The sequence below is a fragment of the Vibrio sp. SNU_ST1 genome (assembly GCF_030563405.1).
In the GTDB taxonomy this organism is placed as follows: domain Bacteria; phylum Pseudomonadota; class Gammaproteobacteria; order Enterobacterales; family Vibrionaceae; genus Vibrio.
This window is the reverse complement of the sequence record NZ_CP130748.1, coordinates 1,672,473-1,728,898: the sequence shown is the minus strand read 5'-3', so window position 1 is coordinate 1,728,898 and position 56,426 is coordinate 1,672,473. Positions and strand designations below refer to the sequence as shown.

At 43.5% G+C, this 56,426-nt stretch carries 61 protein-coding genes and 3 pseudogenes (2 of these 64 cut by a window edge); 54 read left to right on the top strand and 10 right to left on the bottom strand.

Features of this window, described 5'->3' with window-relative positions; translation table 11 throughout:
- Together Q5H80_RS07500 and Q5H80_RS07495 are read left to right on the top strand one after the other, a co-directional pair.
- A protein-coding gene (locus Q5H80_RS07500) for a LysR family transcriptional regulator (RefSeq protein WP_304564014.1) crosses the window boundary here: on the top strand, nt 1–661 show its 3' portion. Its footprint begins 260 nt before the window's first position; the window shows 661 of its 921 coding nt (coding positions 261–921); its start codon lies beyond the left edge, outside the window; it ends in the stop codon at nt 659–661.
- Between the two features lie 271 nt (nt 662–932).
- Nucleotides 933–2,927 (top strand): TonB-dependent receptor domain-containing protein, encoded by a 1,995-nt coding sequence (locus Q5H80_RS07495; RefSeq protein ID WP_304564013.1) that lies wholly within the window; start codon nt 933–935, stop codon nt 2,925–2,927.
- A gap of 124 nt (nt 2,928–3,051) precedes the next feature.
- Here the strand turns inward: Q5H80_RS07495 and Q5H80_RS07490 are convergent, their stop codons facing one another.
- Nucleotides 3,052–3,795: a class I SAM-dependent methyltransferase gene (locus Q5H80_RS07490; RefSeq protein ID WP_304564012.1), complete on the bottom strand. Its 744-nt coding sequence runs from the start codon at nt 3,793–3,795 to the stop codon at nt 3,052–3,054.
- Nucleotides 3,796–4,085: 290 nt separating this feature from the next.
- Between Q5H80_RS07490 and Q5H80_RS07485 the strand changes: the two genes are divergently transcribed.
- From Q5H80_RS07485 to Q5H80_RS07450, 8 genes and pseudogenes are all read left to right on the top strand, one after another.
- A complete protein-coding gene (locus Q5H80_RS07485) occupies nt 4,086–4,544 on the top strand; it encodes a GNAT family N-acetyltransferase (RefSeq protein ID WP_304564011.1) in 459 nt (152 codons plus the stop codon).
- A gap of 14 nt (nt 4,545–4,558) precedes the next feature.
- Nucleotides 4,559–5,155, top strand: a complete 597-nt coding sequence (locus Q5H80_RS07480) for a LysE/ArgO family amino acid transporter (protein WP_304564010.1) — start codon at nt 4,559–4,561, stop codon at nt 5,153–5,155.
- A 133-nt stretch (nt 5,156–5,288) separates the two neighbouring features.
- Nucleotides 5,289–5,945, top strand: coding sequence for a glutathione S-transferase family protein (locus Q5H80_RS07475; RefSeq protein ID WP_304564009.1), 657 nt, complete (start codon nt 5,289–5,291; stop codon nt 5,943–5,945).
- Nucleotides 5,946–6,300: 355 nt separating this feature from the next.
- Nucleotides 6,301–9,042 carry a glycoside hydrolase family 3 N-terminal domain-containing protein gene (locus Q5H80_RS07470; protein ID WP_369809691.1) on the top strand — a complete coding sequence of 914 codons (2,742 nt, stop codon included), beginning with the start codon at nt 6,301–6,303 and terminating at the stop codon, nt 9,040–9,042.
- A 248-nt stretch (nt 9,043–9,290) separates the two neighbouring features.
- A complete protein-coding gene (gene sbcD, locus Q5H80_RS07465; protein WP_304564008.1) occupies nt 9,291–10,577 on the top strand; it encodes an exonuclease subunit SbcD in 1,287 nt (428 codons plus the stop codon).
- A gap of 5 nt (nt 10,578–10,582) precedes the next feature.
- Nucleotides 10,583–14,299 carry an AAA family ATPase gene (locus Q5H80_RS07460; RefSeq protein ID WP_304564006.1) on the top strand — a complete coding sequence of 1,239 codons (3,717 nt, stop codon included), beginning with the start codon at nt 10,583–10,585 and terminating at the stop codon, nt 14,297–14,299.
- A gap of 262 nt (nt 14,300–14,561) precedes the next feature.
- Nucleotides 14,562–14,706: pseudogene (locus Q5H80_RS07455) on the top strand (DUF2256 domain-containing protein).
- An 89-nt stretch (nt 14,707–14,795) separates the two neighbouring features.
- Nucleotides 14,796–15,680, top strand: a complete 885-nt coding sequence (locus Q5H80_RS07450) for a PA4780 family RIO1-like protein kinase (RefSeq protein ID WP_280136710.1) — start codon at nt 14,796–14,798, stop codon at nt 15,678–15,680.
- A 494-nt stretch (nt 15,681–16,174) separates the two neighbouring features.
- Here Q5H80_RS07450 and Q5H80_RS07445 read toward each other — a convergent pair whose 3' ends face one another.
- Complete coding sequence (locus tag Q5H80_RS07445; RefSeq protein WP_304564005.1) at nt 16,175–16,597, bottom strand: universal stress protein; 423 nt, start codon at nt 16,595–16,597, stop codon at nt 16,175–16,177.
- 234 nt (nt 16,598–16,831) lie between these two features.
- Between Q5H80_RS07445 and Q5H80_RS07440 the strand changes: the two genes are divergently transcribed.
- From Q5H80_RS07440 to Q5H80_RS07370, 15 genes and pseudogenes are all read left to right on the top strand, one after another.
- The gene (locus tag Q5H80_RS07440) at nt 16,832–17,959 is read left to right on the top strand and encodes a PcfJ domain-containing protein (protein ID WP_304564004.1); all 1,128 of its coding nucleotides are present in this window, start codon (nt 16,832–16,834) and stop codon (nt 17,957–17,959) included.
- A 27-nt stretch (nt 17,960–17,986) separates the two neighbouring features.
- A complete protein-coding gene (locus Q5H80_RS07435; protein WP_304564002.1) occupies nt 17,987–18,121 on the top strand; it encodes a hypothetical protein in 135 nt (44 codons plus the stop codon).
- A gap of 66 nt (nt 18,122–18,187) precedes the next feature.
- Nucleotides 18,188–18,640 carry a GNAT family N-acetyltransferase gene (locus Q5H80_RS07430; protein ID WP_304564001.1) on the top strand — a complete coding sequence of 151 codons (453 nt, stop codon included), beginning with the start codon at nt 18,188–18,190 and terminating at the stop codon, nt 18,638–18,640.
- Between the two features lie 317 nt (nt 18,641–18,957).
- Nucleotides 18,958–19,737 (top strand): ABC transporter ATP-binding protein, encoded by a 780-nt coding sequence (locus Q5H80_RS07425; RefSeq protein ID WP_304564000.1) that lies wholly within the window; start codon nt 18,958–18,960, stop codon nt 19,735–19,737.
- A complete protein-coding gene (locus Q5H80_RS07420) occupies nt 19,734–20,672 on the top strand; it encodes an ABC transporter substrate-binding protein (protein WP_304563999.1) in 939 nt (312 codons plus the stop codon). Before Q5H80_RS07425 ends, Q5H80_RS07420 begins: the two co-directional genes overlap by 4 nt.
- Nucleotides 20,669–22,645 (top strand): Fe(3+)-hydroxamate ABC transporter permease FhuB, encoded by a 1,977-nt coding sequence (gene fhuB, locus Q5H80_RS07415; RefSeq protein WP_304563998.1) that lies wholly within the window; start codon nt 20,669–20,671, stop codon nt 22,643–22,645. Before Q5H80_RS07420 ends, fhuB begins: the two co-directional genes overlap by 4 nt.
- 327 nt (nt 22,646–22,972) lie before the next feature.
- On the top strand, nt 22,973–25,189 hold the full coding sequence (locus Q5H80_RS07410; RefSeq protein WP_304563997.1) for a TonB-dependent siderophore receptor: 2,217 nt from the start codon (nt 22,973–22,975) through the stop codon (nt 25,187–25,189).
- A 246-nt stretch (nt 25,190–25,435) separates the two neighbouring features.
- The gene (locus tag Q5H80_RS07405) at nt 25,436–25,690 is read left to right on the top strand and encodes a DUF3297 family protein (RefSeq protein ID WP_304563996.1); all 255 of its coding nucleotides are present in this window, start codon (nt 25,436–25,438) and stop codon (nt 25,688–25,690) included.
- 453 nt (nt 25,691–26,143) lie between these two features.
- A complete protein-coding gene (gene glpT, locus Q5H80_RS07400; protein WP_304563995.1) occupies nt 26,144–27,517 on the top strand; it encodes a glycerol-3-phosphate transporter in 1,374 nt (457 codons plus the stop codon).
- A 237-nt stretch (nt 27,518–27,754) separates the two neighbouring features.
- On the top strand, nt 27,755–28,219 hold the full coding sequence (locus tag Q5H80_RS07395; RefSeq protein WP_304563994.1) for an ASCH domain-containing protein: 465 nt from the start codon (nt 27,755–27,757) through the stop codon (nt 28,217–28,219).
- Between the two features lie 57 nt (nt 28,220–28,276).
- A pseudogene (locus tag Q5H80_RS07390) lies at nt 28,277–28,411 on the top strand (D-2-hydroxyacid dehydrogenase family protein); the annotation flags it as partial.
- Nucleotides 28,412–28,439: 28 nt separating this feature from the next.
- Nucleotides 28,440–28,955: an HAD family hydrolase gene (locus tag Q5H80_RS07385; RefSeq protein WP_304563993.1), complete on the top strand. Its 516-nt coding sequence runs from the start codon at nt 28,440–28,442 to the stop codon at nt 28,953–28,955.
- Nucleotides 28,948–29,544: a class I SAM-dependent methyltransferase gene (locus Q5H80_RS07380; protein ID WP_304563992.1), complete on the top strand. Its 597-nt coding sequence runs from the start codon at nt 28,948–28,950 to the stop codon at nt 29,542–29,544. Before Q5H80_RS07385 ends, Q5H80_RS07380 begins: the two co-directional genes overlap by 8 nt.
- A gap of 113 nt (nt 29,545–29,657) precedes the next feature.
- Nucleotides 29,658–30,038: an STAS/SEC14 domain-containing protein gene (locus Q5H80_RS07375; protein WP_304563991.1), complete on the top strand. Its 381-nt coding sequence runs from the start codon at nt 29,658–29,660 to the stop codon at nt 30,036–30,038.
- 228 nt (nt 30,039–30,266) lie between these two features.
- Nucleotides 30,267–30,668, top strand: a complete 402-nt coding sequence (locus Q5H80_RS07370) for an NUDIX domain-containing protein (protein ID WP_304563990.1) — start codon at nt 30,267–30,269, stop codon at nt 30,666–30,668.
- 72 nt (nt 30,669–30,740) lie between these two features.
- Here the strand turns inward: Q5H80_RS07370 and Q5H80_RS07365 are convergent, their stop codons facing one another.
- Nucleotides 30,741–31,142: a YkgJ family cysteine cluster protein gene (locus tag Q5H80_RS07365; protein WP_304563989.1), complete on the bottom strand. Its 402-nt coding sequence runs from the start codon at nt 31,140–31,142 to the stop codon at nt 30,741–30,743.
- Between the two features lie 208 nt (nt 31,143–31,350).
- Between Q5H80_RS07365 and Q5H80_RS07360 the strand changes: the two genes are divergently transcribed.
- The 14 genes and pseudogenes from Q5H80_RS07360 (at nt 31,351) to Q5H80_RS07300 (ending at nt 38,747) form a co-directional block, all read left to right on the top strand.
- Nucleotides 31,351–31,512: a hypothetical protein gene (locus tag Q5H80_RS07360; RefSeq protein WP_304563988.1), complete on the top strand. Its 162-nt coding sequence runs from the start codon at nt 31,351–31,353 to the stop codon at nt 31,510–31,512.
- Nucleotides 31,512–32,210: a pseudouridine synthase gene (locus Q5H80_RS07355; RefSeq protein ID WP_369809690.1), complete on the top strand. Its 699-nt coding sequence runs from the start codon at nt 31,512–31,514 to the stop codon at nt 32,208–32,210. Before Q5H80_RS07360 ends, Q5H80_RS07355 begins: the two co-directional genes overlap by 1 nt.
- A gap of 56 nt (nt 32,211–32,266) precedes the next feature.
- Complete coding sequence (locus Q5H80_RS07350) at nt 32,267–32,641, top strand: VOC family protein (protein WP_304563986.1); 375 nt, start codon at nt 32,267–32,269, stop codon at nt 32,639–32,641.
- 305 nt (nt 32,642–32,946) lie between these two features.
- Nucleotides 32,947–33,360: a GFA family protein gene (locus tag Q5H80_RS07345; RefSeq protein WP_304563985.1), complete on the top strand. Its 414-nt coding sequence runs from the start codon at nt 32,947–32,949 to the stop codon at nt 33,358–33,360.
- 233 nt (nt 33,361–33,593) lie between these two features.
- On the top strand, nt 33,594–33,845 hold the full coding sequence (locus Q5H80_RS07340) for a hypothetical protein (protein ID WP_304563984.1): 252 nt from the start codon (nt 33,594–33,596) through the stop codon (nt 33,843–33,845).
- A 327-nt stretch (nt 33,846–34,172) separates the two neighbouring features.
- Nucleotides 34,173–34,919, top strand: a complete 747-nt coding sequence (locus Q5H80_RS07335) for a hypothetical protein (protein WP_304563983.1) — start codon at nt 34,173–34,175, stop codon at nt 34,917–34,919.
- Between the two features lie 66 nt (nt 34,920–34,985).
- Nucleotides 34,986–35,171 (top strand): annotated as a pseudogene (locus Q5H80_RS21140) (NAD(P)-dependent oxidoreductase); the annotation flags it as partial.
- A 160-nt stretch (nt 35,172–35,331) separates the two neighbouring features.
- Nucleotides 35,332–35,820 carry a GNAT family N-acetyltransferase gene (locus tag Q5H80_RS07330; protein WP_304563982.1) on the top strand — a complete coding sequence of 163 codons (489 nt, stop codon included), beginning with the start codon at nt 35,332–35,334 and terminating at the stop codon, nt 35,818–35,820.
- 222 nt (nt 35,821–36,042) lie between these two features.
- Nucleotides 36,043–36,456 (top strand): NUDIX hydrolase, encoded by a 414-nt coding sequence (locus Q5H80_RS07325; RefSeq protein ID WP_304563981.1) that lies wholly within the window; start codon nt 36,043–36,045, stop codon nt 36,454–36,456.
- Between the two features lie 49 nt (nt 36,457–36,505).
- The gene (locus Q5H80_RS07320; RefSeq protein ID WP_304569393.1) at nt 36,506–36,913 is read left to right on the top strand and encodes a VOC family protein; all 408 of its coding nucleotides are present in this window, start codon (nt 36,506–36,508) and stop codon (nt 36,911–36,913) included.
- 142 nt (nt 36,914–37,055) lie between these two features.
- The gene (locus Q5H80_RS07315) at nt 37,056–37,412 is read left to right on the top strand and encodes a hypothetical protein (protein ID WP_304563980.1); all 357 of its coding nucleotides are present in this window, start codon (nt 37,056–37,058) and stop codon (nt 37,410–37,412) included.
- A 35-nt stretch (nt 37,413–37,447) separates the two neighbouring features.
- Nucleotides 37,448–37,921: a GNAT family N-acetyltransferase gene (locus Q5H80_RS07310; protein ID WP_304563979.1), complete on the top strand. Its 474-nt coding sequence runs from the start codon at nt 37,448–37,450 to the stop codon at nt 37,919–37,921.
- A 45-nt stretch (nt 37,922–37,966) separates the two neighbouring features.
- On the top strand, nt 37,967–38,383 hold the full coding sequence (locus Q5H80_RS07305) for a VOC family protein (RefSeq protein WP_304563978.1): 417 nt from the start codon (nt 37,967–37,969) through the stop codon (nt 38,381–38,383).
- Nucleotides 38,384–38,504: 121 nt separating this feature from the next.
- A complete protein-coding gene (locus Q5H80_RS07300) occupies nt 38,505–38,747 on the top strand; it encodes a hypothetical protein (protein WP_304563977.1) in 243 nt (80 codons plus the stop codon).
- A 96-nt stretch (nt 38,748–38,843) separates the two neighbouring features.
- Here Q5H80_RS07300 and Q5H80_RS07295 read toward each other — a convergent pair whose 3' ends face one another.
- Entirely contained in the window at nt 38,844–39,176 is a 333-nt protein-coding gene (locus Q5H80_RS07295; RefSeq protein WP_304563976.1) for a PBPRA1643 family SWIM/SEC-C metal-binding motif protein, read from the bottom strand.
- A gap of 184 nt (nt 39,177–39,360) precedes the next feature.
- On the opposite strand from Q5H80_RS07295, the gene Q5H80_RS07290 reads away from it, so the two are divergent.
- The 3 genes from Q5H80_RS07290 to catB all read left to right on the top strand — a co-directional run bounded on the left by Q5H80_RS07290 (nt 39,361) and on the right by catB (nt 41,283).
- Nucleotides 39,361–39,744, top strand: a complete 384-nt coding sequence (locus tag Q5H80_RS07290) for a nuclear transport factor 2 family protein (RefSeq protein WP_304563975.1) — start codon at nt 39,361–39,363, stop codon at nt 39,742–39,744.
- An 89-nt stretch (nt 39,745–39,833) separates the two neighbouring features.
- On the top strand, nt 39,834–40,565 hold the full coding sequence (locus Q5H80_RS07285; RefSeq protein ID WP_009846813.1) for a glucose 1-dehydrogenase: 732 nt from the start codon (nt 39,834–39,836) through the stop codon (nt 40,563–40,565).
- Nucleotides 40,566–40,656: 91 nt separating this feature from the next.
- The gene (gene catB / locus Q5H80_RS07280; RefSeq protein WP_304563974.1) at nt 40,657–41,283 is read left to right on the top strand and encodes a type B chloramphenicol O-acetyltransferase; all 627 of its coding nucleotides are present in this window, start codon (nt 40,657–40,659) and stop codon (nt 41,281–41,283) included.
- A 79-nt stretch (nt 41,284–41,362) separates the two neighbouring features.
- Here the strand turns inward: catB and Q5H80_RS07275 are convergent, their stop codons facing one another.
- Nucleotides 41,363–41,728: a cytochrome c gene (locus Q5H80_RS07275; protein ID WP_304563973.1), complete on the bottom strand. Its 366-nt coding sequence runs from the start codon at nt 41,726–41,728 to the stop codon at nt 41,363–41,365.
- A 396-nt stretch (nt 41,729–42,124) separates the two neighbouring features.
- Here Q5H80_RS07275 and Q5H80_RS07270 point away from each other — a divergent pair, with 396 nt between their 5' ends.
- Genes Q5H80_RS07270 through Q5H80_RS07260 form a run of 3 tightly spaced genes read left to right on the top strand, consistent with a single transcriptional unit; the run spans nt 42,125 to nt 43,127 of the window.
- On the top strand, nt 42,125–42,376 hold the full coding sequence (locus tag Q5H80_RS07270) for a Rho-binding antiterminator (RefSeq protein ID WP_004733849.1): 252 nt from the start codon (nt 42,125–42,127) through the stop codon (nt 42,374–42,376).
- Between the two features lie 8 nt (nt 42,377–42,384).
- Nucleotides 42,385–42,618, top strand: coding sequence for a hypothetical protein (locus Q5H80_RS07265; RefSeq protein ID WP_004733848.1), 234 nt, complete (start codon nt 42,385–42,387; stop codon nt 42,616–42,618).
- Between the two features lie 59 nt (nt 42,619–42,677).
- Nucleotides 42,678–43,127 carry a GyrI-like domain-containing protein gene (locus Q5H80_RS07260; RefSeq protein ID WP_304563922.1) on the top strand — a complete coding sequence of 150 codons (450 nt, stop codon included), beginning with the start codon at nt 42,678–42,680 and terminating at the stop codon, nt 43,125–43,127.
- Nucleotides 43,128–43,251: 124 nt separating this feature from the next.
- On the opposite strand, the gene gltS is transcribed toward Q5H80_RS07260, so the two are convergent.
- From gltS to Q5H80_RS07245, 3 genes are all read right to left on the bottom strand, one after another.
- Complete coding sequence (gene gltS, locus Q5H80_RS07255; RefSeq protein WP_304563921.1) at nt 43,252–44,475, bottom strand: sodium/glutamate symporter; 1,224 nt, start codon at nt 44,473–44,475, stop codon at nt 43,252–43,254.
- Nucleotides 44,476–44,621: 146 nt separating this feature from the next.
- Complete coding sequence (locus Q5H80_RS07250) at nt 44,622–44,864, bottom strand: hypothetical protein (RefSeq protein WP_304563920.1); 243 nt, start codon at nt 44,862–44,864, stop codon at nt 44,622–44,624.
- A 195-nt stretch (nt 44,865–45,059) separates the two neighbouring features.
- Complete coding sequence (locus tag Q5H80_RS07245) at nt 45,060–45,650, bottom strand: glutathione S-transferase (RefSeq protein WP_304569392.1); 591 nt, start codon at nt 45,648–45,650, stop codon at nt 45,060–45,062.
- A 173-nt stretch (nt 45,651–45,823) separates the two neighbouring features.
- Between Q5H80_RS07245 and Q5H80_RS07240 the strand changes: the two genes are divergently transcribed.
- Nucleotides 45,824–48,079, top strand: a complete 2,256-nt coding sequence (locus tag Q5H80_RS07240; RefSeq protein WP_304563919.1) for a peptidase U32 family protein — start codon at nt 45,824–45,826, stop codon at nt 48,077–48,079.
- A 98-nt stretch (nt 48,080–48,177) separates the two neighbouring features.
- Here Q5H80_RS07240 and Q5H80_RS07235 read toward each other — a convergent pair whose 3' ends face one another.
- Entirely contained in the window at nt 48,178–48,642 is a 465-nt protein-coding gene (locus Q5H80_RS07235; RefSeq protein ID WP_192888667.1) for a thioesterase family protein, read from the bottom strand.
- Nucleotides 48,643–48,814: 172 nt separating this feature from the next.
- Nucleotides 48,815–50,650: an ABC transporter ATP-binding protein/permease gene (locus tag Q5H80_RS07230; RefSeq protein WP_304563918.1), complete on the bottom strand. Its 1,836-nt coding sequence runs from the start codon at nt 50,648–50,650 to the stop codon at nt 48,815–48,817.
- Nucleotides 50,651–51,191: 541 nt separating this feature from the next.
- Between Q5H80_RS07230 and artP the strand changes: the two genes are divergently transcribed.
- From artP to Q5H80_RS07190, 8 genes are all read left to right on the top strand, one after another.
- The gene (gene artP / locus Q5H80_RS07225; RefSeq protein WP_304563917.1) at nt 51,192–51,920 is read left to right on the top strand and encodes an arginine ABC transporter ATP-binding protein ArtP; all 729 of its coding nucleotides are present in this window, start codon (nt 51,192–51,194) and stop codon (nt 51,918–51,920) included.
- A 175-nt stretch (nt 51,921–52,095) separates the two neighbouring features.
- The gene (locus Q5H80_RS07220; protein ID WP_304563916.1) at nt 52,096–52,839 is read left to right on the top strand and encodes an arginine ABC transporter substrate-binding protein; all 744 of its coding nucleotides are present in this window, start codon (nt 52,096–52,098) and stop codon (nt 52,837–52,839) included.
- Nucleotides 52,840–52,842: 3 nt separating this feature from the next.
- Nucleotides 52,843–53,529 (top strand): arginine ABC transporter permease ArtQ, encoded by a 687-nt coding sequence (artQ, locus tag Q5H80_RS07215; RefSeq protein ID WP_009846801.1) that lies wholly within the window; start codon nt 52,843–52,845, stop codon nt 53,527–53,529.
- Complete coding sequence (artM, locus tag Q5H80_RS07210; protein ID WP_012603999.1) at nt 53,526–54,194, top strand: arginine ABC transporter permease ArtM; 669 nt, start codon at nt 53,526–53,528, stop codon at nt 54,192–54,194. The genes artQ and artM overlap by 4 nt, the downstream gene beginning before the upstream one ends.
- Before the next feature lie 235 nt (nt 54,195–54,429).
- The gene (locus Q5H80_RS07205; protein WP_304563915.1) at nt 54,430–55,095 is read left to right on the top strand and encodes a transposase; all 666 of its coding nucleotides are present in this window, start codon (nt 54,430–54,432) and stop codon (nt 55,093–55,095) included.
- A 285-nt stretch (nt 55,096–55,380) separates the two neighbouring features.
- Nucleotides 55,381–55,686 (top strand): hypothetical protein, encoded by a 306-nt coding sequence (locus Q5H80_RS07200; RefSeq protein WP_304563914.1) that lies wholly within the window; start codon nt 55,381–55,383, stop codon nt 55,684–55,686.
- 101 nt (nt 55,687–55,787) lie between these two features.
- Nucleotides 55,788–56,135: a hypothetical protein gene (locus Q5H80_RS07195; protein WP_160658617.1), complete on the top strand. Its 348-nt coding sequence runs from the start codon at nt 55,788–55,790 to the stop codon at nt 56,133–56,135.
- A gap of 71 nt (nt 56,136–56,206) precedes the next feature.
- Nucleotides 56,207–56,426, top strand: a protein-coding gene (locus tag Q5H80_RS07190) for an IS3 family transposase (protein WP_304563913.1) (it continues 961 nt past the right edge of the window). Within the gene, nt 56,207–56,426 belong to an annotated coding region that runs on past the window's edge; the region does not span the whole gene.

The following is a 56,426-nucleotide window of genomic DNA, read 5'->3' as shown; positions in this document are numbered from 1 at the left end:
CGTATTTGAACCGCAGACAAGCAATAGTACCGTTCGGTTCTTTGGCTTGGTTCCGCAAGTCTCGCATTTGTTACCAAAAGTCGTGTCACAAATCCGCAAGCAAGCGCCGAATATGGTTGTCGATATCGACTCGATTCCTAAACGACACTTTGAACCTCTGTTATCAGGTGATGCGCACTTCGTGTTGTCGACGCATGAACCATTAAGTTCTGAACAAAACTTGTATCGAATGTTCGTAATCAGTCGCGATTATCGGTTATTAATGAGCAAAGACCACCCTCTGGCAGATAAAGAGATCACCGTTGATGATTTATTGAATAGCCAACTTGGTCAAATCTCACTGCAAGGGGATAAGAAGCTCTCGATTGAAAGTCGTTTCAAAGATTTGGGCTTGATCGATAAGCAGCGTCAGCTATCGATACCGATTCAACTGTCTAACTTTAATGTCGCACCGGATATGGCTGAAGCGACCGATATCATCTTTCACCTGCCGACACCTTTCGCTCAACAAGCAGCAAAACAGAGAAACCTTGTTTGTAAACGCGTACCCAAAGCGATCAGGAGCCCATCAGAAGACGTATATCTCTATTGGCATAAACGTTTCCACAATGACCCTATGTGTCGTTGGATTCGTGAACTATTTAAAGAGATATACTTCTAAATCATCCGGTACCTGAATGTCACGGGTCTAATGCTAATGAATTGAATATATATTGCATGTGTTATTTGAAAAATGAATAGCCATAATGAATTTTCAACATGAAACTTTCGTTGATTGGAGTGGTAACTGGTTGTTTAATGCAAACCATTATCATTGCTAATTACATATAAGAATAAATATCATGTCTGAGAAATCTCTTTTGATTCGCAAGCCTCTTTTGGTTCGCAAGCCTCTTTTGGTTCGCAAACCCCTTATAGTTCGCAAACCTCTCATGATTCGTAAACCCCTTTCGGTCGCAGTAGCTGTGTTTTGTACCTCACTTTCGGCTAACGTGTTAGCGCAAAAAGAATCGCAAGTTACAGATGAGCAAATGGTTGTTACGGCAACTCGTACTGAAATGGCTCTAAAACAAGCGCCAGCTTCAATGTCGGTTATCACCGCTCAAGACGTCGAAGACAGCCCTGGAATCACTTTGGCTGACATCGTTGCAGAATCAACGAGTGTGGAATCTGATTTTGATAGCACACGTGCTGGCCGTCAGATGATCTCTATTCGTGGTATGGATTCAGACTACACGCTTATCATGGTGAATGGCCGCCGTTTAAGCTCAGCAAGTGCCATCATTCGTGGTAACGACTTCGATCTCTCGACTATTCCAGCTGAGTCAATCGAACGTGTTGAAATCATCCGCGGCCCAATGTCTGCACTTTACGGTTCAGATGGCATGGGTGGCACAATCAATATCATCACCAAAGCTCCGGAAAATGATTGGAGCTCAACGATTAATATGGACACTTCATCTCCATTAGGCGGAGATGGTGGGGAAGAATATTCTGTTGGTTTTACCACGTCCGGTGCATTGATTGATGATGAGTTGTTTGCTCGTTTTTCTCTAAACCAAACCTCGCGTGACGCATGGCAACCATATACAGGTATTGGTCGAGAGAATATTACCGCTCTAGAGGAACGCGACACTTTAAGTTTGCTAGCCAACCTGACATGGAATGTCACAGACAACCAAACGATTGATTTAGACCTTGGCTATAGTGACGATAAACGTGATGGTTTAGCAGAGTACGCTACAGGTTCGAACCTAGTGGATAGTAAGGTTGTACGTAACAGTCAAGCGATTACACACAGCGGTTTTTGGAGCTGGGGTGACACACAAGTTCGTTACTCTCGTGAAAACGTGACAGACAATGATGCCGCTGATCTAGGTAATAATTACAGTAGTGATGTAGAAGAGCTCACTCAAATAGTAGAAGCATCAGCGACGACTTATCTTGGTGAGAGTCACACCGTAACGTTTGGTATGGACTACCAGTTGAGCGAATTAACCAACAAAGAAAACTTGATCAATGGTACATCAGAAGCGTATCAAGGTGCTTTGTTTGTTCAAGACCAGTGGCTGATGACTGAACAGTTAACCGCAACCATTGGTGGACGTTTAGATAAGCACGAACTGTACGGCGAAGAATTCAGCCCGCGTGTGTACTTGGTTCACCAAACGACCAATGACCTCATCATCAAAGGTGGTGTGGGTAAGGCTTTCAAAGCACCTTCGTTGACTCAAAACCAAGCTGACTACACTGTTAATAGTTGTAAGGGAGCGTGCGATTTATATGGCAACGCAAACCTGAAGCCTGAAACGAGCTTGAACTATGAAATTGCAGCAATATACAACCAACCGCGTTGGAATGTTGAAGGTGCCTTGTTCCGTAACGAAATCAATGACCTTATTGATCGCGATGAAACGTACTGCGAGAACGGTGAAGTGTTTGAATCGGGTAAAGGGTGCGCGGACAGTTCTAGCTCTACTGGCTATGTGAAAGGGAAGCGTACTTATACCAATGTATCTGAGGCGGTGGTTCAAGGTGCTGAACTTACGGGGCAATTCCAGATTACAGATGAGTGGGAGGTTTCTGGTAACTACACCTTCTTAGACACCGAAGATAAATCAACGGGTGAAGAGCTGCTAGAGCGCTACAAGCATTCAGGTTTAGTAAAACTTAGTTGGAACCCAACGTACGATCTGAATACCTTTATTAGTGCACGTTACCGTGGTGAACGTAATATCGAGACGGATCTAACACAAGACGCGTACACAACGTTGAATATCGGTACGATTTACAACGTGAATGATTCGGTTCGACTACGAGCGGGTATCACAAACTTGACTGACGAAGCTGTGTCTCAAGAACTTGAAAATATGGGCTATGTCGAAGAACCACGTACTTACTACGTAGGCATGACGGCTGACTTCTAATCAATCTGAAGTCGTTTTGATAAGCAAATCCCCATAAAGCAAAGAACCCACATGACGTAACGTCGTGTGGGTTCTTTTGATCTAGGCGCTATTTATTGAGAGCGAACGCTGTATAAGAAGCAGGCTAGCTTTTTACACACGCAATGATCGCGTTGCCTGAAAGCGTATCCCATGGTAAAAGCTTGTCATAGTCATGTTCGAATATATGAACCTCAAAGTAGGGCTTCAATATCTCAATCAACTCTTTAAATGAGAACGCCACCATAGGGTGTTCATCATTCCACACCTGAGTCTCACCTGCCGTAGTCTTCTCGATACTGAGCTTCAATGCCTGCTTGTCGCCTTCACCTGAATAATACCAACCTGAACGAAAGGTAAAGTCATCTTGTTCTTGGTTGGCCGTATGTCGAACAAACAAGTCATTGCTGATCTTCTTTTTGTCGACCACGTTGAAGCAGAAGACACCTTCGGTTTTCAAAGCTCGATGCACGCTTGCAATGCACTCTTTTAGCCTCTCAATGCCGTCGTTGTAATGGATTGAATACAAAAAACAGGTGATCAAGTCGAGTGGCTCAGAGACTTCAAAGTTACTCATGTTCTGAACCGAAAAATTTGCTTCAGGGCAACGAACTTGAGCTATATCAAGCATCGGCTTATTCAGGTCAAGGCCACTACTTTGATAGCCGTAATCGATAAAATGGCGAACATGTGGTCCAGTGCCACATCCAAGGTCGAGGTGTGTTTTTCCTTTATTTCCAAAAATCTGATGTAATCTACGAACGCAGTCACTCTGCGCTTGGTAGTCAATATCGACACACATTAAATCATAGTAATCGGATAGGTCGGTATAGAGTGCGTTGGCGGACATGTTTGCCTGCAGCATTTGCTGAAAAAATTGGGGTGGCGCATAGTAAACTAGAACTTAAAAATAACAAGGAAATCTTGAAGATTAATATAGACTCTCATAAATAGGTGGTAAGTGTGAACTTACGAGCTTGTCACTGATCCCAATATATCCTTTATTGGTTACCGTAAGTTCAGTGCAATAAAGGATACGAACCTATGGAAGCGAGGTATGGTGTTCACGGTTTCCTGAGGGTAGAGTTAGTAACTGTATCTAAAACGGATTAAAATTTTATTAAGGATAATTAAAGCGTTATGAAAATAGAAATTGATGATTTGTCAGGCGGAGAGGTTATTGGACTATTGGAAGAGCATTTAGCTGACATGTATGCGACGTCGCCACCAGAAAGCGTTCATGCACTCGATATTGATGCTTTGAAATCACCAGAGATTACTTTTTTCAGTGCATGGAAAGACAGTCAGTTATTGGGCTGTGTGGCTATTAAAGAGCTTGATACACAACACGCTGAACTGAAGTCAATGAGAACCTCGCAGTTTGCAAGAAAATCTGGTGTCGCAAGCAAGCTATTGCAACACGTTTTGGATACGGCAACCGCTCGCCAATATCGACGTATTAGCCTAGAAACAGGATCGGAAGACTACTTTAAGCCAGCACGTAATTTGTACGAGAAGTTTGGCTTTGGTTACTGTGAACCCTTTGCTAATTATGTGTTAGATCCGCACAGCCAGTTCATGAGTATTGAGTTACGTTAAGAGGCTAACCTTTGATGCCGACTTATTTTGCAGGTTTTACTCTTGGGCTTTCGCTTATCCTCGCGATAGGTTCTCAAAATGCGTTCGTTCTTAAACAGGGCTTAAAGAATCAGCATGTGTTTGTTATTTGTGCTGTCTGCACGATTTCAGATGCATTACTGATCAGCTTTGGTGTGATGGGCTTTGGTGCAATTGTTGATCAGTTCCCACAAATTGAGCAGTTTGCTCGTTACGGTGGGGCTATCTTTTTAGGTGTTTACTCATTTTTGAGCTTTCGCTCAGCATTTACCGAAAATCATGCTTTAGAAGCTACTGCAGAAACCAAAAACTCTTTAACCAAAGCAGTTACCATGTGTTTAGCGTTTACTTGGCTTAATCCGCATGTGTACCTGGATACTGTGGTGTTACTTGGTTCTATCTCAACACAATATCAACCAAATCAAATGTTGTTTGGCGCTGGTGCTGTATCGGCTTCTTTCGTGTTTTTCTTTTCACTTGGATATGGCGCACGCTTCTTGGCTCCAATGTTTAAGAACCCGAGAGCGTGGAAGGTGTTGGAGTTTGTGGTTGGCGTGATCATGGCGTTTATTGCAATATCTTTACTCGTATAGCCATTCGTCTTTAGGCATTTAAAGTGACTGCATTTAATAATTTCCACGAAAATGGAATTATTTTTCGTCTTTTGGTTTTTCCGTTCGTCTTAGGGGTACGAATACAAATTAATGACCTAATTCGGAGTCAACCATGATTAAACTTGTTAGCTTTAAAAACTGCCCATTCGTACAGCGTGTAATGGGGGCTTTAGTAATGAAAAACGTACCGTTTGAAATTGAGTACATAGAACTGAATAACAAACCACAGTGGTTTTTGGATATCTCACCGAACGGGCAGGTACCTGTGTTAATTACAGAAAACGACACCGTCCTTTTTGAATCTGATGCAATTGTTGAATACCTAGACGATAAATATGCGCCTATTGAAGAGGTTTCACCCGAGCAGAAAGCACTCGACCGTGCTTGGTCTTATCAAGCGAGTAAACATTACATGCCACAATGCGGCACCATGGCAAGTAAAGACAAAGAGACATTTGATACTCGCTTAGCGAATCTTCAAAAATCGTTCTTCAAAGCTGAAAATAAACTGGGCGAACTCCCATTTTTCAAAGGTGATTACATCTCTAATGTCGACATCGCTTGGTTGCCACTATTACACCGAGCATTTGTTATTAAAGAGCATTCAGGTTTCGATATGCTAGAAAGCTTCCCGAAAGTACTAAAATGGCAAGCGGCGCTGATTGAATCAGGCTTGACCGATAAAACCGTTCCTGCGGATTTTATTGAGAAGTTCAGCGGCTTCTATTTGAGCAATACCTACTTAGCCAGCTTAGCTGAAGCACACTAACCATTAGACTTGGATTACCTACTATGCCCACTTTATATTAAAGGCGTGGGCATAATTACCTATATTCCTATATTCCTATATTCCTATATTCCTATGTCGCTTAAGTGGTTCAAAAACTTATCTCATCAGAGCCTAGAAAGGCATGACCCTTCTCAATATTGGCCCTAAAAACAGTGCGTTGTAGCGTGATTCCACCTTTTACATTGTCGATATCGTGCTGAACCTCTCCATATGCATCTTTGTGTTTATAGTTTTGCGTTTTCTAACCTACACTTGATATTACGGAGTGGCCAATTTAGCTAGGGATTACAAGGTGATATCAAAGAATAACAATATTTACCTTTATGGAGCTGTGGTGGGACTATTGTTTGCCCCTGTCACGACAGCAGACCTTAATGAAAACAACGACCCTGGTCAGCCACATTCAGAACTTAGATATTATAGTGATTGGCCTGAACTAAAGAGTCGTATTGTCAAAGAGCAATACATTGAAGATCGAGTCGCGGATTTAGTACAACGGATGACACTTGGTGAAAAAGTCGGCCAGATGATCATGCCTGAGTATCGTCAAGTAACACCACAAGAAGCCAAGCAATATAAAATAGGGTCTGTTTTAAATGGCGGTGGTGGTTGGCCTAATGAAAACAAAACAGCTACAGCTCGTGATTGGGCACTTCAATCCGACCAATATTGGTTAGCGCTAGACGAAGCGTATGCAGGGCGTGGGTTCCGGATCCCTTTCATGTGGGCAACGGATGCGGTCCACGGACACAACAATGTATTTGGCGCGACACTCTTCCCCCATAATATCGGCCTTGGCGCAGCGAATAACCCTGAACTTATCCAAAGAATTGGTGAAGTCACCGCCACAGAAGTCGCCGCAACCGGAATCGACCTAACGTTTGCGCCCACTGTTGCTGTTCCTCGAGATTACCGCTGGGGACGAGTCTATGAGGGCTACTCCGAATCTTCCGCAATTACCTCTCAGTATGCCGAGGCAATTGTTGTTGGGTTGCAAGGCGATCAAAAACAACTCCGTTCAGAATCCAAAGTCATCGCAACGGTAAAGCACTGGCTTGGTGATGGCGGGACAGAAAGAGGGGTGGATCGAGGTGTAAATCGCTCAAGTGAAGAAAACTTACGTAACATTCATGCGATAGGATACTTTTCGGCGATAGAAGCAGGCGCTCAAGTTGTCATGACTTCATTTAACTCTTGGAGTGAGCCGACGTTGGGCTCGCAAAATCAAAGTGGTAAACCTACAGAAACCGAAAGCCAAGCTCTGTTAATCTCAAACGGATCCAATCAGAACCAAGCAAAATCGCACAAAGGTAAGCTTCATGGTAGCCGTTATCTGGTCACTGAAGTACTGAAAGATAAAATGGGCTTTGACGGCATTGTCGTTACCGATTGGAATGGCCACGGTGAAGTAAAAGGGTGTACTAATTCTGATTGTCCTCAAGCGGTTAATGCCGGGAATGACCTCTTCATGGTGACGGATAATCGTGATTGGAAAGGCTTCTATCGTAATGTGATAAAGCAAGTTCGTTCGGGTGTCATACCTATGTCGCGAATAGACGATGCGGTGACGCGTATTTTGCGAGTAAAGATGCGCGCTGGATTGTGGGATAAACCCCGCCCTTCATATCGTTTATATGCAGCAGACCAAACTTTGGTAGGCGCTAAGTCGCACCGAGAGGTTGCACGCCAAGCGGTGAGAGAGTCTTTAGTCTTGCTGAAAAATGATAATAATGTGTTGCCCTTAAACTCAAGTAACCAAAGCTATTTGGTGATAGGTAGCGCAGCAAATGATTTACAAAAGCAGACCGGAGGTTGGACGCTGACATGGCAAGGGAACGAAAACAAGCGTAGTGATTTTCCTCATGGTATGACTGTGCTAGAAGCCATCACTCATCAAGTGGGTGAAAAAAGGGTGTTTACAGAGGTAAATGAAGCTCCAATGGATGCGGTCGCGATTGTGGTCATTGGTGAAGACCCGTACGCAGAGATGTTTGGCGATATTAAATCACATCAAACGCTTGCTTACTCAGAGCTTAAAGCCAGTTACAAAGAAGACTTGGAATTACTGACTAATCTTAAAAGCCTAGGTTATGAGGTGGTGACGGTATTCTTTTCAGGCCGCCCACTTTACGTTAACCCTGAACTTAACCAGTCGGATGCCTTTGTTGCTGCTTGGTTGCCCGGCACTGAAGGCCAGGGTATCACGGATGTATTGTTCAATCTTAATGGAGCAGACTTCAGTGGCAAGCTCTCTTACTCATGGCCGTCGACCAAATGTATGACGAACTTCAATCGACCTGCACCTCATATTCCCAATTATCAGACTCCTATTACCGAAAGTTCCGAAAGTGTGGCTGCTCCTTTGTTTAGTTATGGTTTTGGGTTGAACTACCAAAGCCCATCAGAACAAAGGGTTGCAGGGGAGTTTCCCTTAGATGATAGAGAGCGGGGATGTGGTGTCGCAAAACAGAAAGCGACACCCGAACACAACTTAGAAATCTATAGCCGACTAGCGACCGACAAATTTGTACCCAAAATCAGCGGTCAGGTGACGAGTTGGAAAGGCACCTTTGTATCTAGATCTAAAGTGTTAGAAATTGGCAGTGCAACAACGACACCAATAAATTATAAGCACCAACAAGATGCGTTGGCAGTGTCATTAGGTGAGCAGCTTCCAATGCAGTTCTACCTGCAAACACCCGATAAAGAAGGTGTCGATCTTCGTCATTACTTAGCGGCAGACGCTACGCTTCAATTTGATATATCAGTCAGAGGTTCAGTGCCTGAGTCTCTAAGATTGGCATCTCATTGTGTTTACCCGTGTGGCGCGATGGCATCGATTAAGGAGCCTTTACAAAAGGCGTTGATCAATTCCGAAGAACAATGGACTCGAATTAAAGTCCCCCTTAAATGTTTAGCGAAAAGTGGGGTGGATTTTTCAAATATGAATACGCCATTTTTGCTCTATTCAGATGATCCATTTGAGTTTGATATTGGTGAGATACGCTTCGTTCCACGGAAATTAGATGAAGCAAAAGATAGCCTGAAGTGTGGCATATTTAAGCGGATACAATAAATCCGATTCGTTACAGTCTAACCATAACCGCTCTTACTTTGAGCGGTTTTTGTTGTTGGAACATTGATAGCAATCTACATAAGCAAGATCCATACATAGTCACAGGCGTGCTATTTAGTCCGCTTGTGATAATGCGATGAAATTAGTTGGTTTTCACAAGCTTATAAAAGGGAAATATCGCTAACCCATTTGGTAGTTGTTAGCTATTTTGGTAAATTGACGACATTACCGACTTCCAGTGAGCAGCAATGAAAATTCTTCACACGTCCGATTGGCACCTTGGCCAAAACTTCTACAACAAAAGCCGTAAGAATGAACATGAGCGGTTTTTACAATGGTTACTCGAGCAAGTCACAGAGCACAACATCGACGCGATCATTGTTGCCGGTGATATATTCGATACCAGCACACCGCCGAGTTACGCGCGTGAGATGTATAACAAGTTTGTTGTCGACTCGAATAAGATCGGCTGTCAACTGGTACTGCTAGGCGGAAACCACGATTCCGTTTCAGTTCTGAAAGAGACACAACAGCTGCTCAAATACATGGGGGCTGACGTCATCCCAAATACCAACGAAGATCATGCGACTCAGGTTGTCGAGCTTAAAGGCAAAAGTGGTGATGTAGAAGCGCTGGTGTGCGCTATTCCGTTTATTCGCCCTCGCGATGTGTTGACTAGCCAAGCCGGTGTTACTGGTGTTGAGCGTCAAAAGCAATTAGGTGACGCTATTAAACAGCACTATCAAAGTGTCTATGATGCAGCTGTTGCAAAGCGAGCGACGTTTGAAAATAACGACAACATGCCAATCATCGCTACTGGTCATTTAACAGCGATGGGGGTTCAACAATCGGATTCGGTGCGTGATATCTATGTCGGTAACCTTGATGGTTTCGCCGCTGATGGTTTCCCAGATGCCGACTATATTGCATTGGGTCATATCCACCGCCCACAAGTGGTAGCAAAACGTGAATACATTCGCTATTGCGGCTCTCCAATTCCGTTAAGTTTTGATGAGCTTAAATCTCAGAAACAAGTGTGTGTGGTCGAATTTGTTGAAGGCGAGCGCAGCATATCTCAACTGGCTGTTCCAACTTTCCAACCCCTTGCTGAAATCAAAGGTGACTTGAGTGAAATTGAGTCTCAGTTGAATCAGTACATTGGCTTGGACGGTGAACAAAGCGTGTGGTTGTCGATAGAGGTTCAGGCTCAAGATTACCTATCTGATCTACAAGAGCGTATGCGTGCATTGACTGAAGGCTTAAATGTTGAAGTATTGCAACTGCGCCGAGCAAGAGAACGCCGTAACCAAGCGCTGGAGCAAGAATCAGCAGAAACCCTGTCTGAACTTAGCCCGATGGATGTGTTTACCAAGCGTATTGCCTTAGAAGAGTTTGAAACTGAGTCTGAAAAAGCACGCTTAGAGCGAATGACGGTGAAGTTCAAGCAAGTGATGGAAGAAGTGTCTTATGGCTCTGATAGTTACTGTGCTGATAGCCAAGAAAAAATAGAAGCACCAAAAGGGACGGGTGAGTAACAAGTATGAAGATTTTAAGCCTAGAATTTGAAAACCTGAACTCTTTAAAAGGGCGTTGGAAGCTCGATTTTACCCAATCACCATTTGCGGAAAATGGTCTGTTCGCGATTACAGGCCCAACAGGGGCGGGTAAAACCACCATTCTTGATGCGATTTGTTTGGCTCTGTTCCACCGCACACCACGTTTGAAGAGCATCGCGAAAGGCAACAACGAATTAATGACGCGTGGTACAGGTGAGTGTTTCGCTGAGCTAGAATTTGAGGTGCAGGGCAGAACGTACCGCTCTAACTTCCATCAAAAGCGTGCACGCGGAAAACACGATGGTGCATTACAGACTCCAACTTGCGAGTTTGCCGATGCGGACACAGATAAAGTCTTAGAAACCATGCTGACCAAGAAAACCAAGTTGGTGGAGCAGGTAACCGGTCTCGATTTTTCACGCTTCACCAAATCCATCATGTTGTCTCAAGGTGAGTTCGCGGCGTTTCTTAATGCTAACGCTAACGACCGTGCAGAGTTATTGGAAGAGCTGACGGGAACAGAAGTTTATAGCCTGATTTCAGAGCGTATCTACGATCATTTCAAGTCGAGTGAAGAGTCGCTCAATCACCTGAAAGCGAAAGCAGACGGTGTGAGTTTACTGTCTGAAGAGCAAATCCAAGAGCTAACCGCAGAGCGTGAAGTGTTAGAAACCGAACAGAAGCGTTTAGCCGAGCAATTAAAAGCGTGGCAAGCACATCTCAGTTGGTGGAAGGACATGACCAAAGCTGAGCAAACTATTGCGACCAGTGAGCACGATCTTAAAACAGCTCAAGATGAACTAGACCGTAACCAACCCTCACTAGAGCGTTTGGCAAACAGTGAACCAGCTGAAAAGCTGCGCCCAATACACAAAGATTTAAAGCGTTGCGAACAAGAGGTGAACACTACTCAAGCTCACCTAGATAACAGCACCAAGTTACTTGCCGTTCGTGATGCAGAGAAGCAAGATGCGCAAACTAAACTGACGCAAAGCAGTGCGATTGTCGAACAGGTAAAAATCGAGCAACACGATCAAGAGAAGATCATCGAACTGGTGCGTCCGCTAGACAATCAAATTACCGTACTCAAAGATAAGCAAACTGCGGCCGTTAATGCAGCGAATACGCTAAACGAGCAAGACACGCAGCAGCGCAATCAACAGATTGTTTTAGTCCAAAAAATAGACGCACTGAAGCAACAAGATCAACTCAGCACTGAGTACCTAAATACACATCAAGCTGACCAACATCTGGAAAAACACCTAGGTCAATGGCAAGCAAAGGTCGAGCAAGTTCGTACTCTAGAGCGTCAGCATTCAGAGCAGTTGAACTCAGCGAAGCAAGCTTTGTCTGCGGTTGATGCACAGCAATCAATTATCAAGTCAGCTCAAGAAGCTAAAGCATCGCAAGACCAAGCATTAGCTGAATTGGTCGTGTTAGAGGGTAATGCTAAGCAACAGTGGGAAGCATTGCAAGGCAACACCAGTGAACAAGTGTTGAATACGCAAAAAGATCTGTTGGAGTTTTGGAATCGCAATACGCACTCATTACTTGAGATCAATCGTGGTTTCCTAAATGCCCAGCAACAGCTGCACGTTAAAACTCAGGCACATCAAACTAACACTCAGCTGGTCGACAAGCTTTCGAAAGAACGTGAAGTGCTGGTGGAGCGATATAAAGAGAGAGAGACTTCGCTTGAGCGATTAACGCGATTGATTGATCAAGAAGGCGAATTGGCAAAATACCGTGCAATTCTAGAATCAGGCTCTGAGTGCCCACTGTGTGGTTCAACAGATCATTCGATTGAGCAGTCGAAAGACATTGCGAATTTGGTCGCCCAAAAAGATCGGGAAAACCTAGAGTTATCGACCATCAAGAAAGAAGGTCAAGAGCATCGTCAGCAGTTAGATTCTCTTGCGCCTATGATTGCGGCACTTAACGATGACATTCAACGTGCGCAAGCGGATATTCAGCAAGCTCAAATGAATTGGCAAGGTGTAATTGGTAAGCTTAAACAGAGCTTATCGGATTTCGTTGGCACGGCTCCAGAGCTAGCAATGCTAACGGTAAACGATTTAGGGAATGGAGCTACAGTCGCGACTTTTGCTCAGCATTGTGAACTTCAACTAAGTCAGAGCTCACAGCAACTCAAAGCTTTGGCTGATGCGAAAGCACACTATGCCGAAGCTGAGAAACAACGCTTGTCAGTAAGTGTTATGGCTGACAAGGCGCAGTCTAATCTCGAGTTGGCCGAGCAACGCTTAGCGGATCTGAGTAAGCAAAACCACAGTACAAACGAGCAAGTGACTCAGATTGCTCAAGCGAAAGAGCAGCAATGGAACGCTCTGAAAGAGAGCATTGTTCAAACTTCTATCGAAGCGCCTGAGCTTGAACATATCGATGGTTGGTTTACTGCGAAATCACAGGCATCAAGCATGTGGGAGCAAACTAAACAACAACAGGCCGATATTGAGAAGCAGCTGATCACTCAAAATGCCGAATTGAAAACCTTAGATGACAAGCTAAGTAGCGCAGAGAAAGAGCTCGCAACACTGACGCGAGAGAGTGAGTCTTTAGTGCTAGAGCTAACTCGTGTAACGGCTGAAAGAACAAAATTGTTTGATGACAAAGACATTCAAGCCACCAGCAATGCGATGAAGCAAAAAGTTACTGAAGCGGTAAACGTATTTGATGCCGCGCAGTTGGTGCTTAACCGCTGTGAACTCGAGTATCGAACTGAGCAAACCAAACACACCAGCTTTTCTGGAGAGTTGTTCAGCAAGCAGTCAAGTCATACACAAGCGTCGAATGCTTGGTTACAAGCACTGAAAACTAGTCCTTTCGAAGTTGAGTCTGATTTTGAAGCGGCGTTGTTGGATGAAGAAGTTAGAACTCAACTTCAAAGCCTGAAGAAGTCTTTGGACGAGGCGATTGTCAGTGCGCAAGCTAGGTTGAACACGGCTAAAGCCACACAAGCTGATCTGCAAAGTCACACCAACGCTAAATTATGGCAAGAGCAAGACCAACAGCAAGTTGAAGAAGAGACAACCAAATGCCAAAACACACAACAAAGCCATGCGACAAAGATCGGTGCGATTTCTGCCAATCTTGAAACGGATAGCCAGAACCGAAGTAATCAGCAAGATCTGTTTAAGCAAATTGATGAGCAACAAGTCGAGTTTGATGATATCTCACGTCTGAACTCGCTTATTGGTTCTAAGAACGGCGACAAATTCCGTAAGTTCGCTCAAGGTCTAACATTGGAAAACTTGGTGTACTTGGCCAACAAACAGCTACAGCGTTTGCATGGTCGTTATGAGTTAAAACGCAAAGCCGATGACGGCTTAGAACTGCAAGTGCTCGACACATGGCAGGGCGATGTGATGCGTGATACCAAGACGTTATCAGGTGGCGAAAGTTTCTTGGTGAGCTTGGCGTTGGCATTGGCGCTTTCTGATCTTGTTAGCTACAAAACCAGTATTGATTCTCTGTTCTTGGATGAGGGGTTCGGTACGCTGGATAGCGACACATTAGACATTGCTCTAAACGCACTCGATAACTTGAATGCATCAGGCAAGATGATTGGTGTCATTAGCCATGTCGAAGCACTGAAAGAGCGCGTACCGGTTCAGCTTAAAGTGACAAAACACTCTGGCTTAGGTGTGAGTGAGATGGAGAAGCAGTACAAGGTTGTTGCTTAACTGGATTAAGCGGACTTAGTCGAATTTAAGCCGAGTAAGTTCAGATAAAGCTGAATCCGTTTGGATAAAGCAGATCCCCGACTCAGTCGTTCCTCCTTCTCGAGGATGACGGAGTCGGGAGTTGTCATCAATCACTCCGCCGCCACTCCCTAGAGTCAGGGGCGATTAGAATACGTCGTCATTCTCTGAAGCGACGAACGAGCGTAATAGGGAATCTCTCCTCAACGAATAGGTTAATTGATTCATCGACAAGGAAGCGGTCATGAACAAGAAACCACACCTACCCACCAAGACATGTCCCGTTTGCCTCAAACCATTCTCATGGCGTAAAAAATGGCAACGTTGTTGGGAAGAGGTTATTTATTGCTCTGAAACGTTGTCGCCGCGATAAGACAAAACCCACATAATCTCCCTTCATTTAAGAATCTATTGAGAATAACCACTCATTTAACGAGTTAATATTTTATCTGTCAGGTAACTCATGTATAAAGACGACATGAAGATACCTAAAAGAATACAGCCCTTAGTTGACGATGGTTTAGTCGACGAGGTGAAAAGCCAACTAATGAGTGGCAAAGAAGCGTCAGTGTACATAGTACGCTGTGGTGATACGATCCGTTGTGCCAAGGTGTACAAGGAAATAAGCCAACGTAGCTTTAAAAAAGCGACGGCATATCGAGAAGGGCGAAAAGTCCGCAATAGTCGCCGCGCTAGAGCGATGGAAAAAGGCTCTGGTTTCGGTCGCGAGCAACAAGAAAAAGTATGGCAAAGCGCAGAAGTGGATGCCTTGTATAAGCTAGCAGAAGCAGGCGTTCGCGTGCCTGTCCCTTATGGCTGCTTTGACGGCGTACTGCTGATGGAGTTGGTCACTGATGACGAAGGTTATGTTGCGCCAAGATTGAATGATGTGGTGATGCCGCCTGAACAAGCGATTGAAGATCATGCGGTGATGATGACCTATGTCGTTAAGATGCTTTGCGTTGGTTTAATTCATGGCGACTTGTCTGAATTCAACGTATTGGTTGATGAATACGGCCCTGTGATTATCGATTTACCGCAAGCGGTCGATGCTTCTGCGAACAACAATGCTGAATGGATGCTGACTCGTGATGTTAATAACATCCGTGACTATTATGCGCAGTTTGCCCCTGAACTGGCGACCACTGAGTACGCTAAAGAAATGTGGGCACTGTTTGAGAAGGGCGATTTGAAGCCGGATAGCAAACTAACGGGTGAGTTTACCGAAAGTGACGCATTGGCAGATATTGATGCCATCATGCAAGAAATTGACGCAGCCCGCGCTGAAGAGCAAAGCCGACGCGAGCGTGTTAAGGAAGAAAAAGAAGGTGTCGACGAGAGTAAGTTCAACTGGGCTGAATAGCGGTAATAGAAAATGTAATGATCAGTTTTGATCCTTAGTTGAATCCTCAGAGAGTCCTTTGTTGAAACGACATCTTTAGTTTCAACCAACAGCTTCGCGCAAACTAATAAACCCAACAGAGTTACAGCTTTGTTGGGTTTTATTTTATCTTATTTATTATAAAGTTAACGGTTCAGCATCATATAAGTACTGCCCGCTTTGTTCTTGTTTGTCAGTTCATCAACGAGTTGTGGTGCTTTGTGTAGTAACACATTATCGTCAACTATTAAGTTGTTGTTGAAACCACAAAGACTAGTTCTTTTATTGATTATATCGTTATTTGTAAATTATTAGACGCTTATGAGTTGATAAGCTGACAAGATCACAAATGAACTCAGCAAATGGGTAATGGTTGAATTTGGGTAAAGAAGAAGACTGAGAAGGGTATGTAAGCCAACCAATAATACCGATAGAGGTTGGCAATGCAGGAAGTTTTAAAGTTCGAACTGCAGTATCTAATCCATTGGAACGATTAGAATATCGACTGGAGATGTGTCGATGATCTGTTTCGAATGGGAAATGATTTTATGCCAAAAATCATGGTGATGACCACATAGCAGTAGGTCAACGCCATTTACCTCGATGGTATTTTTGAGCTTATCATTCAAATCTCCCGTTCCTACGAATATGTGCTTGATTGGGTGTTTAGCGTAGGCCTCAAACTCTTTCAAATGTTTAACGGAATCTTCATTGATGGGTAGATCGCCTTCATTCCCCTGAATATCAACGAGTTCAGGGTAAATCTCTCCATGCGTGCCGTCGATATAAACAAACGAAATGCCAGCCTCTAGTTTGTTTGCGAAGAAGGTCGCTCGATCAATCAGAATCTTACTGTCGTCGGACATTTCAACAGCGACCAGAATATGTCGGTATTCCATAATTAAAGCCTCGTGTTATCAGTTATATACAAGCATAGTTTTTGTTAGCACAAATGATATCGAAGAGATCTCATATTGCATAAAATCATCATTCAATGATCTTCTAAGCACTATCGTATTTATATCGCTTTGATTGATAAGAAATTTACAAAAGGTTGTTATAGTGGTTGAAGCGCTAGCTTATTCTGTTAGATAGGCTTTATGGTTTAATGCGCCAATAACGAAGAGGCATCAATGACAGCACTACTCACCATTCCCACTAGGACGTTAGGTTTCGACTACGATATTGAGATCAGTGATTGGTCGCAAAAGCTCGTGGGCTTTCATGTGTTTGAAGATGGTAGACGCCCGCTCGATGGTGGCATTGGGCTGAGCCTAAACCTTGTTGAGCAGTTTGATAAGAATGGTCGTTGGTTGGATTCGTTACCTGCTCGTTATCGTGAGATCACCGACGATTTTCCTGAGTATCAATATCAAATGCTATGGTTGGCTGCGAACACTTATGAAGCGGCACAATTGCTTGAGTTAAGGCCGGTTATCTTGGCGCTAATCTGCATGAAATACAGTGTTGATAACAAGAAAGCATTGGAACTGAGTCGCCTCGGGCAAAAGAAGATTTTAGCTAAACTTGGCTTAGACAGTAGTAAAGCGACCCTTAAATTTATCGATAAGCTTGAACTGAATTACAACGTCGGCGATGAGCTCGACCATATTGTTCGCATTCTCGAACCGTTGCAAAGGCGAGTTCTTAAATTTAAGCACTACTCAAAAGTTGGATACACAGCTCTGCGCTTGGACCAAGTTCACCCATTTCTAACCGGGAGCCGATTAGGGATTGCAATGGTGGAAGAGGGCAGACTTAATGCACCGTCGAAAATGGCGATGTTCCAAGATGCGATATTGCTAGGCCAAGATTTAGAGATGGATGACCCACTGCGTGCTATTACCAGTCAGAACTCATTCGCGATGTTTGAACAACTGCATGATAGATGGACAGAACAGCGTCAGTTACGCCGTCTAGAAGGAAATCGGCCTGTGGACATGGACATCCCTTATCCAGTTCCTTTACTCGGTAATGACAACATTCATCCGCTTACTGATTACTACGACCTTGAACAAGAGGGCGTGGAACAAAAACATTGTATTGGCGTCTATCACAATCGAATCATGAGCGACCGCTATGTGGTGTTTCGAATGCTCAAGCCTCAGCGCTTAACCATAGGCCTACGTCGTGTTCCAAGCAAAGCCTTTCCGTTTGAAATAGACCAAATCTGCGGCAAAAGAAATGCACCGCCATCGGAATCCGCTCGCCAAGTCATTCACGATTGGCTAGAACTGAGTATGCAAAAGTATCCTAAGTAATAGCTGTGAAGTAGAAGGAATTGCAGGATGTATCAACAAGGCGATTTATGCCCGCATTGTGGTTTGATTATTGTCATGCCAACAGATTTACAAGCAGAGTGCTTGGGCTGTGGCGAAGAAATCAATCAAGACCCAGCAGACAGTTACCAAGAAGAAGAGTAGTTTTATCTACACTGATATAAACCAAGGCTAGGATGGTCAAATTACTCCCTTTCAAAGGACGTAAACATGCAGAAAGTAATCTTTAGAAATTGCGATGAAAGTTCACCTTGTTGGAGTGAATTAGAAGGCTTATTTCAAAGCCAATGGTCTGATTTCAAGTTTAAAGATACGTATAGAGGCAGCGTACAACTTCCCCCTGTAATAGCAGTACTTCGCGAGAATGTGGTCATTGGTGGCTTGGCATATTCCCATTTTCAGGAACCTCATCAAGTGCGGGATGTGGTGTGGATCAACGCAGTGTTTGTTGAACCTCAATGGCGCGGCCAAGGTATTGCGAGTGAATTGATTAAACGAGCTGTTGAACAAATGCCAGGCTATTATCAACCCCAACCCTCGAAAGATTCAACGTCTAAGTTGTACGCTTACACCAATATAGCGCCTTTGTACCTTTCTCTTGGTTGGTCAATCGTCGAGATTGAAACCGAACCTAATCATTACGTCATGAGCGTTTCGTTTTAGGCTGAATATTCGGAAACAGCCTAACAGTCACGAAACTCTCTGCCTTCCTCAGCTATCGATCTATAAGCACCTTTTCATAAGTGCTTAAACTTCGTTGCGACAAGATCTTGAATCAATTTCAGAACTCATTCTCTAAGTTATGCTCCTAACTCTCTAAAATATAGGGATAAACTAGTACGATATTCAGTTTAATCTAAATGAAAATTATTTGCGTTAGCGTTTTTGCAAGTGTATAAAAGCGAGTCTGTTAATAATTTTATGAATATGTTCGTATTTTATTAATTCTTTAGTGAATGATGTGTTTTAAGGTTGAAGATATGCTCGAAGCAAAGGGACTCGGTTTTAGCGTAGGGGATAAGCAATTGCTCAAGACATTTGATGTGTCGTTTGAACAAGGAAAAATCTACGCTTTAGTTGGGCATAACGGCTCGGGAAAATCGACCTTATTAAAGTTGTTAGCGAAACAACAGCGTGCAACGTCAGGTGATATCTTTCTAAAAGATAAAGCAGTCTCTAAATGGTCTGAGAAAGATTTCGCGCAGCAGATTGCTTACTTACCTCAACATTTACCTACAACCGACAGTTTATCTGGTAAAGACCTCGTGAGTTTTGGCCGTTACCCTTGGCATGGCTTATTGGGGCGACTTTCAAGTAAAGATAAGCAGTATGTTGAGGAGGCGATGCAACTGACCGGCACTGCGCAATACGCTGATCGTTTGGTGGATACTTTATCGGGTGGTGAACGCCAGCGTGTGTGGCTTGCGATGTTGTTAGCTCAACGCACCAAATACCTTTTGCTTGATGAGCCTCTAGCCGCGCTCGATATCGGTCATCAGATTGAAATGCTGACATTGATTAAGCGATTGAGCGAAACATTGGATATTGGCGTGATCATTGTCATTCACGACATCAACATGGCAGCGCGCTTCTGCGATCATATCGTCGCTCTTCATAGCGGCGAATTACTGGTCGAGGGGGAGGTTGATGAAGTGTTCAAAGAGCCGATATTGAAAGATATCTATGGTGTGCCTATGCACATTACTCAACATTCTGCGGGTTACCCAGTCGCGATGCCTGGTGATTTGGAGCAAGCATGATGCTTAAACATTTTTTCCAATCAATATTATATCGCTCACACGTCACTCGTACTCTTATCTCAAGTGTAGTTATTTCGAGCTTACTGGCATTTTCTCCACTTTCGTCAGCCAGTCAAGATACGTCTGAGTTGAATGATGGCGATAGACCTAGATTGGTTTCCATCGATTGGACCCACACTGAAACGCTTTTGGCGTTGGGCGTTACTCCTATTGCTGTCGCGCAAATACCCGATTACAACTCGTGGGTAAAGTCTCCTCAAATCCCCCTAACTGTTGCGGATGTTGGCTTACGAACACAGCCAAACCTTGAGCGTATTCATGAACTCAAACCCGACAAGATATTACTTTCTCCAATGTTTTCAACGTTGGAGACTCAACTTAGCAAAATTGCTCCTGTCACGACCATTGGTTTGTACCGAAGTGGTGATGTTGACTGGTCGGAGTTAGAAACGGTTACTCGAAAGCTAGCAGCAGTCGCTGAAAAACAACCTCAAGCGGAAGTTTTGATTCAGAAAGCGAACACTGAAATGGATCGTTTAGGATCTCAGCTACCCAACAGTGCTCCTGCAATGTTGATGGTGCAATTCATGGACACTAATCACGTTCGCGTCTTTGGGAATAACAGCCTATACAAAGCTTCAGTAAACAAGATTGGCCTTGAATCAGCATGGAAAGAGCAAACCAACGCTTGGGGTTACAGTTTGGTTGGTGTCGATAAGCTTATTGGCGTTAAAGGTCAAATCGTGATTATTTCGCCAATGCCAGCAGGGACCGAAGAGAGCCTTAAAGCAAATCAGTTTTGGCAATACATTGTGAAAGAGTCGGGCCATCCCGCGTTACAAGTACCAGCCGTTTGGAGCTTTGGTGCGATACCTTCAGCAACACGGTTTGCGCGCTTCATCGTCTCTGAATTGAACCAAGGAGACGTGCAATGAGAGTTCTCTCGTTTGGTGTTTTGACTCTTTTAATGGTTTCTACATTTGTTCTTATTGGCCAACACTTATCTGTATCTCAGTTCGGATTGAGCCGACTTTCTAGCTTGTGGACCGCTGATTTCACTTCTCCTGACTCAGTGAAACTGCATTTGGCTTGGTGGCCGAGGTTATTCACTACATTGCTATCTGGCGCAGCGTTGGCAGTGGCGGGTGTCTTGATGCAACAAGTGCTCAGAAACCCATTGGCTTCACCGTCTACGTTAGGTGTCGCGAGCGGTTCTAGCTTTGTACTTATGTTAGCGACGCTTTATGCCCCTTGGCTTTTAGAGTGGTCTTATTCGCTGGTGGCGCTTGTTGGTGGCGTAACTACGATTGGTTTGGTGTTTGCGCTGTCATGGCGACGTGCTTTGTCTCCAACCGTTGTGATTGTGTCTGGCTTGGTCGTGAACCTCTATTTTGGCGCTGTAAGTACTGTCTTGTTAATGATGAGCCAAGACAAATTGAATGGCTTAATGATTTGGGGCGCAGGTTCATTGGTTCAAACCGGATGGGAAGATGTTCAGTACTTGGCTCCACGCTTAGCGATTGCGACTCTCATGGCGTTGCTGTTTGTAAAACCACTGAGTTTGCTCCAGTTATCAGAGCAGGGCGCTAAGAGCTTAGGTGTTTCGCTACCAAAATTGAGAGTTGGTTGTTTAGGGCTAGCAGTATTGTTGACGGCTTGGGTCGTGAGTGCTGTGGGTGTTATCGGTTTCGTTGGTTTAGCTGCCCCTGCGTTAGCACGCTTGATGGGGGTGCATCGTTTAGCGCCTAAGCTGTTGGTTTCTATGGTGTTGGGTGGTTTGTTATTGAGCCTTACCGATCTACTTATCCAACAGCTACCGGGCATTATGTCTATGTTTATACCGACAGGTGCCGCAACGGCTGCGTTAGGAGCTCCACTGTTGTTGTGGATGCTGCCCAAGTTATCGATGAAAAGCCAATCACAAACGCAAACTGTATTAACGCGTCATAAGGAAGTAGCTTCCCGCTTAAACAAGCATTCAGTGGTATTAGCCAGCTTGTTTATTGTTCTGTCACTCGTCGTATTCAGCTTATTTTCGGTACAAACAGAAGGTTGGCGTTGGTTATTTCAAACTCAAGACTGGGCAATGCTCGAATGGCGTTTACCTAGGTTAGCCGCAGCGGCATTGGCTGGTGGAATGTTGGCGGTAGCGGGCACGATCGTACAGCGTTTGAGTGGTAACCCAATGGCTAGCCCGGAAGTGATTGGTATCAGTTCTGGGACAGCATTAGGTTTGATCATCGCGATTTTTGCGGGGCTTGGCAGCAGCGTTGTTGGACTCTATATCGGTGGTTTTATTGGCGCAGCATGTACTTTAGGCATCATCGTACTACTCAATCAAAAATCAGGCTTTCAACCAGAAAGGGTGTTACTGACAGGGGTTGCGATTACGGCCTTGATGAACGCGGTCCAGAGTTTTGTATTGGCGGGTGGCGACCCAAGAAGTTACCAAGTTTTGGCTTGGTTGGCAGGTTCTACCTATTACGTGACTGAAGCGACATTATTGCCGCTGCTGTTATCTTCAATTGTATTTATCTCCTTGGGTTTTCTTTGTGCACGATGGTTGGATGTTTTGCCTTTAGGGCAGGCGAGTGCGCAATCTCTTGGCATTAACGTACCAAGATCTCGAATTCTATTGTTGCTTTTGGTGGCATGTTTAACCGTGAGCGCAACTCTGGTGGTTGGCCCGTTAAGCTTTATCGGTCTGATGGCTCCTCACATGGCGAGACTATTTGGTTATAGCCGTGCGAAAGAGCACCTGATCTGTTCTACGTTAATTGGTATGGCGTTGATGCTGTTCTCGGATTGGCTTGGTAGACAATGGCTCTACCCGCAAGAGATTCCTGCAGGCTTGGTGGCTTCGATTATCGGTGGCATGTACCTGATGTGGGGTTTGAGAAGGCTATAGCTTAGTCAATTGACAGCTGAGTAAATTCTACTTCATTAGCTGTGCTAATTGCTTATCGAATAGGGTAACTAGCTGCTAGTGATGTTCGTTATTCACAGGTCAATGAAAACGACTGGTACTGATGATGCAGGCGTTATTTTTCAAAATGGATACCGACAATCTTATTGAGTTGAGTTAAGGAAATTTAGCTCAAGCGCACCAAGCACTAGAAAGTGTTGTCGCTTGAGTTTTTAAGAGCCGAGTTAGGTTCAAACACAAACAATTGAATAGTAAAAATTGATTGTGTTTTTTTGCAATTGGTTCATAGCCGTATTGAAGGAGAAATATATGAATCGGTACTTTACGCGTACCCCAACAGCACTTGCGGTCGCTTTAATTATATCGTCAGGAATGGTTCAGGCTAATGAAGATGAAACCGTAGTTGTTATTGGACAGCAGCTTGAAGACAGTTCAGTGGGGCCTGATTTTAGTTATGTTGGACTAAGCAGCAGAACGGCAACTAAAACAGATGTTGCGATAGGCGAGACACCGCGTGCAATCTCGATTGTGACTCGTGAGCAGATGGATGATAGAGCGTCGATCAGTATTGCTGATGCACTGCAGTACACACCAAGTATTCAAGCGAACTACTTTGGCGAAGATAATAAGCAAGATTGGTTTGTTATTCGTGGTTTTAAGCAAGCAAACAGTGGTTTGTATCAAGACGGTACGCGCCTGTATTCGTCGGGTTTCTATAGTTGGCAAATTGACCCGTTTGGTTTAGAACGTGTAGAGATTTTGCGTGGGCCTAGCTCTGCGCTATACGGTCAAACCCCTCCGGGCGGTGTGATTAACGTAGTAAGTAAACGCCCACAATTTGATGGTGGTTCAGGCCAGTTTGCTATTGAATACGGAACGGACGATCGTAAGCAAATTAGCTTAGACGTGAATTCTGAAGTTACTGACAAAATGGCATTTCGCCTGCAAGCACTTGGACGCAAAAATGGCAGCCGTGTCGATGGTGTAGAAGCTGAACGAGTTTTTATTGCCCCTTCTTTGGCTTACAAATTTACAGACGACACTAAAATTACGGTACTAACTAGTTACCAAAAGGATGACTCTGACCCATACCTACAATTCTTACCGATGGAAGGGACGCTAACGTCAAATCCAAACGGAAAAATCAGTGATAGCAGGGCATTGGGAAATACCGATTGGGAGACGTTTGAGCGTGAACAAATCTCGATAGGTTATGAATTTGAACATCACTTTAATGACCGTACTTACTTAATGCAAAACGTTCGTTATAGCCAGATGGACATAAACCTACGTCAAATGTATTACTCGCGGTATATTGGTGACACTGCTCTAGCACCTTACGACCCAACCCGTTCTTCTATTATCCGCCAAGCATCGACGGAAGAGGGGACATCCGATGCGTTTAATATCGATAATCGTTTGATCCATAAATTTACGACAGGTTCGGTAGAACACACTTTGTTGACTGGTATTGATTACCAGAGCATCGATATTGATAGTAAAGATTACGCGGCTGACCCAATTATTGGTGACGGAAATCGTCTTCTACCTGTACCTGGTGTAGGAAATATTCCTAGCCCGATCTTTAACGTGTTTAATCCGTCATACAGCACAAATGTAGCTTTGTTGAATCCAACAACGTTCGCACCGCTTGATGAATCAGATCGTCAAACCACTAAAACGAAAAACAACCAGCTAGGTCTGTATTTACAAGACCAAATGATGATTGCAGACAAGTGGGCGGTGCAGGTTGGTGTTCGTTACGACGATTCCCAAAACAAGACGCATAACACGACTACTGGCGCAAAAACTAAGGTCGACAGTGAAGAGTGGACTACTAACTTCGGTGTTGCTTACGTAATGGATAATGGCTTTACGCCTTATGCCAGCTACGCTCAGTCGTTTAACCCAATTATTCAGCTTGACCAAAATGGTAACCCTGCGAAGCCTGAACGCGGCGAGCAATACGAAGTGGGTTTGAAATATCAACCGCGTAGCTTTGACGGTTACTTCAACATTGCCGCATTTGAAGTGTCGAAAGAAAACTTAGCGCGTCAGGTTGCAGGAAAATTAACGCAAATTGGTGAAGTTCGTAACCGTGGTCTTGAATTAGAAGCACTTGCAAACGTGACTGAAGCATTAACTTTGATTGGTAACGTCTCATTCATCGATTCTGAAATAACTAAAGATGCGACAAGCAGCAATGTAGGCAATACGCCGTCACAAATTGCTGACCAATTGGCTTCTGCTTGGGCAAACTACCGTTTCCTAAATGGTCCATTAGATGGCTTAACGATTGGTGCGGGTGCTCGTTATGTTGGTGATTCTTACGCCGACAACACTGAGACGAACAAAGTACCTTCGTACACATTGTTTGACGCAACATTGAGCTATCGTATTGAAGATTATAAGTTCCAAGTTGCGGCGAAAAACTTAGCAGACAAAGAGTACGTTGCGACGTGTGATTACTATTGCTTCTACGGCGATCGCCGTAACGTCATTGCAAGTGTAACCTACGACTGGTAAGACTTACCAATAAGCACTCGGCTTGCGGGCAGGGTGCTTTTATTAAGTTCATTAATTCTCCCTTTATTAACAATGTTTAATCCTGTTAAATTTTCGTTTGAAAAAGTGCCTATATCGCTTTTAAATCAAACAACTCGCTGTTGATTAAAACGATCTCTACGATTTATTGCAGCAGTTGTTGAGCGCAAAGCCTATATTGACTAGAATGACGCACTTTTTTTATTTACGTACATACAGGTAATGAACATGAGCGATACTAATTCAAAACCAGCTTTACCAGATCATCTTGCAGGCAACCCACGCAGCCCACACCACGTGGCTGAGTGTTTCGAATACCCAATTGGCATTCGTCTAAATGGTAAAGAGCGTACTGATGTTGAAGAATACTGCATCAGCGAAGGTTGGGTTAAGATCCCTTCTCCAAAAGCGCTAGATCGTTTTGGCCAGCCAATGCTTATTACCCTAAAAGGCACTGTAGAAGCTTTTTACATCGAAGCATAATCACTTCGTGTAACTCGTTCATATCGAGTCACTAAGCGTTATTACCTAAAAGGGTCTAGAGCAATCTAGGCCCTTTTTGTTTGTATCACGATTAACAACGTAATCCTTTCAATAAGACAAAATTCTCCCTTATAGCTTTCAAAAAAACGCCGTTTTCATTATGCATTTGCAAGAATATTAAATAGTCACTGGTGTATTATGTTCGAACACGCACTTTTGTTTGAATATCACTCGATAAACCTTCGAATAAATAAATGCGTATAGTTGAAAATATGAAGCGCAGTCTAATTAAATGAAACTAAAGCGCTGTATTTAAGGTTATTTATTGTTAATGGCTATCTCTATCACAGAAATTAATCCTGAAGCACATACAATGCCCTGGCTTTCGAGTGAGCACTAAATCTTTTCGTTCGAGCATTTTTGATTCTATCGCCCAATATTTATGAGGTTCCTATGTTTGGAATATTCAAACCTATGGCGCATATCGATCGCTTATCATCAGATAAGATTGATAGCACCTACACACGTTTACGATGGCAGCTGTTTCTTGGCATCTTTGTTGGCTATGCGGGTTACTACTTAGTTCGCAAAAACTTCAGTTTGGCGATGCCTTATCTTATTGAACAGGGTTTCAGTCGCGGAGAGCTTGGTGTTGCCTTGGCTGCAGTGTCAATTGCTTACGGCTTATCTAAGTTTTTAATGGGAAGCGTGTCGGACCGCTCTAACCCACGTTATTTCCTCAGCGGCGGCTTGTTAATGTCGGCACTGGTGATGTTCTGCTTTGGTTTCATGCCATGGGCAACAGGCAGCATTACTGCAATGTTTATCCTGCTGTTCTTGAATGGTTGGTTTCAAGGTATGGGCTGGCCAGCTTGTGGGCGAACCATGGTGCACTGGTGGTCACGTAAAGAGCGTGGCGAGATAGTGTCGGTATGGAACGTTGCGCACAATGTTGGCGGCGGATTGATTGGACCAATGTTCTTATTGGGGCTTTGGGCTTTTAACGACGACTGGCGAACCGCTTTTTATGTTCCTGCATTTTTTGCCACTCTCGTTGCTATTTTCGTTTGGTTTACAGTAAGAGATACACCTCAATCTTGTGGTTTGCCTCCGATTGAAGAACACAAAGACGATTACCCAGACGACTATGATACGTCTCATGAGAAAGAAATGACGGCGAAAGAGATCTTCTTTAAGTACGTTTTCTCTAACAAGCTATTGTGGTCAATCGCAATTGCTAACGCGTTTGTTTACCTTATCCGTTATGGCGTACTCGATTGGGCTCCGGTTTACTTAAAAGAAGCAAAAGACTTCTCAGTAGACAAATCATCATGGGCTTACTTCTTGTATGAGTGGGCTGGTATTCCTGGCACGTTATTGTGTGGTTGGATTTCAGATAAGTTATTCAAAGGCCGACGCGCACCAGCAGGTATCTTGTTCATGGTGCTAGTGACAGTCGCTGTATTGGTATATTGGCTGAACCCAGCAGGTAACCCAACGGTTGATATGCTGGCACTGATTGCGATTGGTTTCCTTATCTATGGCCCAGTAATGCTAATCGGCTTGTATGCGCTTGAGCTTGCGCCTAAAAAAGCGGCGGGAACAGCAGCTGGCTTGACCGGTTTGTTTGGCTACCTAGGCGGTGCGGTTGCTGCCAACGCAGTACTTGGCTTTATGGTTGACCTTTACGGTTGGGATGGTGGCTTCATTATTTTGGTCGGCGCTTGTGTGGCTTCAATAATCTGTCTGCTTTACGCCTTCTTAGGTGAGCGTGCACACCATAAACAAAAAGATCTCGAAAGAGAGAAAGAAGCGTTAACTCAGTAGTGTGTTCACCAAACCGCATCGACCAATATACAACAGAGGCAGGTATATCCTGCTTCTGTTTTGTTTAAGCCCCCCATTCCCAAACCGTTCTGACCAAAATCTTACAACTCGAATCTCCATTTTGATATTCGCTTGGTTTACAGCAATAACCGGACTTGATAGGTTACTCATAATGCAGTCAGATGCTTAATTCATAAGTATTTATCGGCTTTACCTTATATTGAATTTGGAAAGATCATGGAAGAAAGAAGCAAAGCTTATCTTGATAGTTACCTCAACACATTGCCAGCAGACGTTGCCTCACAATACGCTTCTTTTAGTGCCGATTATTACTGCGCAGACGAATACAATGCCAACTTGTGCGCGCAGTTGATTCTGAAAGGTGAAAAACAGGCGTCCTGCGGCCTTGAACATTGGTATACGCACGAAGGCGAGACGAGACCGATAGTTGGTCACTTGCAAGTGGTCACCGATTGGGATGGCAAACCTATCTGTATTGTTGAAATCACGTCAGTCTCACAGTGCAAATACAATGAAGTGACTGCTGAGTTTGCTGCCGCAGAAGGTGAGGGTGACAAAACACTAGAATGGTGGCGAGAAGCACACTGGAATTTCTTCTCGCGTGAATGTGAAGAACTCCAGATAAACCCGAGTGAAGACATGATGCTGGTACTTGAGCGTTTCAAAGTGGTCTATCAATAATGAAGAAACTTTGAGAGTCGTGTTGAATCACAAGGCATGGCATGTTTACTAAAGCCGGACATTGAGCCACTATTATCTCTACCTAACGTCACTGCGACCCCACACTTGGGCTATGTTGAACAAAATAGCTACGAACTCTACTTCGATATCGCTTTCGATAACATTCTGTCCTATCAAAAAGATAGCTTGTAGAAGAGTTATGACCAATACAGGAGGCAGGATGAACAAGACGACAAAGCCAATCGAATTAACAGAAGTAGTCTTATTCGATTGGGGCAATACGCTCATGGTTGATTTCCCAGACGCACAAGGGAAAATGTGTGATTGGGAAATTGTCGAAGAAGTTGCAGGGGCGCGTGAAGTGCTGGCTGCGCTTTCGAAACAGCACAGACTCTATGTCGCAACCAATGCCGCTGACTCGACAGAACAAGACATTATCCAAGCGTTTGAACGAGCTGGTCTGTCTCAGTATCTCTCCGGTTACTTCTGTAAGGCGAGTCTTGGCGTATCCAAATACGATTCTGATTTTTATCCTGCGATCATTTCCAAACTCGGTGTTGCACCACAAGATATCACCATGGTAGGTGACACCTTAGACAAAGATATTTACCCAGCGCTTAAAGCAGGGTTACAAACGGTGTGGTTGAACAGGGAAGGAACTGAACTTAAGCCAGAATATTCGAATATCACACAAATTCAATGCTTGAGCGAACTATTGGAGAAGCGCTATGGATGATCATTCAGAGATCTGGCGAAAGTATTATCAAAAGGCGCTAAACAAAACTCACTTAAAGAGAACCGAGTTCGCGATTAAACTGAATGAGTCAGGCTTAAACGTTGCGATTGATTGTGGTTGTGGAACAGGCAGTGACATCGCCTTTTTGGAGCAGCAAGCTTATCAAGTCTATGGTTTCGATATTAATCCTGATTCCATTGCTATATGTCGAGACAGATTTGGTCGCAAGACTTTGGTCGATATATCTGAATGTGGATTTGAAAATTATGATTACCCGAAATCTGGCGTAGTGATTGCCAATTCGAGTCTGTTTTTTTCCGACCCCACCCGTTTTGATGAAATTTGGCAAAGGATTGAAAACAGCCTTGAAGTAGGCGGCGTGTTTGCTGGTGATTTCATGGGCGTGGATGACAGTTGGGCACATGGCTATCGAACCCCAACAACCCCATTAACGAAAGCCAAAGTCTTAAGTTTATTTAAGAGTTTTGAGGTAGTACGATTCAATGAACGGGACGAACAAGCACTCACCTCATTAGGTAGGATGAAACATTGGCACACTTACTCGGTCGTTGCGATTAAGCGTCGTTAAATGGTCAGTAACTAAAACTCGTTTGGATGCCTGTCCGTTTTGACGCAAGCCTCTCATCTCTTTGCTGTTTAATCTTCTAAGCTAATTTTAGTTTCCACTATGAGGGCTAGGTTATGAGTATCGAACGTCACGGAATATCGGTTGGAATTGAACGTGTTAGCGGTGCAACCATCGTTGTGTTTAAAGCGAAAGGCAAACTCACACACGATGACTATCAAGCAATGATGCCAATTTTAAATACCACGCTAGAAGAACTCGATTCATCTAAACTCAAGATGCTGGTCGACATCTCTACCTTAACGGGTTGGGAGTTGCGTGCTGCTTGGGATGATTTCAAACTGGGATTAGAGCTCCATTCGAAGATAGACAAAATCGCGATTTATGGTGACAAAAGTTGGCAAGAATTCGCTTCAAAAGTAGGAAGCTGGTTTGTGTCTGGCGAGATCAAGTCATTCGAAGACCATGACTCTGCACTTAAGTGGCTAGTCGATTAATTCTATGTACGGACAGCTCGAGAGCAATCCGTAAGCAACGCTAATGACAGTTGACGAGCATTGTCTCGAAAGCTGTCATTTTTCGTTTTGGATATGATATTTCCTAATCGATTCAATAGAGTATATTCATTCCAGCGTGTAACATACGCAGGCTTTGTTTGGTCGAGACTAGTAGTGCGGCCAGATTCAGTAATAACGAGAACTAAAACAGAAATAAGGTCTAACGACATGCATAAGGTAATTGATAAGCTGGCTTGGATATTCATCAAAGACGGCAAGCTGTTGATGGTGAGATCCAAAGGCAAAGAACTGTTCTACCTACCGGGTGGTAAGCGTGAAGCTGGCGAAAGTGATGAGCAAGCACTGGTTCGCGAAATCAAAGAAGAGATCTCAGTCGATTTAGTGCCTGATTCCATCAAATACGTCGAGACGTTTACAGGCCAAGCTGATGGCAAAGCGGAAGGCGTATCAGTGCAATTGACTTGTTATCTTGCTGACTATACAGGTGAATTGTCTCCAGATGCCGAAATCGAAGAGCTGAAGTTTGTTGATGGCAACGACAGATCAGTATGTTCATTGGCAGCACTGGTTGCGCTTGATTGGTTAGAAGCGAACCAGTATTTGGCTTAAGGTTTTAGCAGCTATTAGCTGTATTATTACATATTAGCTAATGCTGAAAATTGATCTTCAAAAGATCATCGCTTACGAATAGCTTGGAGGGCGGCTGTCTTTCATCAACAGATCGAGTTTCCTTTGAGCTTTCTTCGTGTCTTGTAAATCCACCACCTCAATCATTTCACACTCATCTCGTACCATCTCATTAATCAGGCTTGGATAGTGTCTGCAATCTTCTGGTCTGTCTAAGTAAATACGACATGTGTACTTGGCTTGAGCCTTGGTATCTTTCGTCGGAACCAGCTCCAGAAAAGGGCATCGAGTTAAACGTTCACCAGATTCAGGGTCAAACCAGATCTCGCTTCCTCGAACATATTCAAAGATGCCTGGGTTGAACAGCTCCCACAAATCGATCTCTTCTTGAGTCGCGGCAAGGTCACCATCTCCGTATTTGATACAGCATTTTCCGCATTGATTACAATCTTTCATTATCGACTTCATAAGTTGGTGAGCTTTTATCATTTTACCACTGATAGGCCTGGCACGTTGACTTTGTTGTTCATGGTTAAACTGTTTCGGACGGGAGCCTAAAATAGAAGTACTTAATATTACTTTAACTACCTAACACTACTCCAAACAAGGTTGTAAACAGTGATACAATTTGCGCCTAGCAAGTTATTAAAACAAAGGCATCAAAATGAGAACCGTATACACCACCGAAGGCAACATCAACGCAAAGAAACAGAAAGACGCTTACCCAAAGTTGGCGCTATGTGATAACTGCGTTCGAGACTATGTGGTGATTGCTCAAGGCGACCGTACCTACAAGCCTTGTGCTAAATGTGGTGCCGACGATTAATGCGCCTTGATAAATATCTATGTAAAAGCACTGACCTAACCAAGCCTGAAGCGATTGAACGCATCCATAATGGCGAGGTGAACGTAAACAATGGAGTAATTACCGATGAATCGGCTCAGGTTCATGAAAGCAACACCATTTTGTTGAATGGTACTCTGCTTAAGTTGCGTGAATTTCGGTACCTCCTAATGCACAAGCCAGCGGGTACTATCTGCTCCAATATCGACGAAGTTTATCCTTCACTGTTCAACTATATCGAGATAGACAAAGCGTCAGAACTGCACATAGCAGGGCGCTTAGATGCCGACACTACAGGCTTAGTCTTGATTACTGATGACGGGCGCTGGTCATTCAACATCACACTGCCAACCAAGTCATGTAAGAAGGTGTACAGCGTGACATTGTCACGAGACATTAAAGACGATGTCGCTGATAAGTTCAAAGCGGGCATTCCATTGCAAGGCGAGCAAAAACTGACGCGTCCGGCAGAGCTCGAAGTGATTAGCAGTAAAGAGGTGCTGTTGACCATTACAGAAGGTAAGTTCCATCAAGTTAAACGAATGTTTGCCGCGGTAGGTAATCGAGTTGTTGGCCTTCACCGTGAACAGATTGGTGATGTTCGTTTAGATGTTGAAGCAGGTCAGTGGCGTTATTTAACCAAAGCCGAAGTCGACTCATTTCAGCAGGGCTCAGAATAAACGTTTTAATCGTCAAGCGTGTCAGCACAAGAATATCAACACTATAAGGATGTAGGATGGAAAACCTCAAAGTCTCAGAAATTAAGCCTTTTGTACCCGCGAAAGACTTCGATTTATCTAAGCGTTTTTACCAGTCAATCGGCTTCGAAGTGATGTCTGAATTTCACGATATCGCGTATCTAAGACACGGCAGTTGTGCGTTCCTTCTGCAAAACTTTTACGAACCTGCGCACTGTCGCAATTACATGATGCACTTGCTGGTTGAAGACGTAAAAAGTTGGTATCAACACATCCAAAACTCTAATGTAGTGTCGGAATTTGAAGTTACCGTTTCCGAGGTTGTTGAACAGCCTTGGGGAATGCTTGAGTTTTGTATCACCGACCCAAGTGGTGTGTTGTGGCGTGTGGCCGAAAACATTAGGCCGCGCTAATTCACCCAACTTGCATTGATAGTATGTTTAGGCTCACGGTGATTTTCTTTACTATTTGCTAGAGTGACATTTCAATGAGCATGGAGGTTTTGTTATGGGAACTGTAATCGGTTTGGTGATTCTGGCTGCTATAGATTGGTATCTTTTTCGTAAAACAGGGCTTCATATTCATAAATGGATCTCTAAAAAGTATGCCGCGTATCTGTCGAAGAAGGGAAATAGAAAATAACCTTTCTTATTAAGTCATCGGTATAAAAAGCGTTATCTGCTATTCATTTACACACATTGCAAAGGTTGGAGGATTCATGAAAGGTAAAGGGAAGTGCCTATGTGGCTCGGTTGAGTTAGAAGTAGAGTACGCCAGTAATGAACTGGGTGCTTGTCATTGTAATATGTGTCGAAATTGGTCTGGCGGTCCGATGTTAGTCATTGATTGCGCTGATTCCGTTAAAATATCAGGTGAATCAAATGTAGTGAGGTATAAGTCGTCCGATTGGGCTGAGAGGGGGTTCTGCGGTAAATGTGGTACTCACTTGTTTTACTTTTTGGTGCCAAATAATCAGTATCACCTTCCTGTCGGTTTATTGATGTCTGGGGGTGACTACAAATTAACTCATCAGATATTTATCGATGAAAAGCCCGAATACTACGAATTTAAAAATGAAACACAAAATATGACTGGCGCAGAAGTATTTGCCCACTTTGAAAGTGGAGAGTAGCACTTAGTTTTTATTAGCTTAAGACTAATTCACAACGCTCGGCATTTTTAGCTTCGGTCGAGTTTTGTGCTTGCGGTGTAATGGTTATGGTGAGGTGGTAGCGTTACTCACGCTTAACCTCCCAGCATCAACCCCAATTTGAAGTGACTCGAAACTCGATTGTCTGAACTCAGAATAGCTGAATAGTTACTCTAATATACACTGAGTTTTCTAATGGCTCTTAGGGGGCGGAAATGACAGATATGGCAATATCAAGTTACCTAGGCTGGTTGTTACTTCTTATCGGTTATTATCCGTTCTTGCTTGTTGGTATCAGTATGTTTTTCTATGATGCAGAGCGTAAACAGGCATTAAGGTGGTTGAACGGCGTTAGTTTTCTATTGGCTGCATTCCTTCTTTACATGCATATGCAGACTGAAGTCATCTATGGTCGGGAACTGCTGGAAGCTTGGTATCGTGATAACCCAGAAGATAGGCCTCAATAGAAAGCAATTATTAAGTGCTTATTATCCATATCTGCATTTAAGAGTGATGCTAAACACTTGGCATTTCTCGTTCGAGTCACTTTAGTGTTTCGACACGATGGTTGAGGCGAGGTGAGCGCGATGTCAGTCACTTAAAGTGACTATAACTCTTCTAACCAATAGTACTTATCGGAGCAAACCATGCTCTCTTACAAGTATAGCTCACCATTCTGACATCATATACGTGCGGTTTTTGACTGGTTAAAAGAGTTACTTAATGTTGGTAATTACTTAGGTTACTATTTAGCTCAGTATTGATTTGATATACAAAATTTTTGGACGAAGGTTATGAGAAAAATAATATTAAACATTGTCTTACTATCGGTGTTTGTTGCGTCTTTATTTCTAACAATTTCATCAGCAATAGACATTTCAAAAGAAGTGACAGTAAAGCTCCATGAGTTTGATTGGAGTGGTGTCTCCGGTGTAATGGACATGGTCATGGTTATTTTAACTTTCGTCTTACTGGTTGGACTGAAACAAGGTTCGAAATCTATTGAGGAATCGACCCGAAGTCGTAACGCCGAATTGTTGAATTGGGCGATGGAAGAGATGTCAGCATTAAAACCTGCGATTAGGTTGGTGACAGACGCTCACAAAAGAGAGCCTTATAGTCAGGTAACTAGTGACGTTAGTGTGGATTATGTATCGACATGGAGCAAAGAAGAATTACAAGCCGCTCAAGCTGTAAGTGTTGCGTTGCAGAGAATGGGGTACTTTGCTACTCATGATTTGGTATCAAAAAAGCATTTTCTGAATCTTTGGGGACCGCTATATCTATCATGTTGGTATTCACTCGAAGGTTGGGTTAAACATAAGCGACTTCAACTTGATGAACCTTTTGATATCGCTGATGGCGCATACTCGAGACTGTACTTTGAAAAATACGCCATGTACTGTGAAGAAAAGTTGCCGCCTTTGTTATTGAATAATACAAGAAAGCAGTTTGGCTTAGATCCAATGGTTCAACCCAAAGCCCACATTAAGTTGGGCATAAAATTGAAAGCAAGGCTCACAGAAAAGGTTGATATCTAACTATTCATCTCACAAGAATGAGGTGTAAATAATGGCCAGTTAGCGCAATTAACACATGAACGTACAGAGTGTGCACAACTATTACTGGCTGCAAAAGCTGTAATAAAAGTGAGTAAGAGCAGTTGGGAAGAGTTTGAGTCAGAAAATGGTTCGATGGCTGTAGAAGTCGAGAAGATGAATCTTACACTTCCAATTAGTTATTCGTTTGAGGCTACTGAGTCAATTAGTGAATATATTGAAAATTACATATAGTTGAGTGCTTATTTCTAATTACCAACCCTCGTTACTTTTAGTTGAGTTTAGTCTTTTCCGACGTCTGAGCTTAAGTTAATCGGTAGCGTCATCTTTTAGTTAGATCGCATTGAACGACAAGCGCGCTTCACACCTTTATACAGCAAGAGGCTTATCAAACATGGAGAAGAGAGTGATCGTAAGGACTGCGACGAAAGAAGACTCAAGTGTCTTGTTAGAGTTTATTGAACAAAAAGCTGACTTTGACCGAAGTATGAGAGGTTTTAGCGGTGAAATCTCAACAACTGTAGAGAAAATCGAACGTACACTATTTGGTGATTATCCATTTGCCCATGCTTTAATCTTGGAATTGAATGATCAGCCTCTTGGCTTCGCGCTGTATCACTATCGATATTCATCTTTCTGTGGAGAGCCATCAATTTGGCTTGACGACCTATTAGTTAAAGGACAGCAAAGATCAAAAGGGTATGGCCGTGAACTGATGTCGGCTCTAAAGTCACAAGCGGAGTCCTCATCTGCTTCGCACATCTCATGGACGGCAAGTCCGCACAATAAGAAAGCGCATGATTTCTATAAAAGGTTGGGTGCAGAGGTTGAGCGAATGGATGGTCAGAGGCCTTATTTCCGTTGGGCAATGTCCGATTCGTAAATAAATCAAAAGGGAACTATGAAAATAACGACGCCGGCTATAAGACCCGATGGCAGCAAGTAAACGTACTCCCTTGGGATTGATCGATAGAGTTTCACGAGGTGATTCTCAACATTTAGTATTTAATTCGGTCTAGCGGGAGTGGTAAGTTTGAACGCAATCTCAGCATTGTTAGTCACTTAGCTGTACGTTTGTCACTTGGTAAGAATTAAGGAGTTTTAAGTGAGTCAGGAAGTAAGAGTAGGTGTCGCTGCGGTTATTCTCCGCGAAGGCCGAGTGTTACTTGGAGAGCGAGTTGGTTCTCACGGGGCTCATACTTGGGCAACGCCGGGCGGGCACCTTGAATGGGGTGAGAGCATTGAAGAGTGTGCTAAGCGCGAAACATTCGAAGAGACTGGCTTAGTTGTTAGTGCATTTGAGAAGCTGACTTTTACCAATGATATTTTTGAGAAAGAGAACAAGCACTATATAACGCTGTTTGTTGTTGCTTCTGACGTGAGCGGAGATCCACAGGTGACTGAGCCTGACAAATGTAAGCAATGGAAATGGTTTAAGCTAGATGAGTTACCTGAGCCATTGTTTCTTCCTCTGACGAATCTGTTGAGCGATCCGGTCGTCCTTGGGAAGCTGGCTTAGTAAAACAGATTCTCCTCATATCTCTAATTGAATGACTAAAGGATCAATGATGACATTACGAGTAGTTCCTGAGCTTTATTGTTTCGATATTAATGTGAGCAAATCCTTCTTTGTCGACGTGTTAGGGTTTGAAGTGAAATACGAGCGCCAAGATGAAGAGTTTGCTTATCTAACGCTTGATGGTGTTGATGTGATGCTTGAAGGGATTGCGGGAAAAAGTCGAAAATGGCTTTCAGGTGACCTAGAGTTTCCGTTAGGGCGTGGTATTAACTTCCAATGGGGTGTTATCGACATCGAACCTCTATATCAGAGAGTTAACGAAAGCGCCGCTGATTCTATTTACTTAGCTTTAGAGTCAAAATCTTATCAATGTGGAGAGTCCATCGCGATTCAGAAGCAGTTCATCGTCCAAACCCCAGACGGTTATCTCTTTAGGTTCTGCCAAGATATTCGTTAACACATAAATATTATTGGTCATTTATTTATTGCGAGATAAGCTGCTAATTCTGGGATAGGGTGTCAACGACATTTAAACTCGATATCGAGCCCTTGGATTACGCTTCTGCCCAATATAAAAACAATCCTTGGAGTATTTAGAAATGTTGTTTTCTAGTCTGTCTAAACCATCGGTTCATGGCTCCGAGTTATGTTCTGAGCTGCTCAATTTCTTAATCGAGCATAGGAGTGATTTTGAAGAAAAGTTAATCCCAGACTTGTCATACATCGATGATATGGCACATGTGGTGAACGGCATTAAAATCAAAGACGTTCTACACATCAATGAGAATCAATACCGACTTCAATATTCGTTTGATTGGGAGCTGTTTCTAGGCTGTTCGGATAGGAACGAAACCGGTGTAGAGAATGGAAGTGTTCTATTCACGCTTGAGGACGATGACGTTCTTAATATCAACTTCCCAAACTACGGTTCTCGAGATACTAGCGATGAGCTCTAGTCGGTTTTTGTGCGTGTTATATAGAGGGAAGAATAATGATAACTATCGAAAGGCTTGAAGATTCTCATGTTGCGTTGGTTAAGGCCATCCAATTAGCCGATGAACAGGTCAAGTTCGCTGGCACAGCAGCAGAGTTTTTATTAGACGGCAGTGAAACTACGCACTTGCATGTGATTAAGTTTGATAACGAAGTTGTTGGTTTCTTTAAGCTGGATATCGCTTACGCGGAGCACTATGAATTTTGCCCTGAAGGAAGCATTGGGTTAAGAGCTTTTGTGCTTGATAAAGACCAGCAAGGTAAAGGTTTAGGAACTGGCACGGTCAAAGCTTTGTTTCCATATTTAAAAGTGAATTACTCAGCGTATGAGTCGATTTACTTAACTGTGAATTGCAAAAATCCCATAGCATTCAACTGTTATCAGAAAGGCGGCTTCGAAGATACCAATGAACAGTATCTAGGTGGCGCAGCAGGCCCGCAATTTATCCTGCGCGGTCGAATTGCGAATTGACATGAAATAAGTTTCCACGCAACTAAAACCCCAACAAGGTATGTTATGAAACAGAATATTGTCCACATTGCACTCGTGGTAAAAGACTACGATGAAGCGCTTGATTTCTATGTAAACAAGCTTAAGTTTGATCTCATCGAAGACACGTATCTACCAGAAGAAGATAAACGCTGGGTTGTTGTTGCTCCACCAAATTCAACTGGTGTGAGCCTGTTACTTGCTAGAGCTTCCAAGCCAGAGCAACTTGATTTCATCGGTAACCAAGCTGGTGGACGCGTATTCCTATTCTTAAACACCGATGATTTCTGGCGTGATTACGAGCGTATGACGTCTTTAGGCATAAACTTCATCCGAGAGCCTAAAGAGCAAGCCTACGGTACCGTTGCTGTGTTTGAAGATCTTTACGGAAACTTGTGGGATCTGCTTCAGTTAAACCCTGAACACCCTATGGCTAACAGGTAGATAAGCTTTATCTTTAAAGCTTAAATCGTGCGTAACTCAATGAATATATTTAGATTTAACTCAACATATAGCATATTCGCCATGTGTTGATTTTGTGCTTTGGTGTGAGGTTATAGATATTATGTATGGAAGTGAGACAACAAAAGCGTTTTGCTGCAACTGTAAGGAACTAACACTGCACAAGTACACGATGTTCAGTAGCCAAGTGAAAAAAGCGGCACAAGCTGAGGATAAAGAACCGAGCTTACTCAAACGAATTTTATCGGGTCTTCTCGCTTTGGGAGTAACAGGCTCGGGCGCAACAGGTGATTACAAATGTACTCAATGTGAAACCAATTTACGTACGCCAGACAACCTAGACTGAGTTTAGTTTGGACAAATAAAAACGGGAAGACCTCAATGATCTTCCCGTTAGGTATTACTTAACTCATCGTACTATTGGCAGTTTGAGTGAGAAGCCTTATGCACAACACTTCTTGTATTTCTTACCGCTACCGCAAGAACATGGATCGTTACGGTTAGGTGTTTTTTCGAACGTCATTGTTTTTGGCTTGTTTAGCAACGTGTCGAACTCAAGCGTGTTTTCTTCTTTAGTTGCATCAACAGATACAGTCACGAAGATTGAATGTTCAGCAGCAATTGCTTCAACTTCAGTTTTGCGAGCGTCAGTTTGAACCGTTACGTTGACTGGTGACTCTTCAGTACCCACTTTAACATCGCGGTTTACGTTGTAGCCTGCAAGAACGTGATTTTGTCTTGTTTCAATACGGCCTTTGAAAAATAGTTTCGACATTGGGTACTCATTAAAATTTTGGATGACGCTATTCCAATGCTGGATAGCGTTATAGAGCGGGGGATTATACTGATATATTGCAATTGATAAAGCGGTTATGTGAGTAAAGCTTGTTTGGTTTCTACTGCAGTATGATTGAGAGTATCGGCACTTATTGGATTTTAACAGACGTTAGGGAATAGAGATGACACCAAAAGACGTGGTATTAGGTTTTTGGGATGCAATGCGCAGTAATGATTTTGCCAAGGCGAGCGAATGGCTATCGGAAGATTTTGAAGGCTATTGGCCGCAGTCCTCTGAATTGACGGTAGGGCGCGACAACTTCACAGCAATTAACTCTGAATATCCAGCTAATGGTGTTTGGGAGTTCACGCTCAATTCAATTGTCTGTGAAGGTGATACGGTAGTAACGGACGTTTCGGTTACAGACAGTGTATTGAAAGACCGAGTGATCACCTTTCACACGGTTGTTGATGGTCTAATTCAAAAGCAAACTGAGTTTTGGCCAGACCCATTCGAAGCGCCGGCGTGGCGATCACAGTGGATTCAGGTTGTATCGAACAATTAGTTTGTGTCGATACGATCAGTTTGTATCGAACAAATAGGTCGTCTTGAATAATCAGGTTGCATCGAATAAGTAAGTACTAGGGGGTTTCATTGAACAAGGTAGTGATTGTAACAGGCGGAAGCCGAGGTATTGGCGCAGCGACGTCTAAATTGTTGGCCAGTAAAGGCTATGCCGTATGTGTTAACTTCATACACAATGAGTCGCGAGCTGAAGATCTAGTGAACGAGATTCGTGAACAAGGCGGAACCGCGATAAGCGTGCGTGCGGATGTGTCTGTTGAATCGGACGTGAAATCCTTATTTGAGATTGCTCGTAACAAGCTGGGTCCAGTGACTCACTTGGTCAATAATGCCGGGATCTTGTTTACCCAGTCACCATTAGTTGACATCGAATTGGATCGCTTTGAAAAGGTAATGAAATCCAACGTATCAAGCTGCTTTCTGTGTAGCAAAGCTTTTATCAAACAAGCTGATGGCGCGGGTTCGATTGTGAATGTATCGTCTGCCGCTTCACGCACAGGCGCACCGTTTGAGTATGTGGATTACGCAGCGTCTAAAGGCGCGATGGATTCATTGACCAAAGGACTATCACTTGAGCTTGCTTCACGTAATATCCGAGTGAATGGTGTAAGGCCAGGTTGTATCTACACTGAGATGCATGCCGATGGCGGCGAGCCAGATAGAGTCGATAGATTAGCGTCGCAACTGCCGCTACAACGAGGTGGCACGCCAGAAGAAGTCGCTAACTCTATCGCATGGTTATTATCAGACGAAGCTTCGTATGTAACCGGCTCGTTTATTGATATTGCGGGCGGTCGATAGGATACGTTAGCCTTTACTATGATAGAGCTGTTAAAACCTTAAACACGCAACAAAAGTACCTAACTAAAAGAACGAAACTAAGAGTACAAATATGAAAAACTATTTTGAAAGTCCGTTTATTGGTAAGTCACTCAAAGAACAAGTGACCAACCCAAACATCATCGTGGGCGAGCACAGCTATTATTCGGGTTACTACCATAACCATAGTTTTGATGACTGTGCGCGTTATTTATTACCGGATAGAACCGACATCGATAAGCTGATCATCGGTAGCTACTGCTCGATTGGTTCAGGTGCAGTCTTCATGATGGCGGGCAATCAAGGACATCAAAATCAGTGGGTGAGCACTTTCCCGTTTTTCTACCAAGACGACGAGAAGTTTGAAGGTGCGATCGACGGTTTTGAACGCTCTGGCGATACTGTGATCGGTAACGATGTGTGGATTGGCACCGAGGCCATGATCATGAGTGGTGTGAAAGTGGGTGACGGGGCGATTATCGCAAGTCGAGCGGTTGTGACTAAAGACGTTGCACCATACTCGATTGTTGGTTCAAACCCTGCGCGTCACATCCGCTATCGTTTCAATGAAACTGAAATTGCTCAGTTGTTAGAAATGAAATGGTGGGAGTGGAGCGAAGAACAGATCAAGGGCGCCATGACCTTAATGTGCTCTTCAGATATTGATGGGCTTTATCATTATTGGAAAGCGCTCAAGTAATCGCTGCCCCCGATATAGCCACGCGTGACAATGTAGCCCCACATGGTGTTTATACAAGAATGCTCACACAAGCGAAAACTTACTGAATTGAATCTACATACGACAAGATATCTAACGCGTCTTGCTTTGTGATAACACCTTGCCATGCAGGCATGCCTTGTTCCACATCGCCCTCTAAAATGTCATCCGCCAAAGAGCTTGGGCTGGTAAAAAAGCCGCCTAGTTTATTAGCGATGTTGGCAGGTTTGTGTGGTAACGAAGCGGCAGTGGGGCCATCGCCGTGTCCTTTGTCCCCATGGCACACCAGACAAAGCTGCTTGTATTTGGCTTTGCCATTGGCGAATTGGCTCGCATCGACTTCAGTGGCCGCACTCGCATTAAACGTCATCATTGAAGCTACTAAACCTAAGAAAGCTAACACGTGTAAATGGTTCATGGTTTTCATTGTATTGTTCTCAATTATTATCTAACAATGAAAGAATAAGCAGGCGTGAGTAGAAGAAACGTGAATGGGTAAAGCGGGATTAAGCTAAGTTTATACCAATCGTAGTAAATAACTGGTCATCCTAGCTGGTTAAAACGCTCGATAACTGCGTTATAATTTTTTATTGTAGAATAACTACTTATCAAAAAATTACGCCTTGTTCTCAAGCCTTTTTCCTGCGCTATTTCTGATCACTTACTTACTGTGATTGGTATTAGAATTAGGTTTAGAAGTAAATTTAGAAACAAGTTTAGTTGCGGACGAACATCAATGTGATTTGGGTAAATGATTGATTATATGCATATTGCATAGTATGGCGTGTCGCATTAGCGTGGTGGATGAATTGGAGAGGGTATTATGATTAGTTGCAACGATTACGATTATATTGAGATTGTGTGTATGCACCGATACCCAATCAAATTAACTCTGAAGTCCGGTGAGCAGATTGAGTGTGTCGGATTAGATACTCAACGCAATGATAGCCGTGAAGAGTGTATTAAGGTCAGTATTCAAGGTGTAGAACAACTTGTCGTACTCACTGATCTTTCCACACTAGAAGTCTGTGTCGACAATCCCCATTTTCAGCAGATTTCATTCAAAACGTCATAGGCTTTCAAATGAATAACACCATAGAACAATGCTATTGCACCGCGTGCAGAGAAGACACACAACATGTTGTTGTGTTGGTCAGAAAGACGAGTGCGTTTGCAGACAAACCTAACCAAAAGCGAAGCGAGTTTTGGGCTGGCATGATAAAAGGTTGGTTCCTTGGCCCGTTTATCGCGTCAATGGATGAGTTTTCTCGTCATCTTGTCTGTGAAAAGTGTGGCCATAAAGAGATACAAGATTAGTTAAGATTAGTTATAAATTTAGTAGAGTTAAAGCGTCGATTGGCTTAGGAATAAAACGAATGAAAGTAGAAACGATTGAAGCCGTAAAGGCGTATGGGTTTTCAGTAAGAACCACTAATACCGATGAGATTGATCCAGCAAAAGCGAAGATAGGCCAATTATGGCAAGGTTTTTTCGATCAAGCTTTTCCTAAGCTGACTCCAGACTCAAAAGTGTATGGCGTCTACACCAATTACCAATCGGATTTTACTGGTGAGTTTGATGTTATTGCATGTACCAATGCACTTACCGATAAAAATCTAGATAATCTGGTAGAAACCGAAATTGAAGCAGGTAAGTACCTAACGTTTTCTGCTGAAGGTGAACTCCTTCAAGCGGTCATCGATTTATGGGGAGAAGTGTGGGCGTACTTCAACGCAGCGGATTGCCCACATGTTCGAACTTACACGACAGACTTTGAATTCTACAAAGGCGAAACTGAAGTCGAGATTTCGATAGCGATTCAATAAGCTTTGGGTTGTCATTTAGTGCAAGTTTAGTCATTTGCAAAAGAGTCGCTCTGTATTGAGCGGCTCTTTTTATTGGGGTACACCGCCTAAATAAATTGGGGTACACCGTCCTAACAACGGTCAGCTACATCATTCTCATGAAGTAAGGAATAATCAGGGCGTTAGCTAAATCAATGAAGAACGCACATACCAATGGCACGATGATGAAGGCTTGTGCTGAATGCCCATACTTCTGACTTACTGCCGACATATTTGCCATGGCTGTCGGTGTTGAACCTAATGAAATTCCTCCAAACCCCGCACATACAACAGCCGCATCATAGGTCTTACCCATTGATGGGAACACGATGAAGATATTGATTATCACCGCCAGTAGCAGCTGCATTGCCAATATCGCGAAGATAGGGCCAGCCAAATCAATGAGCGTCCAAAGTTGCATGCTCATTAGTGACATCGCCAAAAATGTACCCAAGGATATTTCAGCAATTAAGTCGATAGCAGGCGACCGTGTTGGCCATTTAGTGCCTGATATTCTTGGGTAGGAGTCTGGCATTACGTTGGTGATCACGATACCCGCAAACAAACACGATACGAACAGTGGAAGCTGTAACCCGGTTTGACTGATCAATTCATTAAGCAACGCGCCGACAATGACACAAATATGAATCGCTAACACGGCGTCTAAAAATTGAAATGATGTGAGGGCTTGTTGTTGCTTTTTGGCATTTGAATCGATTGAACCTGATTGCCCGTCGGCAGGTTTGAGGTTGTGACGCTTGATGAGAAACTTCGCAATAGGACCACCCATAAGGCTGGCTAAAATAAGCCCGAATGTTGCACTGGCGATCCCAATTTCCATTGCGCTTTCTAGGCCGAACTCTTCTGCAACCTTGGGTGCCCAAGCAATCGCGGTACCATGTCCGCCAATCAGTGAAATACTTCCGCTGAGTAGGCCAAAGACAGGCTCTAGGCCAAACATTGATGCGACAGAAATACCGACGATGTTCTGCATAATCATGAAGAAGATAGTGATTGCAAGCAAAATCACCAAAGGCTTTCCGCCTTTGAACAGGTCTTTCAAGCTTGAGTTAATACCAATCGTGGTAAAGAAGTATACCAATAATACATCGCGGGCAAACAGATCAAACTGCACTTCGATTGAGGTCGTCGCGTATAAAACTGCGAACAGGAGCGATGCCAAAATCCCGCCAGAGACAGGTTCAGGAATACTGAACTCTTTCAAAAAACCAATGACTTGATTAAGCCTTCGACCGATAAATAGAACCACGATCCCCATGGTCACAGCAAAAAATGACCCGAGATGTAAGATGTTGTTTTCAAATTCCATAGTGATCCTTGTAAAGGTGAAGTTATGACGTAACTTTAGTTGCCAAATCGCGCTTTAATAAGCAACTAGATTAGCATTATTTGTTGCGTTCAAATGATAAGAAGTTTCGGAATTCCGGATCGGCAACAAGTTGTTTGTTACCTTATTCAATCAATAGGTCGACGTTTTCTTTGTCCATCATAAAGTCCGTCGGAATTTGATGAGTAAATAACGTTTGTTGGAATGTAGGCTTGATTCTGCTGCGCAGCACATGGGCTTGTGTTGGTTGCTTTGTTTTTCGCGCTACAGCCTGAAAGGGCAAGCGAGAAGGCCACTAACAGTGAAACTGTCGCGAACCCTTTAAACTCGGGGCTAGGTGTGTTGAATGTGTTGGCTTTGTTTTTTGGCATAGCGCATTTCAAACTAACGTTGTGATTGAGTGAAAGGCGATTTTCGTTGATATCTAATATGCCATCAATAGCATCGCTTGTAATTCAGTGTCACGATTTTCATAACAATAGAGAGCTGGCTATGCTTATTTAGAACTGTTTACAGTCATCTTCGGTAATCTAGGGATATCTCCAGAAATTCATAGTGACTTAATGCTACCCAAAAACACAATCTTGCTTGGTTTCGTTCCACAATGGGTATTGTTTCATGACTTGGGTGTAGAGTTTACTGTCGAGGTGCGCTCTTAACCAACGTCCTATGTTTTTATATTCAGATTGCACAAACCATTTCTTCTCGACTCTCACGAACTGGCTGACAAACGGCATTACAGCAAAATCGGCGAGGCTAGGGGTTTCTCCGAAAAAGTAGGCTTGGTCGGTGAGTAAAGCCTCTAACTTACTGATGAACGCTTCGCAGGCTTGTCTACGTTGTTCAACATCGATGTTTCGGTAACGAACAGACGCTCTGTACTTTTCTAAGTGGCCAATAAAATCTTCATCGTTGGTTTTAATGAGTTGTTGGACTTGCTCGCTAAGTCTTGGATTGCTTGAGCGCAGAAGATCTTGAGGATCGTTGTATTGAAGCGCCCAGTTCATGACATCTAAGCTCTGTTCGATGATTTGACCATCAGGCAATACCAATACTGGAACAGTGCCTTTTGGCGAACTGGCCAATAGTTCGCTAGGCTTATCTTTGGTAACAATTTCTCGAAGTAACACTTTCTGCTGTGATAGTGCGATGCCCATTCTTCCTCGCATAGCGTAAGGGCAGCGTCTTAAAGAATAAAGGATAGGTAAATCGAATTCGTTTGGCATTATTGAGGTCATTTAGTTTGGAAAGTGTTGTTAGGTGGTAAAGAGATCGTGTTGTAGGTAGAATACGCGCCTTAAAAATTATAAGTAAGTGAGCGACTTCAAAAATGAGCAGAAAGATTGAGTTATTAGCCCCAGGTGGCGATGTCGAGGCGATTAAAGCCGCTATCGTGGCCGGTGCCAATGCGGTTTATTGTGGTTTAGACACCTTCAACGCTCGTAACAGAGCCTCTAACCTTTCGTTAGATGAGTTGAATGGTGTGATTCGCCTTGCTCATGAATATGGTTGTGAAGTGTTTCTGACTCTTAACGTTGTGCTGCTGGAGCATGAAATTAAGACAATCACTAAATTGCTGAACCAACTGGTGAACACCAAACTAGACGGCATCATCGTTCAAGATCTTGGTTTGTTTGATTTGGTGAAAAAGCATTTCCCATCGTTAGATGTTCACGCATCGACTCAGTTAACCACGCACAACGAAGGCCAGATTAAGTTCTTGTCTAAGATTGGCGCGACGCGCGTTAACTTATCTCGTGAATTGAACCTGCCAGAAATCAAAATGCTGACTGAAGTGGCACATGATCACGATGTACTGACTGAAGTGTTCGTACACGGTGCTTTGTGTATCGCATTCTCTGGTCAATGTTACTCAAGCTCAGTAAGTGTGGGTAACTCAGGTAACCGTGGCCGTTGTAGCCAAGCATGTCGTGATGAATACGAAATCACTGATGCAGGAAACAAGTTCCCACTGAACTTGAAAGATAACTCCGCTTACTACGACCTACCTGAATTGGTTGACGCGAAAGTCGACTCATTGAAAGTTGAAGGCCGTATTAAAGGCGCGCACTACGTTTACACAGTAGTAGACACGTGGCGCAAACAAATTGATAGCTTTGTAGAAAGTGGTTTGTTGATCGAAGACGATTCGAACCTGCACAAAGTATTCAACCGTGATTTCACTAACTCTTTCCTTAAGGGCAACCTAACGAAAGACATGTTCATTGATAACCCTCGCGACAACAGCATGAATTACGCTGTTGATAAAGCGACGAAAGAGAACAATGAAATCTCAGTGGTACAAATTCAAGAAGTGACCAGCGATCTTTACGAAGCTAAGAATGCGCTAGGTAGCGAAATGCGCGACAAGATCGAGTTCCTTGATATTCGTAAAACACCTGTGTCATTGTCGTTTAGTGCTAAGGTGGGTCAACCATTTACGGTGACAGTAAACACACCAAAAGAAAACTTTACGGTTCAATCTCAATCGTTATTGGCAACAGCTAAAGAGACTGCGGTTACTCAAGCTTTACTTGAGAAGCGTTTCAAGTCAGTGAAGAGTGCTGTTCATACGCTTGAAAACTGTAACTACGACAACCTAGACGAAGGTCTGATTCTTCCTTTGAAAGAAGTGTCGGTCTTAAAAGACGAAATCGATTTCATCTTAAACGGTTCTGTGAAAGTGATTAAGCACGTTGAAGTGCCAGCACTGCCTCAGCAACCGAAGGTGAACGAAAAGCCAACTATGTCGATGCTTATCGCGGATGTGGAAGACTTGCACCTGTGTGACGTAACTGACGCGGATGTTTACTTCAAACTGCCTGAAAGCTTCAAGAAGCGTTGTAACAAGTACATCGACATCTTGGCAGCAAACCCACATTTGATTCCTTGGTTCCCTGCAGTATTGATCGGCAAAGATTACGACGAAGCAGTTCGTATTCTGGAAGAGATCAAGCCAGCTCGCATCGTGACCAACAACACGGGTATTGCCTACAAAGCTTACGAGATGGGAATTGAGTGGGTAGCAGGCCCGTTCATGAACACCACAAACTCTCACGCATTGGTTACGCTGAAAGAAGAGCTAAACTGTGCAGGTGCTTTCATTTCGAACGAGATCAACAAAGGTCAGATTCGTCATATTCGCCGTCCTGAGAACTTCAAACTGTTCTACAGCATCTACCACCCAATCTTGATGATGACCAGCCGTCAGTGTTTCTTCCAAAGAACGGTAGGTTGTAACAAGCCAAGCATTGAAGCCGGTTGTATGCTGAAGTGTGAGAAAGCGACCACGATTACTAACGTGAAAGGTATATCTTTCGCGGTTGATAAGCAGAAGGGCGGCTACCCTAGCATTTACAACCACGAGCAGTTCTTAAACCACGACGCTGTAACGGATTTCTCTGGTCTGTTCGATGAGTTCTTCATCGACCTAACCAACATCGGCGCGGGTTCGAAAGAAGTACAAGACAAAGTAGAGCTTATCAAACACTTCCAAGGTTTGATTGACGGCGTTGATGGTTCACAACAGAACCTAGAGCAGCTAGTCGAAATTCGTACTAACGCTCAATACGTTCAAGGTCTATAGGCTGCAAGGTCTATAAGGCCTAACCGCTTATTAGTACTGTGAACCAATAAACAAAAGGCCACTCAAACGAGTGGCCTTTTTGTATCTGATAATTCTGATTATTCCGTAACGACTTCCTGTTTGAAGCATGGGCTCTTTAACGTGTTCATCTTTTCGATTTCGTTGGTTAAACGCAGTGAAAGTAGCGCTTTTTGGTTTGAAGCAAAATCGAACATAACGATGGTCGCAGTGCCGATTGTCGTCAGCTTTTGCTGAGTTTTACTGACGATCGCGTATTCCATGGTGAAGCGGTCGTCTTGAATGTCGGTGACGCGAGAGCCAATCATCAGCGTGTCTGGATAGGTGACTGGTCGGAAATATTTACAATAAGTGTCGCCAAGAACAGGACCAACTTTGGTAATCGCCATCTCTTCCATCAGCTCGACGTGTTTAAAGAAATCTAAGCGAGCGGTTTCGAAATAACGAAAATATACGGCGTTGTTAACGTGATTAAGTGCGTCCATTTCTCCCCAAGCAACTGGGATTTCGGTTACTACCGGGTAGTCAGATAATAGTGCTTCCATGCGAACTCTCTTATTGTTATTTAGGGAATAAGTTGTTATTGGAATAAAAACCCTACCGTCAAATTCACAAAACTGCAACACGTGTGATTTAAGTTTTTGAAGCTTGAAACCACACAATGTCAGGGACTTAGTCTTTCATTATTTAATGACTTGAACGCATTTGCTCCATAACTTAGCGACTAAGGTGTTTGAATTGCAGTTCAACTAGGCGTTGGTACAATTCACAGCTATTTATGAGCGACTGGTGGTCGCCGATGTCTACTAGCTGCCCTTTATCGAGCACCGCAATCTGGTCGGCGTGTTTAATTGTTGATAATCGATGGGCGATAATGATCGTCGTTCTGCCACGCATTAACTCTTCTAAAGCTTGTTGAACGTGATGCTCACTTTCGCTGTCTAACGCACTGGTTGCTTCATCCAATAAGAGAGTATTCGGATCTTTTAAGATGGCACGTGCGATGGCGATACGCTGACGCTGACCGCCAGACAATCTCACGCCACGTTCACCAAGAAAGCTGTGATAGCCTTCAGGTAAGTTCTGAATGAACTCGTGCGCGTGCGCTTTTTTCGCCGCTTCGATAACTTGCTCGTCCGTTGCTTCTGGGTTTCCGTAACGAATGTTGTGGAACACATCGTTACTGAACAGAGCGGGTTGCTGCGGTACAAGCGCCATCTGCTTTCTTAATTCATTCGGATCAAACTGATTCAGCTCAACACCGCCTAAGGTCACTTTACCCACTTGTGGGTCATAGAAACGTTGCAGCAGTTCGAACAGGGTAGTTTTACCTGCACCAGACGGGCCGACCAGAGCCAACACTTTGCCCTCATGGGCAGTTAAAGTGAGGTTGCTCGTTGCGGGTTGGTTCGGTCTTGATGGATAACAGAAAGTCACATCATTAAACGCGACTTCTGGTGTCACGTTATCTAATGATGTTGGGTTTTCTACAGGCGCAACAATATGACTTTCAACTTGTAGAATCTCGATTAATCGCTCGGTCGCACCTGCCGCGCGTTGCAGTTCACCCATCACTTCAGAAATGGTACCTAATGACGAAGCTACCATAATAGCATAGAAGACAAACGCCGCTAAGTCACCCGCCGACATCGTGCCGTTGATAACATCACTGCCGCCAACCCAAAGCATGCCTGCAATCGCGCTGAACACAATAACAATCACACCAGAGATTAGAATTGCGCGCTGTTTTACACGCTGACGACCAATCTCATATGCTTTTTCCACTTCAACAGCGAATGACGCTTTCTCTTGCGCTTCTCGGCTATAACTTTGCACCGTCTTAATATGCTCAATCGCTTCGCCAGCATAAGAACCCACATCAGACATCGAATCTTGGCTTTGACGGGATAGAGCTCTCACTCGTCGACCGTATACCAAAATCGGAATCAGGATAAACGGCACAGAGGCCAACACGATCAGCGTTAGCTTAATGTTGGTCGCGAACAGCATGATGATTGCGCCAATACACATTAATGCACTTCGCATCGCCATAGAAAACGACGAACCAATGATGCTTTGGAGCAGGGTTGTGTCGGTTGTGATGCGCGACATGATGTCGCCACTGCCATTGGTTTCGAAGTAACTCGGATGAAGCGTCACAACGTGATTGAAAACTGATAGGCGAATATCTGCACTCACACGCTCCCCAACAGAAGAGACTAAATAGAAGCGGAAAAAGGTGCCAATCGAGATCAACACGACTACAACCATGATGAATTGAATCGCACTGCCCAAGTCTGATAATGACTGTTGGCTGAAGCCTTGGTCGATAAGAAGACGGATACCGTGTCCGACCGAAAGGGTTAAGCTCGCCGTAAAGATCAAAGCGATCAGCGCTGCAATCACACGGCCTTTATAGGGCTGAATAAATTTGCTGAGCTCAAATAAAATACTGAGGCTTTTCTTTTCAGGTTTGGGTTGTGGCGCTTTTTGAGTAAATCGTTGAGCCGTTCGCTGAGTAGAGTCACGCGTAGAAGAGACATCGTTTTGCATATGACTGCCTTAATGTATTGTCGCTTTAAGAGTAGATGGCTTTTTGTTTGTACGTACTTGTCACGAATTAGTGCTAGTCGTTCGTAAATGTTTGTTGCTTACAAGAGAAACCATTAAAGCACGCATCGCTGACTGATTCTTCCTAGGATACTCAGTTTTCGGACTTTGATGCCTAGCAAGTGAGGAAGTCGACACTGTTCAAAAGGACATTAAGCATTTAATGAGGCTTAAAAATACAGATAACATGAACTGTTTAACTTTGATTTTTATGCAGGTGGGTATGAGCCAATAGCGAATGGAATCCACTGTTTTTTAGATCTAGTACTGATTTTTTAATTTGAAGATAAACGTTTGCTTTTATCTCGATATCAAGCTTATCAGTAACTTGTAGTTTTTAGTTGTAAGACCAGTTATAGCGACTGTTTTTTGTGCAACTCTCGTTACAAAAATTCAACAAAATAGTTTTTTATACATTTTTCTTGCATAAAACCTCGAATTGAATAGAATAACCAACAAATGACAATTAATGCAGTATTGTGGCATGAGTATTCAAGTAAAGAGCATCAACAAATCATACGGTAATACACAAGTTCTTCACGACATCAGCTTTGACTGTGAAAGTGGCGAAACCTTGGTATTGCTTGGCCCAAGCGGCGCGGGCAAGAGTTCATTACTGCGTGTATTGAACCTGCTAGAAATCGCGGATAACGGCGAATTAGACATTGCGAACGAGCAATTCGATTTTTCAAGCCAGATCCAAGAAAAGCAGGGGCTTAAACTTCGTCGTAAAGTTGGCATGGTGTTCCAACAATACAACTTGTGGCCACACATGACGGTAATGGAAAACTTAATTGAAGCTCCCACAAAAGTGGCGGGGTTGGATAAGCAGGAAGCGATTAAGCAAGCCCAAGAAGTTCTAAAGACTCTTCAGCTTGCCGATAAAGCAGACGCTTGGCCACTTCAACTTTCTGGCGGCCAACAACAGCGTGTTGCGATTGCACGTGCGCTGATGATGAAACCGGATGTGTTGTTGTTTGATGAACCAACAGCGGCGCTTGATCCTGAGATCACCAACCAAGTTGTGAGCATTATTAAAGAGTTGAGTGGAACGGGTATTACTCAAGTGGTTGTGACACACGAAGTTGATTTCGCGAAGAAGATTGCTAGCCACGTTCTGTATCTAGAGAAAGGGCACATCGTTGAACACGGCACCAGCGATTCATTCGTTAATCCGCAGACACCTGAATTTGCCGAGTATTTGACTCACTAGATTAGTGACTCATTAAACCGGAGTTAACGCATTGGATTCCCATAGCCCAAGATTCAGCTAATTTACTTGATTCGGCTAATCACAACACAATTTAGTTCAAACATAGATTCAGTTAAAACAAATCAAATTATAAAAATGGCCACAGGTCAAAATCACACAGATTCGGAGTAACAAAATGAAAAAGATTCTACTAGCTTCACTTATCGGCCTTTCTTCTGCAGGCATGTCTGTTAATGCATCGGCACAAGATGAAATCAAATTCGCAATGGAAGCGACTTACGCACCATTCGAATACATGGACGAGAACAACCAAATCCAAGGTTTTGACGTAGACCTAGCAAACGCACTTTGTGAAGAGATGAAAGCAACTTGTACTTTTCACAACCAAGCGTTCGATAGTTTGATCCCAGCGCTTAAATTCAAACGTTACGATGCCGCTATTTCGGCAATGGACATCACTGAAGCGCGTCTTAAACAAGTAAACTTCTCTAACGCTTACTACGATAACTCAGCAGCATTCATCTCTATTGAAGGCAAAGTAGCAGACCAAGCAGCACTAGAAGGTAAGCGTGTTGGTGTTCAAAACGGTTCAACTCACCAAAGCTTCCTACTTGAGCAAATGGCTGGCGTAACAGCGGTACCTTACTCAAGCTACCAAGATGCATTCATCGACATGAAAAATGGTCGTATCGATTCAGTATTTGGTGACACAGCGGTAGTAGCTGAATGGTTCAAAAAGCAAGACAACCTAACGTATGTTGGCGACCAAGTAACAAACCAAGAGTACTTCGGTAACGGCTTTGGTATCGCAGTAAACAAGAGCAACCAAGAACTTGTAGACCAGCTTAACGTTGCACTTGCAGCAGTGAAAGCGAACGGCGAATACGACAAGATCTTTAACAAGTACTTCGGTAAGTAATTTATGGAATTAACGGGTTACTCTTTAGGGCTCGTCGAAGCAAGCTGGATGACAGTTCAGCTTGCGTTCGTAAGCCTATTGGTTGGATTGGTTCTAGCAGTTTTGTTTGCAAGTGGTGAGATGTCTCGTCGTATTGCAATCAAATGGCCAACGACTGCATTTGTGACGATTGTTCGTGGTTTACCAGAAATTCTGGTCGTACTGTTTATCTACTTTGGTTCGACACAAGTTCTGTTCATGATCACCGGTGACTTCATAGAAGTGAGCCCGTTCTTATCTGGTGTTGTTGCACTGTCACTTATCTTTGCTTCATACGCTTCACAAACCATACGTGGTGCTTTGAAAGCGGTAAGCAAAGGGCAGAGAGAAGCAGCAAGTGCGCTTGGTATTTCGCAATCTCGTGCGTTCTTCAGAGTCGTATTACCTCAAGCGGTAAGACACGCACTGCCGGGGTTAACCAACCAATGGTTAGTGTTATTGAAAGACACTGCACTGGTTTCACTGATTGGCGTGACCGATCTATTGAAACAAGCGCAATTAACATCAGCCGCAACGCATGAAGCATTTACGTGGTACGCGACAGCAGCAGCAATCTATTTGGTCATCACTTTAATCACACAAAGATTAGTAAAAGTGATTGATGGTAAGTTTTCTATTCAAGGTTTGGGTAACAAAGGGGCAATGGCATGAATCAACAATACCTCTCTCAAATGCTTGAAGGCTTAGTGACCAGCCTTCAACTCACAGGTGCTTCATTGCTTGTTGGTTGTATCTTGTCATTGCTGATGACGGTAACGCTAATCCTAAGAATACCGGCGATTCACTGGTTAACACGTGGCATCATTACGCTGTTTACCGGCACACCATTGTTGGTTCAGATCTTCTTGGTGTATTACGGCCCGGGTCAATTCGATTGGATTCGTGAAAGCTTCCTATGGACATGGCTTAGCCAACCTTGGTTCTGCGCAATGTTAGCACTTGCGTTGAACACCGCGGCATACAGCACGCTACTGTTCAGAGGCGCATTCAACGCGATTCCAGCAGGGCAGTGGGAAGCATGTCGCGCATTGGGCATGGACAAAATTGCGACGCTTAAAGTGTTACTGCCATACGCACTACGTCGCGCCGTTCCAGCTTACTCGAACGAAGTGATTCTAGTCTTCAAAGGTACTTCACTGGCAAGCACCATCACCATCATGGATTTGATGGGCTACGCTCAACGTATCAACGGCCAAACCTACGACACGCTAACAGTGTTCGGCATTGCTGGCGCATTCTACCTAGCAGTGAATGGCGTATTAACGCTGATCTTCCGTCAGGTAGAGAAGAAGGCCCTCGCATTCGAAGCGGCATAAGCTAGCCACTCAAAAGCTTAACTAACGTATAAAGCCTGCCATTTATGTTCGCATAGATGGCAGGCTTTTTTGTGTTTGGGGTATGTGTAGGGTACTGTGATTACATACAGTTCGGGAGGGTTTTCGCTAAAATCATACTATATAGAAATATTCTGCATTTTGTCATTCAGTGTGGGCAACATTATGCGCGTTTGCTAATGAGCGGCATCACCTTGTCGGTCAACTTGGAGCATTAATGGTTCTTCATACTTGGGGAAGAAATCTGAGTCAACATACTCATATTCATTGCCTACTACCGAGTGGGGTGCTTACAAAAGATCGGCAATGGCAACCGACAAGAAAAGAGAGTTACCAGCTTCCGGTTAAAGCCTTATCCGTTCGCTTTAAGAAAGAGATGTTATGTCGAGTAAGCGAGTTCATAGCAACGCACAGTAATTTATTAGAGGAAGCCGCTAGTAAGAGATGGGTTGTGTACAGTAAACCTGTACTCCACGAGCCTACAGCGGTAGTGGGTTGTCTATCTCGGTATTGCAATCGTATCGGGTTAAATCCCAACCAATTAAGTTATAACGTGGATGGCCGTATCACGATGAGTTACAAAGACTACCGAACCAATGGGACGCAAAGAATGTGTTGTAATGCGGGCGAGTTACTTCGACGCTTACTTTTACATGTGTTGCCTAAAGGGCTAATGCGAATACGCTACTATGGCTTTCTAGCTAATGCTGTGCGGGTAAAAGCGATAGCGGAAATTAGGCAAAGCTTACGAAAGCGACCCGCAGAGAAATCGGAAGTGCTGAAAGAGAAACCTTGTTGTCCGAACTGCTATAGCAACAGCATGGTACTCGTGTGCATCAATATTAGACCTAGGATAGAAGTTTCAGAGCACCGACTGACCTAGTTGTCTGATTGTAATGAATAAAATTATCGTTGTGTTATGGCGAGAGAGGGACATTGTTCGCTTTTAAAAAGATTATGCAACGGGTATAGTCGCAGTAGATAAATTGGTGGCTAGAAGTGAAAAATGGACGGCTGACGGGGTACCGGTCTTAATGATAATAGTGGAACGTAAGTCAGTCCTAAAAAGCAAATTCCATAGATAGAAGCGGCCAAGTCCAACAGGTATTTATCCATTGTGCTACGACAACGGATAAATACTTAAGTGTTATGTTTTCTTGGGGTATGAATGTCAAAATATAGAAAGATTCTTGAGTTTTATCGACCTGAGTTTTTGACTGATCTTCAAGTAAGTCGCTTACAAGATCAGGGTTTATTAAAAGTATGGATGCAAGTAGAGACTGATGAAGAACGTAATTCAGTAGAACTATCAGGTTTTGATGAATTGGCAGAAGCTGTTAGTTATTTGTTGTTAGCAGATCATGTTCTTATTTCTGAAGAGGTAGGTACTGGAAAAGAGTTTGGAACCATAAGAATTAGGTGTAGGGTCGATGACTGTTACTCAGAATTTTGTTGTGACACGGCAACCGTATAACAATGAAGTCAAAATTGATGTACTGTACTTAGCTACGATTGTTTCTTATACAACGTAGTTACGTCCGTTTGTCTCAAGTGTTATATATTATTGAGAGTTTTATGGAAATAGCAAAATTATTACATACTGGTTTTTCCACAGCGGATGCAGAGTATCCAGAAATACATCAAGTCAAAGGTGATGTTGTACTTAAATTTAAAGACTGGCAAGAATCAATTGTAGAAGTCTTCTTTGCTGATCCCGTAGCAATGAAATGGCAAATGGCTGAGTCTTTTCTTGAAGGTGAGCGTTATGATTCTTGTTACGTGATAGAGAACTCTGAATGGTTAAACCTGCATATAGCTCAAGATCAAATATCAGATGCAGAATGCTATAAGCACTATAAATTTAATTTTAATGAGCTTGGACAGTTTGAAATTATAGCTCTTAGTTACACAGTGAAAACATAACAAAGCAATCAAGGTGACCCGTGTAGTTGACCCGATCTAGTGGACACCTTCAATTGTAATTGGAGGTGATTATGCCAGCTTATAAATCAGGTAAAAAAACTCAACAATATCTTACGGAATTTAAGGTAACTGCCGTCCGACTTTCGCTACGAGAAGGAGCTACAGTTAAAAGCGTGGCGCTATCATTAGATATCCACCCTTATATGCTTTCTAAATGGCGAAAGGACTATCGAGAAGGGGTTATTATGGAAGATAAACGTAAGAAAAGGACTAAGATCCCGAGTCAGAAAA

Excerpts from the sequence above, each read along its gene's own strand:
- Q5H80_RS07340 (WP_304563984.1), top strand. The coding sequence starts at position 33,594 with ATGACAGATATGGCAATATCAAGTTACCTAGGCTGGTTGTTACTTCTT.
- glpT (WP_304563995.1), top strand. The coding sequence starts at position 26,144 with ATGTTTGGAATATTCAAACCTATGGCGCATATCGATCGCTTATCATCA.
- Q5H80_RS07365 (WP_304563989.1), bottom strand. The coding sequence starts at position 31,142 with ATGAAAGATTGTAATCAATGCGGAAAATGCTGTATCAAATACGGAGAT.
- Q5H80_RS07260 (WP_304563922.1), top strand. The coding sequence starts at position 42,678 with ATGAAAGTAGAAACGATTGAAGCCGTAAAGGCGTATGGGTTTTCAGTA.
- Q5H80_RS07310 (WP_304563979.1), top strand. The coding sequence starts at position 37,448 with ATGATAACTATCGAAAGGCTTGAAGATTCTCATGTTGCGTTGGTTAAG.
- Q5H80_RS07235 (WP_192888667.1), bottom strand. The coding sequence starts at position 48,642 with ATGGAAGCACTATTATCTGACTACCCGGTAGTAACCGAAATCCCAGTT.
- Q5H80_RS07450 (WP_280136710.1), top strand. The coding sequence starts at position 14,796 with ATGAAGATACCTAAAAGAATACAGCCCTTAGTTGACGATGGTTTAGTC.
- Q5H80_RS07395 (WP_304563994.1), top strand. The coding sequence starts at position 27,755 with ATGGAAGAAAGAAGCAAAGCTTATCTTGATAGTTACCTCAACACATTG.
- Q5H80_RS07205 (WP_304563915.1), top strand. The coding sequence starts at position 54,430 with ATGGTTCTTCATACTTGGGGAAGAAATCTGAGTCAACATACTCATATT.
- artQ (WP_009846801.1), top strand. The coding sequence starts at position 52,843 with ATGGAATTAACGGGTTACTCTTTAGGGCTCGTCGAAGCAAGCTGGATG.
- catB (WP_304563974.1), top strand. The coding sequence starts at position 40,657 with ATGAAAAACTATTTTGAAAGTCCGTTTATTGGTAAGTCACTCAAAGAA.
- Q5H80_RS07350 (WP_304563986.1), top strand. The coding sequence starts at position 32,267 with ATGGAAAACCTCAAAGTCTCAGAAATTAAGCCTTTTGTACCCGCGAAA.
- sbcD (WP_304564008.1), top strand. The coding sequence starts at position 9,291 with ATGAAAATTCTTCACACGTCCGATTGGCACCTTGGCCAAAACTTCTAC.
- Q5H80_RS07295 (WP_304563976.1), bottom strand. The coding sequence starts at position 39,176 with ATGTCGAAACTATTTTTCAAAGGCCGTATTGAAACAAGACAAAATCAC.
- Q5H80_RS07485 (WP_304564011.1), top strand. The coding sequence starts at position 4,086 with ATGAAAATAGAAATTGATGATTTGTCAGGCGGAGAGGTTATTGGACTA.
- fhuB (WP_304563998.1), top strand. The coding sequence starts at position 20,669 with ATGAGAGTTCTCTCGTTTGGTGTTTTGACTCTTTTAATGGTTTCTACA.
- Q5H80_RS07375 (WP_304563991.1), top strand. The coding sequence starts at position 29,658 with ATGAGTATCGAACGTCACGGAATATCGGTTGGAATTGAACGTGTTAGC.
- Q5H80_RS07290 (WP_304563975.1), top strand. The coding sequence starts at position 39,361 with ATGACACCAAAAGACGTGGTATTAGGTTTTTGGGATGCAATGCGCAGT.
- gltS (WP_304563921.1), bottom strand. The coding sequence starts at position 44,475 with ATGGAATTTGAAAACAACATCTTACATCTCGGGTCATTTTTTGCTGTG.
- Q5H80_RS07300 (WP_304563977.1), top strand. The coding sequence starts at position 38,505 with ATGTATGGAAGTGAGACAACAAAAGCGTTTTGCTGCAACTGTAAGGAA.
- Q5H80_RS07495 (WP_304564013.1), top strand. The coding sequence starts at position 933 with ATGATTCGTAAACCCCTTTCGGTCGCAGTAGCTGTGTTTTGTACCTCA.
- Q5H80_RS07240 (WP_304563919.1), top strand. The coding sequence starts at position 45,824 with ATGAGCAGAAAGATTGAGTTATTAGCCCCAGGTGGCGATGTCGAGGCG.
- Q5H80_RS07355 (WP_369809690.1), top strand. The coding sequence starts at position 31,512 with ATGCGCCTTGATAAATATCTATGTAAAAGCACTGACCTAACCAAGCCT.
- Q5H80_RS07475 (WP_304564009.1), top strand. The coding sequence starts at position 5,289 with ATGATTAAACTTGTTAGCTTTAAAAACTGCCCATTCGTACAGCGTGTA.
- artM (WP_012603999.1), top strand. The coding sequence starts at position 53,526 with ATGAATCAACAATACCTCTCTCAAATGCTTGAAGGCTTAGTGACCAGC.
- Q5H80_RS07275 (WP_304563973.1), bottom strand. The coding sequence starts at position 41,728 with ATGAAAACCATGAACCATTTACACGTGTTAGCTTTCTTAGGTTTAGTA.
- Q5H80_RS07360 (WP_304563988.1), top strand. The coding sequence starts at position 31,351 with ATGAGAACCGTATACACCACCGAAGGCAACATCAACGCAAAGAAACAG.
- Q5H80_RS07265 (WP_004733848.1), top strand. The coding sequence starts at position 42,385 with ATGAATAACACCATAGAACAATGCTATTGCACCGCGTGCAGAGAAGAC.
- Q5H80_RS07335 (WP_304563983.1), top strand. The coding sequence starts at position 34,173 with ATGAGAAAAATAATATTAAACATTGTCTTACTATCGGTGTTTGTTGCG.
- Q5H80_RS07420 (WP_304563999.1), top strand. The coding sequence starts at position 19,734 with ATGATGCTTAAACATTTTTTCCAATCAATATTATATCGCTCACACGTC.
- Q5H80_RS07405 (WP_304563996.1), top strand. The coding sequence starts at position 25,436 with ATGAGCGATACTAATTCAAAACCAGCTTTACCAGATCATCTTGCAGGC.
- Q5H80_RS07490 (WP_304564012.1), bottom strand. The coding sequence starts at position 3,795 with ATGTCCGCCAACGCACTCTATACCGACCTATCCGATTACTATGATTTA.
- Q5H80_RS07245 (WP_304569392.1), bottom strand. The coding sequence starts at position 45,650 with ATGGGCATCGCACTATCACAGCAGAAAGTGTTACTTCGAGAAATTGTT.
- Q5H80_RS07460 (WP_304564006.1), top strand. The coding sequence starts at position 10,583 with ATGAAGATTTTAAGCCTAGAATTTGAAAACCTGAACTCTTTAAAAGGG.
- Q5H80_RS07220 (WP_304563916.1), top strand. The coding sequence starts at position 52,096 with ATGAAAAAGATTCTACTAGCTTCACTTATCGGCCTTTCTTCTGCAGGC.
- Q5H80_RS07445 (WP_304564005.1), bottom strand. The coding sequence starts at position 16,597 with ATGGAATACCGACATATTCTGGTCGCTGTTGAAATGTCCGACGACAGT.
- Q5H80_RS07425 (WP_304564000.1), top strand. The coding sequence starts at position 18,958 with ATGCTCGAAGCAAAGGGACTCGGTTTTAGCGTAGGGGATAAGCAATTG.
- Q5H80_RS07200 (WP_304563914.1), top strand. The coding sequence starts at position 55,381 with ATGTCAAAATATAGAAAGATTCTTGAGTTTTATCGACCTGAGTTTTTG.
- Q5H80_RS07315 (WP_304563980.1), top strand. The coding sequence starts at position 37,056 with ATGTTGTTTTCTAGTCTGTCTAAACCATCGGTTCATGGCTCCGAGTTA.
- Q5H80_RS07440 (WP_304564004.1), top strand. The coding sequence starts at position 16,832 with ATGACAGCACTACTCACCATTCCCACTAGGACGTTAGGTTTCGACTAC.
- Q5H80_RS07345 (WP_304563985.1), top strand. The coding sequence starts at position 32,947 with ATGAAAGGTAAAGGGAAGTGCCTATGTGGCTCGGTTGAGTTAGAAGTA.
- artP (WP_304563917.1), top strand. The coding sequence starts at position 51,192 with ATGAGTATTCAAGTAAAGAGCATCAACAAATCATACGGTAATACACAA.
- Q5H80_RS07380 (WP_304563992.1), top strand. The coding sequence starts at position 28,948 with ATGGATGATCATTCAGAGATCTGGCGAAAGTATTATCAAAAGGCGCTA.
- Q5H80_RS07385 (WP_304563993.1), top strand. The coding sequence starts at position 28,440 with ATGAACAAGACGACAAAGCCAATCGAATTAACAGAAGTAGTCTTATTC.
- Q5H80_RS07330 (WP_304563982.1), top strand. The coding sequence starts at position 35,332 with ATGGAGAAGAGAGTGATCGTAAGGACTGCGACGAAAGAAGACTCAAGT.
- Q5H80_RS07305 (WP_304563978.1), top strand. The coding sequence starts at position 37,967 with ATGAAACAGAATATTGTCCACATTGCACTCGTGGTAAAAGACTACGAT.
- Q5H80_RS07435 (WP_304564002.1), top strand. The coding sequence starts at position 17,987 with ATGTATCAACAAGGCGATTTATGCCCGCATTGTGGTTTGATTATTGTC.
- Q5H80_RS07250 (WP_304563920.1), bottom strand. The coding sequence starts at position 44,864 with ATGCCAAAAAACAAAGCCAACACATTCAACACACCTAGCCCCGAGTTT.
- Q5H80_RS07195 (WP_160658617.1), top strand. The coding sequence starts at position 55,788 with ATGGAAATAGCAAAATTATTACATACTGGTTTTTCCACAGCGGATGCA.
- Q5H80_RS07230 (WP_304563918.1), bottom strand. The coding sequence starts at position 50,650 with ATGCAAAACGATGTCTCTTCTACGCGTGACTCTACTCAGCGAACGGCT.
- Q5H80_RS07430 (WP_304564001.1), top strand. The coding sequence starts at position 18,188 with ATGCAGAAAGTAATCTTTAGAAATTGCGATGAAAGTTCACCTTGTTGG.
- Q5H80_RS07410 (WP_304563997.1), top strand. The coding sequence starts at position 22,973 with ATGAATCGGTACTTTACGCGTACCCCAACAGCACTTGCGGTCGCTTTA.
- Q5H80_RS07370 (WP_304563990.1), top strand. The coding sequence starts at position 30,267 with ATGCATAAGGTAATTGATAAGCTGGCTTGGATATTCATCAAAGACGGC.
- Q5H80_RS07320 (WP_304569393.1), top strand. The coding sequence starts at position 36,506 with ATGACATTACGAGTAGTTCCTGAGCTTTATTGTTTCGATATTAATGTG.
- Q5H80_RS07480 (WP_304564010.1), top strand. The coding sequence starts at position 4,559 with ATGCCGACTTATTTTGCAGGTTTTACTCTTGGGCTTTCGCTTATCCTC.
- Q5H80_RS07270 (WP_004733849.1), top strand. The coding sequence starts at position 42,125 with ATGATTAGTTGCAACGATTACGATTATATTGAGATTGTGTGTATGCAC.